At 64.5% G+C, this 54,856-nt stretch carries 55 protein-coding genes and 1 tRNA gene; 35 read left to right on the forward strand and 21 right to left on the reverse strand.

Translation table 11 applies throughout. The features are described 5' to 3' along the window. Positions 1-91: 91 nt before the first annotated feature. Both QSV46_RS35980 and QSV46_RS35985 read right to left on the reverse strand, forming a co-directional pair. Positions 92-634 (reverse strand): hypothetical protein, encoded by a 543-nt coding sequence (locus tag QSV46_RS35980; RefSeq protein ID WP_314962957.1) that lies wholly within the window; start codon positions 632-634, stop codon positions 92-94. A 192-nt stretch (positions 635-826) separates the two neighbouring features. Beyond that, complete coding sequence (locus tag QSV46_RS35985) at positions 827-1,507, reverse strand: hypothetical protein (RefSeq protein ID WP_314962960.1); 681 nt, start codon at positions 1,505-1,507, stop codon at positions 827-829. A gap of 945 nt (positions 1,508-2,452) precedes the next feature. Here QSV46_RS35985 and QSV46_RS35990 point away from each other — a divergent pair. Further along, positions 2,453-3,283, forward strand: a complete 831-nt coding sequence (locus tag QSV46_RS35990; RefSeq protein WP_314962963.1) for an invasion associated locus B family protein — start codon at positions 2,453-2,455, stop codon at positions 3,281-3,283. Between the two features lie 97 nt (positions 3,284-3,380). On the opposite strand, the gene hspQ is transcribed toward QSV46_RS35990, so the two are convergent. Continuing rightward, positions 3,381-3,713: a heat shock protein HspQ gene (gene hspQ, locus QSV46_RS35995; RefSeq protein ID WP_314962966.1), complete on the reverse strand. Its 333-nt coding sequence runs from the start codon at positions 3,711-3,713 to the stop codon at positions 3,381-3,383. Between the two features lie 106 nt (positions 3,714-3,819). Between hspQ and QSV46_RS36000 the strand changes: the two genes are divergently transcribed. After that, on the forward strand, positions 3,820-4,773 hold the full coding sequence (locus QSV46_RS36000; protein ID WP_314962970.1) for an AEC family transporter: 954 nt from the start codon (positions 3,820-3,822) through the stop codon (positions 4,771-4,773). A gap of 7 nt (positions 4,774-4,780) precedes the next feature. On the opposite strand, the gene QSV46_RS36005 is transcribed toward QSV46_RS36000, so the two are convergent. Next, the gene (locus QSV46_RS36005) at positions 4,781-5,965 is read right to left on the reverse strand and encodes a UbiH/UbiF family hydroxylase (RefSeq protein WP_314962972.1); all 1,185 of its coding nucleotides are present in this window, start codon (positions 5,963-5,965) and stop codon (positions 4,781-4,783) included. 87 nt (positions 5,966-6,052) lie between these two features. Here QSV46_RS36005 and pcsA point away from each other — a divergent pair, with 87 nt between their 5' ends. The 3 genes from pcsA to QSV46_RS36020 all read left to right on the forward strand — a co-directional run bounded on the left by pcsA (position 6,053) and on the right by QSV46_RS36020 (position 8,613). After that, positions 6,053-6,832 (forward strand): phosphatidylcholine synthase, encoded by a 780-nt coding sequence (gene pcsA / locus QSV46_RS36010; RefSeq protein WP_314962974.1) that lies wholly within the window; start codon positions 6,053-6,055, stop codon positions 6,830-6,832. Further along, positions 6,829-7,563, forward strand: a complete 735-nt coding sequence (locus QSV46_RS36015; RefSeq protein WP_314962976.1) for a TerC family protein — start codon at positions 6,829-6,831, stop codon at positions 7,561-7,563. Before pcsA ends, QSV46_RS36015 begins: the two co-directional genes overlap by 4 nt. Before the next feature lie 75 nt (positions 7,564-7,638). Continuing rightward, positions 7,639-8,613, forward strand: a complete 975-nt coding sequence (locus tag QSV46_RS36020) for a quinone oxidoreductase (protein ID WP_314962977.1) — start codon at positions 7,639-7,641, stop codon at positions 8,611-8,613. Between the two features lie 148 nt (positions 8,614-8,761). Here the strand turns inward: QSV46_RS36020 and QSV46_RS36025 are convergent, their stop codons facing one another. Beyond that, entirely contained in the window at positions 8,762-9,952 is a 1,191-nt protein-coding gene (locus QSV46_RS36025; RefSeq protein ID WP_314962979.1) for an acetylornithine transaminase, read from the reverse strand. Between the two features lie 513 nt (positions 9,953-10,465). Here QSV46_RS36025 and QSV46_RS36030 point away from each other — a divergent pair. From QSV46_RS36030 to QSV46_RS36045, 4 genes are all read left to right on the forward strand, one after another. Then, positions 10,466-11,413 (forward strand): hypothetical protein, encoded by a 948-nt coding sequence (locus QSV46_RS36030; RefSeq protein WP_314962981.1) that lies wholly within the window; start codon positions 10,466-10,468, stop codon positions 11,411-11,413. Positions 11,414-11,570: 157 nt separating this feature from the next. After that, positions 11,571-12,002 (forward strand): MerR family transcriptional regulator, encoded by a 432-nt coding sequence (locus QSV46_RS36035; RefSeq protein ID WP_314962983.1) that lies wholly within the window; start codon positions 11,571-11,573, stop codon positions 12,000-12,002. Further along, positions 11,935-12,354 (forward strand): carboxymuconolactone decarboxylase family protein, encoded by a 420-nt coding sequence (locus QSV46_RS36040; RefSeq protein ID WP_314963086.1) that lies wholly within the window; start codon positions 11,935-11,937, stop codon positions 12,352-12,354. Before QSV46_RS36035 ends, QSV46_RS36040 begins: the two co-directional genes overlap by 68 nt. Before the next feature lie 167 nt (positions 12,355-12,521). Next, positions 12,522-13,469, forward strand: coding sequence for a hypothetical protein (locus QSV46_RS36045; protein WP_314962986.1), 948 nt, complete (start codon positions 12,522-12,524; stop codon positions 13,467-13,469). Between the two features lie 19 nt (positions 13,470-13,488). On the opposite strand, the gene rimO is transcribed toward QSV46_RS36045, so the two are convergent. Beyond that, positions 13,489-14,814, reverse strand: a complete 1,326-nt coding sequence (gene rimO / locus QSV46_RS36050) for a 30S ribosomal protein S12 methylthiotransferase RimO (RefSeq protein ID WP_314962988.1) — start codon at positions 14,812-14,814, stop codon at positions 13,489-13,491. Between the two features lie 113 nt (positions 14,815-14,927). Between rimO and QSV46_RS36055 the strand changes: the two genes are divergently transcribed. The 5 genes from QSV46_RS36055 to QSV46_RS36075 all read left to right on the forward strand — a co-directional run bounded on the left by QSV46_RS36055 (position 14,928) and on the right by QSV46_RS36075 (position 20,855). Then, positions 14,928-15,518 carry an ANTAR domain-containing response regulator gene (locus tag QSV46_RS36055; protein ID WP_314962990.1) on the forward strand — a complete coding sequence of 197 codons (591 nt, stop codon included), beginning with the start codon at positions 14,928-14,930 and terminating at the stop codon, positions 15,516-15,518. Further along, entirely contained in the window at positions 15,515-16,678 is a 1,164-nt protein-coding gene (locus QSV46_RS36060; protein ID WP_314962993.1) for a CmpA/NrtA family ABC transporter substrate-binding protein, read from the forward strand. The genes QSV46_RS36055 and QSV46_RS36060 overlap by 4 nt, the downstream gene beginning before the upstream one ends. A 334-nt stretch (positions 16,679-17,012) precedes the next feature. Continuing rightward, complete coding sequence (locus QSV46_RS36065; RefSeq protein WP_314962996.1) at positions 17,013-18,794, forward strand: NirA family protein; 1,782 nt, start codon at positions 17,013-17,015, stop codon at positions 18,792-18,794. Then, a complete protein-coding gene (locus tag QSV46_RS36070; protein ID WP_314962997.1) occupies positions 18,791-20,410 on the forward strand; it encodes a sulfite reductase subunit alpha in 1,620 nt (539 codons plus the stop codon). The genes QSV46_RS36065 and QSV46_RS36070 overlap by 4 nt, the downstream gene beginning before the upstream one ends. A 292-nt stretch (positions 20,411-20,702) precedes the next feature. Beyond that, positions 20,703-20,855: a hypothetical protein gene (locus QSV46_RS36075; RefSeq protein ID WP_314962999.1), complete on the forward strand. Its 153-nt coding sequence runs from the start codon at positions 20,703-20,705 to the stop codon at positions 20,853-20,855. Here QSV46_RS36075 and QSV46_RS36080 read toward each other — a convergent pair whose 3' ends face one another. The 3 genes from QSV46_RS36080 to pxpB are packed head-to-tail and all read right to left on the reverse strand — an operon-like array spanning position 20,856 to position 23,424. Continuing rightward, positions 20,856-21,626, reverse strand: a complete 771-nt coding sequence (locus QSV46_RS36080; RefSeq protein WP_314963001.1) for a 5-oxoprolinase subunit PxpA — start codon at positions 21,624-21,626, stop codon at positions 20,856-20,858. A 32-nt stretch (positions 21,627-21,658) separates the two neighbouring features. Further along, complete coding sequence (locus QSV46_RS36085; protein ID WP_314963004.1) at positions 21,659-22,696, reverse strand: biotin-dependent carboxyltransferase family protein; 1,038 nt, start codon at positions 22,694-22,696, stop codon at positions 21,659-21,661. Next, positions 22,693-23,424 (reverse strand): 5-oxoprolinase subunit PxpB, encoded by a 732-nt coding sequence (pxpB, locus tag QSV46_RS36090; RefSeq protein ID WP_314963007.1) that lies wholly within the window; start codon positions 23,422-23,424, stop codon positions 22,693-22,695. Before pxpB ends, QSV46_RS36085 begins: the two co-directional genes overlap by 4 nt. A 248-nt stretch (positions 23,425-23,672) precedes the next feature. Here pxpB and QSV46_RS36095 point away from each other — a divergent pair, with 248 nt between their 5' ends. Both QSV46_RS36095 and QSV46_RS36100 read left to right on the forward strand, forming a co-directional pair. Continuing rightward, a complete protein-coding gene (locus QSV46_RS36095) occupies positions 23,673-24,371 on the forward strand; it encodes a ribonuclease activity regulator RraA (protein WP_129275559.1) in 699 nt (232 codons plus the stop codon). A 16-nt stretch (positions 24,372-24,387) separates the two neighbouring features. Beyond that, positions 24,388-24,792 carry a cupin domain-containing protein gene (locus tag QSV46_RS36100; RefSeq protein WP_314963011.1) on the forward strand — a complete coding sequence of 135 codons (405 nt, stop codon included), beginning with the start codon at positions 24,388-24,390 and terminating at the stop codon, positions 24,790-24,792. 144 nt (positions 24,793-24,936) lie between these two features. On the opposite strand, the gene QSV46_RS36105 is transcribed toward QSV46_RS36100, so the two are convergent. The 4 genes from QSV46_RS36105 to QSV46_RS36120 all read right to left on the reverse strand — a co-directional run bounded on the left by QSV46_RS36105 (position 24,937) and on the right by QSV46_RS36120 (position 27,834). Next, entirely contained in the window at positions 24,937-25,287 is a 351-nt protein-coding gene (locus QSV46_RS36105; RefSeq protein ID WP_314963014.1) for a hypothetical protein, read from the reverse strand. A gap of 185 nt (positions 25,288-25,472) precedes the next feature. Beyond that, positions 25,473-26,354, reverse strand: coding sequence for a DUF2147 domain-containing protein (locus QSV46_RS36110; protein ID WP_314963018.1), 882 nt, complete (start codon positions 26,352-26,354; stop codon positions 25,473-25,475). A 186-nt stretch (positions 26,355-26,540) separates the two neighbouring features. Then, positions 26,541-27,041 (reverse strand): hypothetical protein, encoded by a 501-nt coding sequence (locus QSV46_RS36115; RefSeq protein ID WP_314963020.1) that lies wholly within the window; start codon positions 27,039-27,041, stop codon positions 26,541-26,543. 10 nt (positions 27,042-27,051) lie between these two features. Then, the gene (locus tag QSV46_RS36120) at positions 27,052-27,834 is read right to left on the reverse strand and encodes a transporter substrate-binding domain-containing protein (RefSeq protein WP_314963022.1); all 783 of its coding nucleotides are present in this window, start codon (positions 27,832-27,834) and stop codon (positions 27,052-27,054) included. A 113-nt stretch (positions 27,835-27,947) separates the two neighbouring features. Between QSV46_RS36120 and QSV46_RS36125 the strand changes: the two genes are divergently transcribed. Then, complete coding sequence (locus QSV46_RS36125) at positions 27,948-28,445, forward strand: DUF1993 domain-containing protein (RefSeq protein WP_314963088.1); 498 nt, start codon at positions 27,948-27,950, stop codon at positions 28,443-28,445. Between the two features lie 155 nt (positions 28,446-28,600). On the opposite strand, the gene QSV46_RS36130 is transcribed toward QSV46_RS36125, so the two are convergent. The 6 genes from QSV46_RS36130 to QSV46_RS36155 all read right to left on the reverse strand — a co-directional run bounded on the left by QSV46_RS36130 (position 28,601) and on the right by QSV46_RS36155 (position 34,721). Then, on the reverse strand, positions 28,601-29,098 hold the full coding sequence (locus QSV46_RS36130; RefSeq protein ID WP_314963025.1) for a hypothetical protein: 498 nt from the start codon (positions 29,096-29,098) through the stop codon (positions 28,601-28,603). A 169-nt stretch (positions 29,099-29,267) separates the two neighbouring features. Then, the gene (locus QSV46_RS36135) at positions 29,268-30,257 is read right to left on the reverse strand and encodes a hydroxyacid dehydrogenase (protein WP_314963028.1); all 990 of its coding nucleotides are present in this window, start codon (positions 30,255-30,257) and stop codon (positions 29,268-29,270) included. A gap of 34 nt (positions 30,258-30,291) precedes the next feature. Then, positions 30,292-31,392 carry a sn-glycerol-3-phosphate ABC transporter ATP-binding protein UgpC gene (locus QSV46_RS36140; protein ID WP_314963030.1) on the reverse strand — a complete coding sequence of 367 codons (1,101 nt, stop codon included), beginning with the start codon at positions 31,390-31,392 and terminating at the stop codon, positions 30,292-30,294. Between the two features lie 6 nt (positions 31,393-31,398). Then, positions 31,399-32,310, reverse strand: a complete 912-nt coding sequence (locus QSV46_RS36145) for a carbohydrate ABC transporter permease (protein WP_314963033.1) — start codon at positions 32,308-32,310, stop codon at positions 31,399-31,401. Then, complete coding sequence (locus tag QSV46_RS36150) at positions 32,310-33,248, reverse strand: sugar ABC transporter permease (protein WP_314963036.1); 939 nt, start codon at positions 33,246-33,248, stop codon at positions 32,310-32,312. Before QSV46_RS36150 ends, QSV46_RS36145 begins: the two co-directional genes overlap by 1 nt. Before the next feature lie 132 nt (positions 33,249-33,380). Then, the gene (locus tag QSV46_RS36155; RefSeq protein ID WP_314963037.1) at positions 33,381-34,721 is read right to left on the reverse strand and encodes an ABC transporter substrate-binding protein; all 1,341 of its coding nucleotides are present in this window, start codon (positions 34,719-34,721) and stop codon (positions 33,381-33,383) included. 487 nt (positions 34,722-35,208) lie between these two features. Between QSV46_RS36155 and QSV46_RS36160 the strand changes: the two genes are divergently transcribed. After that, positions 35,209-36,015, forward strand: coding sequence for a Spy/CpxP family protein refolding chaperone (locus tag QSV46_RS36160; protein WP_314963040.1), 807 nt, complete (start codon positions 35,209-35,211; stop codon positions 36,013-36,015). Between the two features lie 111 nt (positions 36,016-36,126). Next, a complete protein-coding gene (locus QSV46_RS36165; protein ID WP_314963042.1) occupies positions 36,127-36,504 on the forward strand; it encodes a response regulator in 378 nt (125 codons plus the stop codon). 163 nt (positions 36,505-36,667) lie between these two features. On the opposite strand, the gene QSV46_RS36170 is transcribed toward QSV46_RS36165, so the two are convergent. After that, complete coding sequence (locus tag QSV46_RS36170) at positions 36,668-36,871, reverse strand: hypothetical protein (RefSeq protein ID WP_314963046.1); 204 nt, start codon at positions 36,869-36,871, stop codon at positions 36,668-36,670. 138 nt (positions 36,872-37,009) lie between these two features. Then, positions 37,010-37,996 carry a glucokinase gene (glk, locus tag QSV46_RS36175; protein WP_314963090.1) on the reverse strand — a complete coding sequence of 329 codons (987 nt, stop codon included), beginning with the start codon at positions 37,994-37,996 and terminating at the stop codon, positions 37,010-37,012. Between the two features lie 230 nt (positions 37,997-38,226). On the opposite strand from glk, the gene pncA reads away from it, so the two are divergent. The 16 genes from pncA to QSV46_RS36255 all read left to right on the forward strand — a co-directional run bounded on the left by pncA (position 38,227) and on the right by QSV46_RS36255 (position 54,711). Further along, a complete protein-coding gene (pncA, locus tag QSV46_RS36180) occupies positions 38,227-38,853 on the forward strand; it encodes a bifunctional nicotinamidase/pyrazinamidase (protein WP_314963049.1) in 627 nt (208 codons plus the stop codon). Between the two features lie 16 nt (positions 38,854-38,869). After that, the gene (locus tag QSV46_RS36185; protein ID WP_314963052.1) at positions 38,870-39,985 is read left to right on the forward strand and encodes an alpha/beta fold hydrolase; all 1,116 of its coding nucleotides are present in this window, start codon (positions 38,870-38,872) and stop codon (positions 39,983-39,985) included. Positions 39,986-40,120: 135 nt separating this feature from the next. Beyond that, the gene (locus QSV46_RS36190; protein WP_314963054.1) at positions 40,121-42,154 is read left to right on the forward strand and encodes an NAD(+) synthase; all 2,034 of its coding nucleotides are present in this window, start codon (positions 40,121-40,123) and stop codon (positions 42,152-42,154) included. Positions 42,155-42,188: 34 nt separating this feature from the next. Next, the gene (locus QSV46_RS36195; RefSeq protein ID WP_314963056.1) at positions 42,189-42,572 is read left to right on the forward strand and encodes a GrlR family regulatory protein; all 384 of its coding nucleotides are present in this window, start codon (positions 42,189-42,191) and stop codon (positions 42,570-42,572) included. 141 nt (positions 42,573-42,713) lie between these two features. Further along, positions 42,714-43,916, forward strand: coding sequence for a DUF1236 domain-containing protein (locus QSV46_RS36200; RefSeq protein WP_314963058.1), 1,203 nt, complete (start codon positions 42,714-42,716; stop codon positions 43,914-43,916). A 456-nt stretch (positions 43,917-44,372) separates the two neighbouring features. Beyond that, positions 44,373-45,188 (forward strand): sugar phosphate isomerase/epimerase family protein, encoded by an 816-nt coding sequence (locus QSV46_RS36205; RefSeq protein WP_314963061.1) that lies wholly within the window; start codon positions 44,373-44,375, stop codon positions 45,186-45,188. Positions 45,189-45,218: 30 nt separating this feature from the next. Further along, a complete protein-coding gene (locus QSV46_RS36210; RefSeq protein ID WP_314963064.1) occupies positions 45,219-46,856 on the forward strand; it encodes an ABC transporter substrate-binding protein in 1,638 nt (545 codons plus the stop codon). Between the two features lie 3 nt (positions 46,857-46,859). Beyond that, a complete protein-coding gene (locus QSV46_RS36215; RefSeq protein WP_314963067.1) occupies positions 46,860-47,843 on the forward strand; it encodes an ABC transporter ATP-binding protein in 984 nt (327 codons plus the stop codon). Further along, positions 47,840-48,832, forward strand: coding sequence for an oligopeptide/dipeptide ABC transporter ATP-binding protein (locus QSV46_RS36220; RefSeq protein ID WP_314963070.1), 993 nt, complete (start codon positions 47,840-47,842; stop codon positions 48,830-48,832). The genes QSV46_RS36215 and QSV46_RS36220 overlap by 4 nt, the downstream gene beginning before the upstream one ends. Beyond that, on the forward strand, positions 48,832-49,761 hold the full coding sequence (locus tag QSV46_RS36225) for an ABC transporter permease (RefSeq protein ID WP_314963072.1): 930 nt from the start codon (positions 48,832-48,834) through the stop codon (positions 49,759-49,761). Before QSV46_RS36220 ends, QSV46_RS36225 begins: the two co-directional genes overlap by 1 nt. Further along, positions 49,758-50,618: an ABC transporter permease gene (locus QSV46_RS36230; RefSeq protein WP_314963074.1), complete on the forward strand. Its 861-nt coding sequence runs from the start codon at positions 49,758-49,760 to the stop codon at positions 50,616-50,618. The genes QSV46_RS36225 and QSV46_RS36230 overlap by 4 nt, the downstream gene beginning before the upstream one ends. A gap of 297 nt (positions 50,619-50,915) precedes the next feature. Next, positions 50,916-52,766: a dihydroxy-acid dehydratase gene (gene ilvD, locus QSV46_RS36235; RefSeq protein ID WP_314963077.1), complete on the forward strand. Its 1,851-nt coding sequence runs from the start codon at positions 50,916-50,918 to the stop codon at positions 52,764-52,766. A gap of 221 nt (positions 52,767-52,987) precedes the next feature. Further along, the gene (locus tag QSV46_RS36240) at positions 52,988-53,311 is read left to right on the forward strand and encodes a hypothetical protein (protein ID WP_314963079.1); all 324 of its coding nucleotides are present in this window, start codon (positions 52,988-52,990) and stop codon (positions 53,309-53,311) included. A 274-nt stretch (positions 53,312-53,585) separates the two neighbouring features. Continuing rightward, positions 53,586-53,675 (forward strand) — tRNA-Ser (locus QSV46_RS36245). 48 nt (positions 53,676-53,723) lie between these two features. Then, positions 53,724-54,461 (forward strand): DUF2786 domain-containing protein, encoded by a 738-nt coding sequence (locus tag QSV46_RS36250; protein WP_314963083.1) that lies wholly within the window; start codon positions 53,724-53,726, stop codon positions 54,459-54,461. Between the two features lie 115 nt (positions 54,462-54,576). Beyond that, complete coding sequence (locus tag QSV46_RS36255) at positions 54,577-54,711, forward strand: hypothetical protein (protein WP_314963092.1); 135 nt, start codon at positions 54,577-54,579, stop codon at positions 54,709-54,711. Positions 54,712-54,856: the final 145 nt, after the last annotated feature.

Here is a 54,856-nt window from a genome sequence, read left to right on the forward strand (position 1 = left end):
TCGTGGGAGCCTTAAACGGCGCCCAGTCTTTGGCACTCTCGTGCCCGTGGAGGAGCCGTCCACAGCATCATAAGCGGACGCGCGTCGAGCATCAGGGCTGAGTTGATTCCGGGCCAATACCCGGAAGGCGGCACTCACGGACCCCGAACGTGTTTTTCTCGCACTTTGCGGCATCGCGAATTGCCACGTGTTGTGCGAAAAATTCCTTAGACCAATCGCGCATGTCGGCCTTCTGGATTGCTTCCAGCATGATCCCGCGCTGAGGATCGTCTCGAAGCGTTCCGACAACGATTCCCCGCCCGACGCCAACGTGGCCGCAGCTACTGGTGTACACGAATATCTTGAGATATTTGGCATCGATTGATCCCTTGATCACTCGATCCACGCGCGCGTTCATGAGTGTGATGGTCGGGAAATTACCGTCGTGCGCGTAGCTCACATCCGTTGCGTCATAGATGGTCGCTTCGATGACAACCGGTGCATTGATGTTGATCGGAACATGCTCGAAGAGGATGCCTCGTAATGATGCTGGTGAACCCGGCATCACACAGGCCACGACGTGAGTGCAAGCAGCGCAATAAGCCATCAAACAGACAGCCCATGTGCGCATATTCGTCAGCCAATTTTTGATCATCGCGCGAAGATGCCAATTCTCTGCAATGTCCGCAACGGGTCACGAGCGGCGGTCGAGCCACGTGCAGCTCGGCGTCCGGTTTAACCGCGACAGCGGACACCAAGGCGAATGACGTGGTCTTCGGCTTTAGGCCAGAAGCAGAGGGTAGGGTTGGCACCGGCTGCGGTTCAACGCTGTCAGATTTCGCCGGCTCTAAGTGTTGCCAAGAGCGTCTAACACGAACTTGATTGGTTCGGGACGACGTGAGTGCTCACCCTCGAAGGACTTCCTCCACCAGTCCATGTCTCGATACATGAATATTGGTGGGAACGCAGGAGCATCGAAATAAGGGGCTTCCCAGAAAGAAACGAGATTGTTGTGATCCCTTGAAATCAATCTAAGTTCTAGAGTGCTGCTGCTATAGACTGTTCCGCCGTTTTGGTGCCGTGACGGGGCGGCCTCATCGGTCAGTAAGCGCAGGTGTGGCTCCGCGATTTGCGGGAAGATATCGAACCGGCGTCCAACTTTTGTAACAGAGACGCATGCGGTTGATTTGCGAGTCTCGTCGTGGCGATAGAGCGACAGCGCGTTGTAGTGAGGCGCAGCGCATGCAGAACCTGCTATTCGTTCAAAAGAGTACCAATCATCGCCAATCAAGCCGTAGGATCTCTCAAAACGATCAAGTTCAACCAGCGTTTTTGCTATTGAGCCGCCGACATTCATCCAAGTTGTGAGAAATACGCGAGGCCTGCTATCTGGAGTGATCCTCTCCCGTGGCCAAGATGTCACCTCGGCCTTACGCGCGTTAGGAGCCACGAGACGCGCATCGGCGACCGCATAGACGTAGCTCGCGAGCGGAAAAATGGCTGCCCCCGCAAGAAATAGGGCGAGCAAATGCTGTCGCCGGTTGATTGCGAGCCAGGAAGCGTAGTGCATCCAGCAGGAGCACTAAGCTCGTGACTATTGAAACTGCATCCGCAACAGCCGAGAGGTCTTCACGGGTCATGCCCGCCTCCTGACTGTTTACCCCTTAGAATCAGAGGCTCGATATTTCGAGCCGAACGCAATGGTGCGATCAACTGATTCGCTGTCCGTTGTGCGAATTAGCTGTGCACGATCAAACAAAAGAGTTCGACGAGCACGTCTTGAAATACTGCGTGTCGGACCCACTTTCCTCGCGACAACGAGCTAGTCGGAGGAGTGACGGCGGGGCACCTTGACCGGACCAAAACAGGCTAACCCACCCGCAACACTGCTGGCCTAATGCGTGAACCGACTACGGCAAGGGACCTCACGCAAGGGAAATAAGGAGCACCGATGGGTGTTTTCCTTCTTCTCGAAGCCAGTCAGCCGCACGGTAGGACATACCGGATCGGATTTGGATGGACTTTTCATCCCACGCTGGTTTCGGTCATGGCCGCATTCGGGCGGTTGATCTAAGGGAGAGGGCACCCCGTTGGGTGCCCTTTTTCCTGCCTCATGCAGCCTCGAAACGGTCTTGAAGTTCGGGTGAAGGAGAGCGGCGGAGCGCCCGGCCAAATATTCGAGTTTGCGCCCGGCCTGTCACCACACACCAACACTACGTGGGCAACTACCATTCTACGAACAACTGACACCATCGACGGTAGACGAGGTCTGTCTTGTGGGTTATGTGCATCCCGCCGTCGATAAGGGGTAGCTCACCGCCCTCTCGATTTGGCAGCAGTGTCGCTCTAGATGATCCCCCAAAGAGGCCCGATCTCGCGAACGACTACGGATGAATATGGAAAGTTTCTAGGGAATGCTCACTGGGAAACCATTGATTTCTCTAGGATTTTTCCAAGGAAAGGGTTTTCCGCAATGAATTTCCGTTACTTGGCCGCGTCCGTACGGCCGCGCGGGCGACTTCTCGCCTTGTTGACGGCGACGGCGTTGACCGCTCCGTTTGCCGCCGAGGCCCAGACCCCGGCGCCGGCTCCCGGCGCGCCCGCCGCACCCAAGGCTGCTCCGGCCGCCCCGAAAGCCGCTCCCAAGGCAGCCCCCAAGGCTCCGGCGCCAGCCGCTCAGGCACCCGCCCAGCAGGCTCCCGCTCAGGGCGCTCCGGCGCAACAGGGCGCGGCCCAGCCGGCTGATCAGCAGATCCAGCTGATCTACGCCCCCTGGACCAAGTTCTGCCTCAAGGGCCAGGACGCCAACGCCAAGCAGGTTTGCTTCACCGGCAAGGACGGTCGCATCGAGTCGGGCCAGCCGGTCATCGCCGCCGTGATCATCGAGCCGGAAGGCGAGCCGAAGAAGATTCTGCGCGTGACGCTGCCGCTCGGCATGCAGCTCGTGCACGGCACCCGCATCATCGTGGACAACAACGCGCCGCTCCAGCAACCGTATGTGATCTGCTTCCAGAACGGCTGCATGTCGGACTACGAGGCGAGCCCCGAGCTGATCGGCAACATGAAGAAGGGCCAGAATCTCGTCGTTCAGGCCATCAATGCCAACGGCGCGCCGTTGACGCTGCCGCTGCCGCTCGCCGGCGAATTCCAGAAGGCCTATGACGGTCCGCCGACCGATCCGAAGCAGTTCGAGGAAACCCAGAAGAAGCTCCAGGAAGAGCTTCAGAAGAAGGCCGAAGAGCAGCGCAAGAAGCTCGAGCAAAACGGTGGTGCGCCCGGCGCCGCTCCGGCCGGTCAGAAGTAATCGGGGCTCAAATCCCGGACATGAAAAAGGCGCTCGGTTCGAGCGCCTTTTTTGCTGGCCGCTTGATGGCGGCAAAACTCAGTTCACGCCCGCTGGCTCAGTTCAGCGACGGATTGCGCGGGCGGTAGCCGCCGCCCTTGTCCTTGATGAAGATCTCGGCAACCTGCGAATGCCGGATCGGCTCGCCGGTCTCGTCGGCCAGGAGGTTCTGCTCGGAGACATAGGCGACGTATTCCGAATCCGCGTTCTCCGCGAGCAGGTGATAGAACGGCTGGTCCTTGTGGGGCCGTATCTCCTCGGGGATCGACAGCCACCACTCCTCGGTGTTGTTGAATTCCGGATCGATGTCGAAGATCACGCCCCGGAACGAGAATATCCGGTGGCGCACGACCTGTCCGATCTGGAACTTGGCGGTCCGCGCTTTAATCATTCCCCGTCGATAGACCAGGATTGTGGCCGATGCTAGTGCCCTGATCTGGAATTAACCTTCGCGTAAGGGGCAGATAGCCCCCAAGTCCTCAGAAAACACTTCATCAATGGTCGATATCCTCAATCTGGCGCTACCCTATTTCGGCTTGATCTTCGTCGGATTCGCTTGCGGCAAGACCAAATCATTGCCGGAATCGGGCCTCGCCTGGATGAACTTCTTTCTGCTCTACGTGTCGCTGCCGGCGCTGCTGTTCGCGATCATGTCGAAGACGCCGTTCTCCGAATTGAACAACCCGCCGTTCCTGGTCGCGACCACGCTCTCGACGGTTGCCGCATTCACCCTGGCGCTGGTCGTCGGGAAGGTTTTGGGACGGCTGACGCTGCGCGAGGCAACGCTTGCGGGCCTCTCCGGCGGCTACGGCAATATCGGCTATATGGGGCCGGGGCTGGCGCTTGCCGTGCTCGGACCGAAGGCGTCGGCGCCGACCGCGCTGATCTTCTGCTGCGACAGCATCTTCCTGTTCACGGTCGTGCCGCTGCTGATCGAGCTCTCCGACCGCGATCATCCCTCGATCGTGCACGCCTTCGGCGTCGTGCTGAAGCAGATCGTGCTCAACCCGCTGATCATGTCGGCCTGCTTTGGCGCAGCCGTCGCCGCCCTCCATATCGAGCTGCCGGTCGCGCTCGACCGCACCATCACCTTTCTCCAGAACGCAGCCGCCCCGACCGCGCTGTTCGTGCTCGGCGTGACCGTGGCGCTCCGCCCGTTCAATCGCGTGCCGTGGGAGGTGCCGGGCGTGATCGCGGTGAAGCTATTGATCCATCCGCTCGCAGCGTTCGGCTTGATGCTGGCGTTTGGGCCGTTCGCGCAGCCCTGGGCCGCGACCGCCGTGCTGATGGCGTCGCTGCCGCCGGCGCTGAACGTGTTCGTGATCGCCCGGCAGAACGACGCCTGGATCGAATCCGCCTCCGTCGCGGTGCTGCTCGGGACCTTTGCCTCGGTGGTCACGCTGACCAGCGTGATGTGGGCGATCCAGACCGGCCGGCTGGTGTTTCCCTGAGGAGCGGCTACCGCCGCCAGGTCGGTGTCAGCCCCTCGCGCATCGCAAAACGCCGGAGCGGGCCGATGGCGCCGAGCAGATGCATGCCGACCGCCCGCACGGGCTGCAGCGGCAGGAAATCGTTGAGCAAGGAGCGGTTGGCGATATCGATCGCGAACGTGCGGCTCAGGACGTCCGGACGCCGCGCGCGGTCGTAGCGCTTGAGCACCTCGTCCGCGCCGGGATCCTGGCCCGCCGCGACGGCTTCGCCTGCGAGCCTGGCGATGTCGGCGGCATCGCGCAGACCGAGATTGAGACCCTGGGCGCCGATCGGCGGGACCACATGGGCGGCTTCGCCGACGAGCGCGATGCGGTCGCGGCCGAAGCATCTGGGGCGTTCGATCGCGAGCGGGAACAGGTTGCGCCCAGGCTCAACCGTCATGCGTCCCAAGATGGAATGCGACTGCTTCTCGATCGCGGCGGACAGCTCCTCGTCGCTCAAGCCGCGAAGCCGCTCGGCCTCCGCGGGAGCTGCGACCCAGACGACGCTGGAGCGGTCGCCGGGCAGCGGTACGAACACGCAGGGTCCGTGGGGCGTGTGGAACTCGGTCGAGACGTTGCGGTGCGGACGCGCGTGGCCGACATTGAAGGTCAGGGCGGTCTGCGTCAGCTCGCGCCGCGTCACCGCAATGCCGGCGGCCTCGCGGCACAGCGAGTGGCGGCCGTCGGCGCCGACCACGAGCCGGGCCGAGAGGAATTGCGCGGACGCCGTGCGGATGGCGACGCCGTCCGTTTCGATGACCACGCTTTCGGCCTCGTCGTCGAAGCGAACCAGGTTGGGTAATTCGGCCGCGCGCTCCTCCAGCGCCAGCATCAACGAGCGGTTGTCGATGTTGTAGCCGAAGGCGTCGAGCGCGATCTCGTGACAGGAGAACCGGACCTCGGGGCTGCGGAACAGCCGGCCCGTGTCGTCGACGAGCCGCATGACTTCGAGGGCCGCCGCCTTGTCCTTGCAGCGCGGCCAGACATCGAGCCTCTCCAAGAGATCGACCGAGGCGCCAAGCAGGGCGGTGGTGCGGTTGTCGGCATAGGGTGCGCGCCGTGCCACCAGCGCGGTCCGTGCGCCCGCCTGCGCCAGCGCGATGGCCGCGGCCAGTCCCGCCGGTCCGCCGCCGATCACGGCCGCGTCATGGAGTGTCGATGCGTCTGTCATGGAAGGACATTTGACACGCCCCGCGGCAAATTCAAGCCCAGCTATTTTTCCTTTGTTTTAACGCGAATTGTGCGACCGGGCGCCGCAATGGCTTATGTGCAAATCGGTGCCATTCTGATAGCAGGAGCCATGGATACTGAGTTGGATACCCAGCAGGATTCCCTGAAGCCGAGACCGGTGATCCGCGCCGCGGCCTTCTCGGTGCACATCTTCACCGCCTTCGGCGCGGCCATCGCGCTCCTGGCGATGCTGGAAGCCGTGCGCGAGCATTGGGCGGCGATGTTCGGATGGCTGGGTGTAGCGCTCGTCATCGACGCGATCGACGGCCCGATCGCGCGCCGGCTCAACGTCAAGCATGTGCAGCCGAACTGGTCGGGCGACGTGCTCGACCTCGTGGTCGATTTCGTCACCTATGTGTTCGTGCCGGCCTATGCGATCGTGGCCAGCGGCCTGCTGCTGCCGGTGGCTGCTCCCTTGCTCGGCATCGCCATCATCGTCACCAGCGCATTGTATTTCGCCGATCTGCGCATGAAGGCGGACGACAACCATTTCCGCGGCTTCCCCGCGCTGTGGAATGCGGCGGCGTTCTACCTGTTCCTGCTGCACTGGCCGCCGCTGTGGTCGACGCTGCTGGTCGCGGCACTGGTGGTGCTGACCTTCGTGCCTTTCCACGTGCTGCATCCGGTCCGTGTCGTGCGGCTGCGCTGGCTGACGATGTCGCTGATCGCGATCTGGGCCATGCTGGGCCTCTACGTGCTGGAGATGGACTTTCACGTCGGCACCGGCGTGACGGTGGCGCTCTGTGCGATCGCGCTCTGGATCAGCTTCAGCGACGCAATGATCCGTTTGGCAAGATCCTTCGCATGATGCACCTGCTCACCAGCCCCGAAGCCTGGGCTGCGCTGCTGACCCTGACCTCGCTCGAGATCGTGCTCGGCATCGACAACGTCATCTTCCTGTCGGTGATCGTCTCGCGCATCCCCGAGAAGCAGGCGCATCGCGCCCGCCAGATCGGGCTCGCGCTGGCGCTGGTCTTCCGCATCATGCTGCTCAGCGTGCTGGTCTGGCTGATCGGCCTGACCGCGCCGGTATTTTCATTTGGCGGTTACGACTTCTCCTGGCGCGACCTGATCCTGATCGGCGGCGGCCTGTTCCTGATCGCCAAGGCGACGCACGAGATCCACGCCGAGGTCGAAGCCGACGACGGCGAGGACGACCGGAAATCCGGCGCTAACGCGTTTTTCTGGGTGATCGTCCAGATCATCGTCATCGACATCGTGTTCTCGCTGGACTCGATCATCACCGCGATCGGCATGGCGCAGGACATCGAGATCATGATCGCCGCCGTCGTGATCGCCTGCCTGATCATGTACATTTCGTCCGGGCCGGTGTCGCGATTCGTCGCGGAGCATCCGACCACGAAAATGCTCGCGCTTGCGTTCCTGGTGCTGATCGGCGTCGCGCTGGTCGCGGACGGATTCCAATTCCACATTCCGCGCGGCTATATCTACTTCGCAATTGTGTTCTCGGCGGCGGTCGAGTTCTTCAACGTGCTGGCGAAGCGCAATCGCAGGAAGATCGGCAAGGGGTCTGCTTAATCGTTCCAGCCGGCGCCTTGTTGACAAGGCGCGCGCGATGTCTTTCGCTTGCCGGCGAGAAGAGGAGGTCAGACGATGACCAAAGCCGTCCGTGTACACAAGGTCGGAGGCCCCGAAGCCCTGGTCTATGAGAGCGTCGACGTTCCGGCGCCCGCTACCGGCGAGGTGCGCATCCGCCAGCATGCGGTCGGCCTGAACTTCATCGACGTCTATTACCGCACCGGCCTCTACAAGGCGCCGGGGCTGCCCTTCATCGCCGGCAACGAGGCCTCGGGCGAGGTCGTCGCGGTCGGGCCGGGCGTGACCAATTTCCATCCCGGCGACCGCGTCGCCTACTATCACAACCTCGGCGCCTATACCGGCGAGCGCAACATTCCCTGGGAAAGGCTCGTCAAGCTGCCCGACCACATCACCCACGAGCAGGGCGCCGTGCTGATGCTGAAAGGGCTGACGGTCTGGTATCTGCTGCACAAGACCTTCAAGGTCGAGCCGCATCATCGCGTTCTGATTCACGCCGCGGCCGGCGGCATCGGCCTTCTGGCCTGCCAATGGGCGAGGGCGATGGGCGCCCACGTCATCGGTACGGTTGGCTCGCGCGAGAAGGCCGAGCTGGCGGAGGCCAACGGCTGCGAACACGTCATCCTCTACAACGAGGAGGACTTCGTCGCGCGCGTCAAGCAGATCAGCCGCAACGAGGGCTGCGACGTCGTCTATGACGGCGTCGGCAAGGCGACCTTCCCGGGCTCGTTGTCCTGCCTGAAGCCGCGCGGCATGTTCGTTTCGTTCGGCAATGCCTCAGGACCCGTGCCGCCGTTCTCGATCGCCGAACTCAACAATCACGGCTCGCTGTTTGCGACCCGGCCGAAGCTCAACGATTACGTCGGCACCCGCAAGGAGCTGCTGGAAGGCGCCGACACGCTGTTCGCCGCCGTCATCAACGGCAAGCTGCACGTGCCGATCAACCACGCCTACGCGCTCAAGGACGCCGCGAAAGCGCATATCGACCTCGAAAGCCGCAAGACCACGGGCGCGTCGATCTTGAAGCCGTAGCGCGCGTGTCCCGGACAAGCTGCAACGCGCGAGCGTTGCGGCGCAGAGCCGGGACCCAGATGCGACATTCAATGCGGAGAGATGGGCCCCGGCTCTGCAGCGCACCGCCGAAGGGGCGCTGCGCTGCGTCCGGGGCACGAGACGTTCTCTAAGCGACGCGTCTTGCCGCTCCGGCCCTGGTCAAGATCCCGTCGAGACAATCGATCATCTCGGCGATCTCTGTCTTCGAGACGTTCAGCGCCGGCATGAAGCGCAAGCTGTCGACCTGCGGTGCGTTCAGCAGCACGCCGGCCTCGAACGCCTGCGCGACGATCCCGGGCGCGATCGGGAGCTTGAGATCGAGCGCAAGCAGCAGCCCGCGTCCCCGCACGCCGCCGAGGCCGTGCCGGGCCGAGACCCTTTGCAGCTCGCTTTCGAGCAAGAGACCGGTCTCGGTGACGTTCTTGAGGAAGTCCGGCTTGCTGACTTCCTCGAGCACCGCAAGGCCCACGGCGCACATGATCGGGTTGCCGTTGAACGTGCCGCCCTGGTCGCCGTGCTCGAAGCAGGCGGCGCGCTCGGTCGCCAGCAGGGCCGCGAGCGGCACGCCGCCGCCGATGCCCTTGCCGAGCGTCATGATGTCAGGCGCAATCCCGGCGTGCTCGTAGTGAAAGAGCTTGCCGGTTCGGCCCATGCCGGTCTGGATCTCATCGAAAATGAGCAGCAGGCCATGCGCCTCGGTGAGCGCGCGCAGCTCCCGCAGGAACTGGTCGGTCGCGGGCCAAACACCGGACTCACCCTGGATCGGCTCCAGCATCACGGCGACGGTGTTGTCGTTGATCAACTTTTCGACCGAGGCGATGTCGTTGAGCTTCGCCTTCTTGAAGCCGGCGACCTTGGGCTCGAACAGCGGCTCGAACGCCTTCTTGCCGGACGCCGACATCGTCGCCAGCGTCCGGCCGTGAAAGCCGCCCTCGAAGCTGATGATCTCGAACGCGCCGCCTTTGTGCAGACTGCCATATTTGCGCGCGAGCTTGATCGCGCCCTCATTGGCCTCGGCACCGGAATTGGCGAAGAACACCTGGTCGAAGGCGCTGTTCGCGACCAGCGCCTGTGCAAGCTGGAGACTCGGCTCGTTGTAGAAGGCCGGGCTCGGCGTCAGCAGCCGCTTGGCCTGTGCGCCGAGCGCATCGGCGATCACGGCCGGGGAGTGGCCGAGGCAGTTCACGGCCCAGCCCTGCACGAAATCGAGATAGCGCTTGCGGCTGTCGTCCCAGAGGTACGAGCCCGCGCCGCGGACGAACACGGCCTTGGGCCGTGCGGTGATGTCCATCAGCGCGTCATACGGATGCGTCGTCATGTCGAACTCCTCTGGAGGCGGGTGAAAAAGCAAGGCGAATGAAAAAGACCTGCAAAAAGCAGAAAGGCCGCACCTTGCGGGTGCGGCCTTTCTCGAAAACTGGCTGAACTCAGTGGTTCAGCGGCGTCGTCGGACATGGCGCACCCTCTCATCGTCGCGGGAGCGACGACGGAGCATTTCGGTGCGCTGATGGGTCCGGGCGTTGATCATGGGTCGCGTCCCTACAGCCGAACGGCAGGGCTTGTCAAGCGGCCGTTTTGCAGGATGCTCGCCGAGCGTGCATCGAATAGGCAGATGCGTGCCTGCTCCGCATCGTTGCTGCAGTGCAGATCGCTTGACGATTTTGCAGACAAGCTGCGCCGGCTTTCGGCCTTGTGATTGCGATTCTACAATTACCGGGTAGCAACCATTGAACCTCTGGCGCGTTTGTGATCGCAGGACGCGACTTGGTTCGAACCGATTGCATGACGGCTCAGACCAAGAAGGTGGGACCAACCAGATAGTTTAAAAGCCTTGTCCGATACGCCTTATCCGATCGACCTCGACAGCATTCGCGGCGCGTTCCCGCCGGGCGTCGAGGCGCCGCCGCTGCTGGTCGACTTCGCCGGCTGGCTGCAGGGGCGCCCTTGGGGCAGCGTCGGCTGTTTCTCCCTGCTGGGTCAGTTCTCCGATCAGGCACCGATCGTCGACGGCAGTCCGTTGCGCGACCGGTTTTCGCTGTTCATGCGGCTGCCGGACGGCTCCGCCGTCGGCGGCTGGTATGGGGCCGGTCTCGACCGCGACAACCCGCCGATCGTCGGACTGGGCTCCGAGGGCGATTACGAATTGCTCGCGCCGAGCCTCGACGGGCTGCTGGCGAAATTGACATCGCAGCAATTCGACACGGCCTGGAGCGATCTGAAGCCGCACGATGAAGTCGAAAGCCAGACGGCCGAGCTTGCACACTGGCTTGCGGGGCGGCCGGTCGGCGAGACGATAGCGAGTGATGACGGCACGCCTGACATGCCCGACTTCCGCGGCTTCATGGAAAAATGGAGCCGGGACCGCGAGGACTATTGGGCCAATCACCGCTTGATGGCCGAACTCGGCTGGCGGCTCGCCGCCCATCTGCCCAAGGGCAAAAAGCCCTGGGACAGGACGCATTTCGAGGTCGCGATCGTCGGCAAGCAATACGAGGCCCGTGTGCTTTCGCGCGGGCCGCAGCCGTTCGAGGAAGCCGCCTCGATTGAATCCCTGCTGCGCGATCTGCGCGAGGAGATGCGCCGCGCGTATCCCGAGCTCGGGCTGTGGCAGGCGATGAATTTCGGGCTCTACGCCGACGGCCGGGTCATGCCGCGCTTCGACTACGACGTGCGCCCGACCATCGACGGCGAGCCCGCGCTGCTGTCTGAGGCACACGCCGATCTCGCCCGCGCTCCGCGCCCGGAGCGCTGGGTGCCGAAATGGCTGGCGGCATCCTGAAGCTCGGAATCCCGCGATGCTGCCGCCCGGCCGGCGCGCCGAAATCTGCTGCTGTCGTGTCATCCTGACCTCGCGGGAACGGCACCTTCGATCCCCCTTGACTTAGAGTGCGCTCGAAGGGGTATCTATCCGTGCGTCAGTACGAGAACGGGCACACATGAAGATCGGCGACCTCGCAAAACGAACCGGCTTGTCGACCCACACGTTGCGATATTATGAGCGCGTCGGGCTGCTGCCATATGCAGATCGGGATCGTTCCGGCCAGCGTGACTTTGACGCATCGATCCTCACATGGATCGCATTCCTCGGTCGGCTCAAGACCACGGGAATGCCGATCCGGGACATGTTGCGTTATGCGGCGCTTCGTGATGAAGGCGCAGCCACCGGGCCAGCCCGGCGGCAAATGCTGGAAATCCATCGACAACAGGTTCGCACGCAGATCGCCGAACTCCAGGAATGCCTGCTCGTCCTTGATACCAAGATCGCCGGCTATGCCGGCGACGAACAGAGGACGAAGGAAAATGACGCACGCCCAAACACAAGTCGAAAGCCGCTTCGACCGCGGCCAGCGGGCCCTGTCACGCATTGACGGCAGAGCCGGCGAAAAGGTCGTCGCCTCACTCGCCGACATCGCTCCGGATTTCGCACGATACGTGATCGAGTTTCCCTTCGGCGACATTTACAGTCGTCCGGACCTTGGCCTGCGCGATCGAGAGATCGCGACGATCGCCGCGTTGACGGCGCTCGGAAATGCCGCGCCTCAGCTCAAAGTGCATATCGAGGCGGGACTGAACGTCGGGCTGTCCCGCGACGAGATCGTGGAGATCATCATGCAGATGGCCGTCTATGCGGGCTTCCCGGCCGCGGTGAACGGGCTGTTCGCAGCCAAGGAGGTGTTCGCCGCGCGTGACGGACAGCAGGTGTCGGGAGATGCGACATGACGAACTTGCTCCAAACTCTGAGGCGCGCCGGTCTTGCCGGCGTGCCGCGGCCGGAACGTTGGGTGCGAAATGGCTGGCGAGAACCCTGATCGCAGCGACTTCGCCCTTGCGCCTGACGTCCGCTTGGTGATGCTGCCTTTGGCAAGTTATCGGCATCCGAGGCGCGGTTGATCAGGTCAGTTCAATTCGAGAAGATTGGCGACACGCCGACGCTTCCCGGTTTCTCGCTCGCTGCGAGCGGGGTGACGGGTGATCAGTCGCGGCTGTTCCTGTTTGTCGAGGAGTCCGGACGTCAGGCTGTGTTCGAGAGCGATCATGGCGGCATCGGCTCGTTTCCCCGCGCAAGAAGGGACGGTTCAAAGCGATTTCGCCTTCTGATGGAGAGCACTGGATCGGTCCAGTCGATTGATTTGCCGCCACTTGATCTTGCATTCCCAAAAGTGGACATGTTTCTCGACGGCCGGCTCTTGCTGGCCGCCACCAGGTGCAACTGGCGGGCCGCGGCGGATTACGACCTGAACGGAATCATCTTCGATCCTCGCACCGGGCAAGCGAACCGCGTCCTCTTCGGCGACGGCATCAGCGATCTCCAGATCGATGAACGCGGCCGGATCTGGATTGCGTATTTCGACGAGGGTGTTTTTGGAAATTATGGATGGGGACATCCGGGCGCCGCGCCGGTTGGGCAAGCCGGGCTAGTCTGCTTCTCGGCTCTCGGGGAGAAGATTTGGGAGTTTCCGAACGATGCCGGCCCTGCGATTTATGATTGCTGTGCGCTCAACGTGACCGGAGCGGAGGCCGCCATTGTCTCCTACCCGGATTTCCCGATCTGCAGAATTGACGCGGAATTTCAATTGACCTCGAAGCGCACAAAGCTCCGAGGCTGCCACGCGTTCGCAATGTCTGAGGCGGAGATTCTGTTTGCAGGGCAATACGGCGATCCACCCGATGTGGCCTGCATCGGACGATGGGATCGAGAAGGGATGATCCCTGTCCGGCGAGCACGCCTGTTGATGCCCGACGGCTCGGCGCGGCCCCCCGGCCGATTGCAGGGCCGCGGCAAGCATCTGTATCATTTCGGCGAGGACGGCATTTACCGGGCGACAGTGAGTTGAGGCTGTCGGCGGAGCGACGTCAGAACCCCGCCACGCTGCCGTGCAAATCGTACTGGTCGGCGCGCTCGATCTTCGCGGTAACGATCTCGCCGACGCGCAACGGACGGCGGCTGGTGAGATAGACCGCGCCGTCGATCTCCGGCGCGTCGGCTTTGGAGCGACCCTTGGCCACGGTCGGCCCGACCTCATCGATGATGATTTGCTGGCGCGTGCCGACCTTGCGCTTCAGCCGGCGCGCAGAAATCTTCTGCTGGCGGGCCATCAACGCGTTGTAGCGCTCCTGCTTGATCTCTTCCGGCACCGGATTCTCGATCGCGTTCGACGTGGCGCCGGCGACCGGCTCGTACTTGAAGCAGCCGAGACGATCGATCTCGGCCTCATCGAGCCAGTCGAGCAAATAGGCGAAGTCAGCATCGGTCTCGCCGGGGAAGCCGACGATGAAGGTCGAGCGCAGCGCGAGATCGGGACATTCCTCGCGCCAGCGCTTGATCCGCGCCAGCGTCTTGTCCTGCGCCGCTGGACGCTTCATCGCCTTCAGCACCTCGGGGCTTGCATGCTGGAACGGGATGTCGAGATAGGGCAGCACCTTGCCCTCATTCATCAGCGCGATGACCTCGTCGACATGCGGATAGGGGTAGACATATTGCAACCGCACCCAGGCACCGAGTTCGCCGAGCTCGCGCGCGAGGTCGATGAATTTGGCGCGGACCTGGCGGTCCTTCCACGGGCTCTCGGCGTATTTGAGATCGACGCCATAGGCCGAGGTGTCCTGCGAGATCACCAAGAGCTCCTTGACGCCGGCGCCGACCAGGCGCTCGGCCTCGCGCAGCACGTCATCGGCGGGGCGCGAGACGAGATCGCCGCGCAGTTTCGGGATGATGCAGAAGGTGCAGCGGTTGTTGCAGCCCTCGGAGATCTTCAAATAGGCGTAGTGGCGCGGCGTTAGCTTGATGCCCTGCGGCGGCACCAGGTCGAGATGCGGATTGTGGGCGGGCGGCAGCGCGCGGTGCACGGCATCCAGTACGCTCTCATATTGCTGCGGGCCCGTGATCGAGAGCACGCCGGGATAGGCCTGCTCGATCTGCTCGGGTTCCGCGCCCATGCAGCCGGTTACGATCACCTTGCCGTTCTCGGCCATGGCCTCGCCGATCGCCGAGAGCGATTCCTGCTTGGCGCTGTCGAGGAAGCCGCACGTATTGACGATGACGATGTCGGCCCCGTCGTGCTTGCGAGCGAGTTCGTAGCCCTCGGCGCGCAGGCGCGTGATGATACGTTCGGAATCCACCAATGCCTTGGGACACCCGAGCGACACGAAGCTGACCTTGGGCGCAGCCGTCTGATCCATATATCCAAATCTGCCTGATTGACCGGCCTGAGCTAGTCCCAATTGCCCATAATTACAACCCTTTGCATGGCCCGCGGCCGTGCTATGGATGAATCACCTGCCGTGAGTGAGCTATGAGCGCCGAACAGTCGCCCAAAATCGTGATCGTCGACGAAAGCCCGATCCGGGCTGCGATCCTCGAGGAAGGGTTGCGGGAGGCCGGATTCACGCAGATCGTCCACATCAGCGAGATGCAGAGCCTGCTCGCCCGTATTTATGCGGTGGACCCCGACATCATCCTGATCGATCTGGAAAACCCCAGCCGCGACGTGCTGGAGGCGATGTTCCAGGTCAGTCGCGCCGTGAAGCGGCCGATCGCGATGTTCGTCGACCAGAGCGATTCATCCTCGATCCAGGCCTCGGTCGAGGCGGGGGTCTCCGCTTATATCGTCGACGGCCTGAAGAAGGAGCGCATCAAGCCGATCCTCGACCTCTGCGTGTCCCGCTTCAATGCCTTCGCAAAACTCCAGGAGGAGCTGGAGCGCACCAAATCGCAGCTGGAAGACCGCAAGATCATCGAGCGCGCCAAGGGCATCCTGATGAAGGTGAAGGGCCTGACCGAGGACGAGGCCTATGTGCTGCTGCGCTCCACTGCGATGCGCGAGAAGAAGAAAATCGGCGAGATCGCCCAGTCGATCATCACCGCGTCGGAGATGCTGAAATGACCGCCCCCCTCCGCATCGGGTTCATCCCGCTGGTCGATGCTGCCGCCCTGATCGTCGCCGTCGACAAGGGCTTTGCCGCCGCCGAGGGCCTCGATATCGAGCTGGTGCGCGAGGTCTCCTGGTCCAACGTCCGCGACAAGCTCAATATCGGCCTGTTCGATGCCGCGCATCTGCTGGCGCCGGTGGCGATCGCGTCCTCGCTCGGGCTCGGCCACGTCAAGGTGCCGATCGCCGCGCCTTTCAATCTCGGCATCAACGGTAATGCGATCACGGTCTCGCCGGCACTCCATGCCGCGCTGATGGAAGAGATCGACGGTGACCGCTTCGATCCGCTCGTCACGGCGAAAGCGTTGGCGAAGGTGGTCGCCAAGCGGCGCAAGGCTGGCGTCGATCCGCTGACCTTCGGCATGACTTTTCCGTTCTCGACCCACAATTACCAGCTTCGGTTCTGGATGGCGGCGGCCGGCGTCGATCCCGACGAGGATGTGCGTCTCGTCGTGCTGCCGCCGCCCTACATGGTGGACAGCCTCAAGAGCGGCCACGTCGATGCGTTCTGCGTCGGCGCGCCCTGGAATTCGGTCGCGGTCGATCTCGGTATCGGCCACATCCTGCATTTCGTCGCCGACATCCTCGTGCGCGCCGCGGAAAAGGTGCTGGCTGTCCGTCAGGTCTGGGCCGAGAAGAATCCGGATGTGGTCGCGGCACTGGTGCGCGCGGCGGTGAAGGGCGCCGCGTTCATCGAGCAGCCTGCGAACCTCACCGAGGCGGCGCAACTCCTGGCAAAGCCCGAGCGGATCGGTGTCGATGCCGAAGTCATCCAGCGTACGCTCACGGGACGCCTGAAGATTTCGCCCGATGGTACCTTGCGCGAAAGCGGCCGTTACCTCCTGGTCGGACGCGAAGGGGCAGGGCGGCCCGATCCGGTTCAGGCTGCATGGCTCTATGCCCAGATGGTACGCTGGGGGCAGACCGCGCTGACCCCTGATGGCGTCAGGACGGCCATGGCCGTGTTCAGGCCGGATCTCTACGACGCGGCCCTGGGCCACCGGCCGCCTGAAGAGGCTCCTGCACCGTTCGGGGCATTTGCCGGCCCGACCTTCGATCCCGCCAACATCCGGGGGCATCTGGAGGCCTTCGAGGTAGGGCGCTGGAAGGCCTGATTCGATCCTGCATCGTTTTTGTGCGCATTGGTTCCGCGGCTAAATTTTGAGCTGGCTGCTCGAATTTCATGAGAGTTCCGACACCGGGATCTTCCGGGAAGGCTCTTAATCATTTGAAATTGCTTCACTTTAAAATTCCTCGAAGCTGGCACGCAACTTGAATGTTGCACTGCGGCCAGCATGTCACAGATGCCTGCTGAGCCGAGTCACGCAGCAACGAAGCTGACCGGACCGTTGGGTGCAAAGCGGGCTCTCGAGCCAGCCGAGTGCCTCGCGGGTCGTGCACTTTTCCGTCGATACCACCGAGGTGGCCGCAGGAGCTTCGTTACCGACCATGAAAATCGACACACTCTCAGTCGACTTTACCGACGACCAGAAACGCTACCTCGAGGGCTTCACGACCGGCTTGCAGATCAGCCGCGTCGGTCGAGGTCTTGGCGGTGGCGCCGGCAAGGCCAATGCCGAGCCGACCGGCCCCGATGCCGTGCACCTCAAGGCGCAGGACAAGGTCATTGCGTCGGGCAAGAAGCTCGCCGACCAGGAGAAGTTCAAGCGCGACGAGCATCCATTCGATGCCTATCCGCGGCTGCGCCAGCAGGCCATCGACAACGCGCCGCCAAGTCCGGCGGACAATTTCCGCTGGCGTTATTACGGCATTTTCTACGTCGCGCCGACGCAGGACTCCTACATGTGCCGGCTGCGCATTCCGAACGGCATCATGAAGCACTGGCAGCTGTCCGGCCTTGCCGATCTCGCCGACGAGCTCTGTGGTCCCTACAGCCACGCCACGACGCGCGCCAATCTCCAGCTCCGCGAGATCCCGCCGAAGAACGCGATCAAGCTGATCGAGGGCATCCAGGACCTCGGCCTGTGCTCGCGCGGCTCCGGCGCCGACAACATCCGCAACGTCACGGGCACGCCGACCGCCGGCATCGATCCGCAGGAGCTGATAGACACGCGGCCCTATGCGCGCGAGTGGCACTACCACATCCTCAACGATCGCTCGCTGTATGGACTGCCGCGCAAGTTCAACGTCGCCTTCGACGGCGCCGGCAGGGTCGCGGTGCTCGAGGAGACCAACGACATCGCATTCACGGCCTATGAGGTGAAGGACGGCTTCGGCGTCGAGCCCGGGGTCTGGTTCCGCCTCGGCCTCGGTGGCATCACTGGCCACAAGGATTTTGCAAAGTACTCGGGCATCGTGGTCAAGCCGGAGCAGGCGACCGCCGTTGCGGATGCCATCGTGCGCACGTTCATCGAGCATGGCGACCGCACCAACCGCAACAAGGCGCGGCTGAAATACGTGCTCGACGCCATGGGCCATGACGGCTTCCTCAAGCTGGTCGAGGAGCGGTTGAAGACGCCGTTCACCCGCGTGCCGGAAGAGGCGTTTGCGCCGCGGCCCGCTGCGGACCGGATGGCGCATGTCGGCGTGCACAAGCAGAAGCAGGACGGGCTCAACTGGATCGGCGTCTCGCTGACGCTCGGCAAGCTCACCTGCGATCAGATGCGGGGCCTCGCCAAGGTCGCGCGGGATCTCGGCGACGGGGATATCCGCCTGACCGTCTGGCAGAACCTGCTGATATCAGGCGTGCGCGACGAGAATGTCGAGCTTGCCATTGCGGCGATCAATCAGATCGGGCTTGCGGTCGAAGCCTCGCATATCCGCGCCGGCCTGATCGCCTGCACCGGCAATGCCGGTTGCCGCTTCGCCGCGTCGAACACCAAGCGCCACGCCGCCGAGATCGGCGACTGGTGCGAGCCGCGCGTCGCGATGGACAAGCCGGTCAACATCCACGTCACCGGCTGTCACCACTCCTGCGCGCAGCACTACATCAGCGACATCGGCCTGATCGGCGCAAGGGTGCCGGTAAACGAGGAGGACACGGTGGAGGGTTATCACCTCTTCACCGGCGGCGGGTTCGGCCCCGACGCCGATGTCGGGCAGGAGGTCTATCATGACCTCAAGGCCGAAGACGCGCCGAAGACGGTCGAAGGACTGCTCAAGGCCTACATCGCCCATCGCTCGTCTGCCGACGAAACTTTCCTGTCCTTTGCGCGCCGCCATGACGGCGAGACGCTGCGCAAGCTTGCCGATGCACAGGTGTCCGCATGAACCAGATCACGCCTCCGCCCAAGCTCGATATCATTCCCGCCAGCGCGCCGTTCTCCGACGCGCAGCGGTCCTGGCTCAACGGCTTCTTTGCCGGGCTGCTGTCACCTGATGCGGCAACGCCGCTGTCGGCGGAGCAGGGCACCGCCGTGATGCAAGCCGGTGACGGCGATGACGGCGAAGCGCCATGGCACGACCAGACCATGCCGATTGCCGACCGGATGAAGCTCGCCGAGGGACGACCCGTGCGCCGCAAGTTGATGGCGGCGATGGCGCAGCAGGATTGCGGCCAGTGCGGCTACAATTGCCACGACTATTCGGAGGCGATCGCGAGCCGCAGCGAGGCGCGGCTCAACCTTTGCGTCCCCGGCGGCAAGGAAACCGCGCGGATGCTGAAGTCGCTGTACGAGGAGCTGGACAAGGCGCCGGCGGCCAAGGTGACCAACAAAGCGTCCGACAAGCAGGACGCGGTGGCAGCTCCCGCCGTGACGGTGACGATCGCCGAGCCGGGCCGCTCGCGCGACAACCCCGTTGCTGCGACCTTCCTGTCGCGCCGCCTTCTCAACAAGGGCAAGTCGGAGAAGGAGACCTATCACGTCGAGTTCGATCTCGCCGAGAGCAAGCTCGACTACGTCGTCGGCGACAGCTTCGGCGTGTTCGCGCGCAACGAGGTCGGCCTTGTCGACCAGATCATCGCGCTGCTCGGCGCCTCCCACACCACCAAAGTCAACGGCAAGACGCTGCGGGAGGTGCTGATCGACGACGTGTCGCTGTCGCCCGCGCCCGACACGCTGTTCGAGCTGGTCTCCTTCATCACCGGCGGCGCGCTGCGCGAGAAGGCGCGGGCGCTGGCGCAGGGCGAGGATCCCGATGGCGATGCCGCCACCCTCGACGTCATGGCGGCGCTCCAGAAGTTTTCCGGCATGCGGCCGCATCCCGAAGCCTTCGTCGAGGCGCTGGAGCCGCTTCAGCCCCGGCTCTACTCGATCTCGTCCTCGCACAACGCCACGCCCGGAAAACTGTCGCTGACGGTGGACTCCGTCCGCTACGTCATCGGCAAGCGCAAGCGCATCGGCGTCGCCTCGACCTTTCTCGGCGAGCGCATCGCTGAGGGCGAGAAGCTGAAGGTCTATGTGCAGAAGGCGCACAATTTCGGCCTGCCGCAGGACCCGAAGACGCCGATCATCATGATCGGTCCCGGCACCGGCATTGCGCCGTTCCGCGCCTTCCTGCTCGACCGCAAGGCGACCGGCGCGCCCGGCAAGAACTGGCTGTTCTTCGGCCACCAGCGCAGCGATTGCGACTTCTTCTACCAGGACGAGCTCAACGCGATGAAGACCTCGGGCCTGCTGACGCGCATGTCGCTGGCCTGGTCGCGCGACGGCGAGAAGAAGTTCTACGTGCAGGACCGCATGCGCGAGGTCGGCCGTGAATTGTGGACGTGGCTCGCCGAGGGCGCGCATCTCTACATCTGCGGCGATGCCAAGCGCATGGCCAAGGACGTGGAGCGCGCGCTGGTCGACATCGTCGCCCAGTTCGGGGCGCGGTCGACCGACGAGGCCGTCAGTTTCGTCGCCGAGCTCAAGAAGACCGGCCGCTTCCAGGCTGACGTCTATTAATGCGTGCCGGGATCAGCGTAAATCGTCCCGGCGGCACAACCGCCGGGCGTCACGCCGAGAGCCGGCTTCTACTGTGCATGGGGTTGTTTTCGACATTTTTGGTTAGACGCCCCGATCCAGTTCCAATCCTCTCGAATCTTAGCGAATAAGATTCTCGGAACCTGCGGGTCAGGAGAATTTGCGCCTGCGACGGGGCGCCCGTAGAGAAGCCTCATCGCTATTTCCGCGGCCGTCTTGCCTCCCGCCGGGGTTGACCCTTCATAATCCGCAAATGGGGCGTTGGAGATCGACCATGCGCGAACTATCGGCGGAAGCCAGGCTGCACTTCTACGCGCGCTCGCTCTCGCAGCGGACCCGGGCGAGTGCCCATCATGTTGCGCTCTACAGCGCGTTCGCGCTCATTGCCGCCATTGTGTTCGGCACGCTCTCGGTGCACCCGTTCTGATCACGTCCCGCGCTTGAACGGCGCGACCTCGATCCCCGCAGCCTTCAATGCCTGACGCAGGCCGCGCGCGATCTCGACCGCGCCGGGCGTGTCGCCGTGAATGCAGACCGTGTCGGTCCGCATCTTGATGATCTTGCCCGTGACGGAGACCACCGCGCCGTCCTGCACCATGCGCACCACGCGGTCGGCGATCGCTTTGGCATCGTGCAGCACGGCGCCGGGCTTCTTGCGCGAGACGAGGTTGCCGTCGTCCTCATAGGCGCGGTCGGCGAACACCTCGTGCACCATCGGCAGGTTGGCCGCTTCACCGGCCTTCACCAGCTTGGAATTGGCGAGCACGACGAAGATCAGGCTGGGGTCGACCGCCTTGATGCCGGCGGCGATGGCTTTCGCGGTCATGTCGTCCTCGCAGGCGACGTTGGAGAGCGCGCCATGCGCCTTCACATGGGTCACCTTGTGGCCGGCCACGGTCGCGATCGCCTGCAGCGCGCCGATCTGGTAGGCGACGAGGTTCTCGATCTCGGAGGCCTTCAGGCCCGCGATCGGATGCCGGCCGAAGCCGTGCAGGTCGCGGTAGCCGGGATGGGCGCCGACCGAGACGCCGCGCGCCTTCGCCAGCTCGACGGTCCGGCGCATGATATCGGGATCGCCGGCGTGGAAGCCGCAGGCGACGTTGACCGAGCTTGCCAGCTCGATCATCGCGGCGTCGTTGCCCATCTCCCAGGCGCCAAAACCTTCGCCGAGGTCGCAATTGAGATCGACTGTCTTCATGGGATACTCTCCGCCTCTGGTCGTCTTGTCGTTCAGGGCTCCGCCGTGACTTGCCATGTTCCAGCGTCGACGGCGCTCACAGCATAACCCGCAACGTTGGCGTCGCTGAGGGCTTCGATGTTGAGCTCGACGGTGTCGGAGGAGCGCAGCCGATCGGGCAGGTTCCGGATCAGTTGCGCGAACTTCTTCGCCTCGTCCTGCGCCTCGGCCATGGTGACCTGGCGAAAACGGAACGCCGTTCCCGCCGAGGTCTGCGCGAGGCGTCCGACATCGGCCGTGATCACGGTTGCGATCTTGGGATAACCGCCCGAAGTGCCGCGGTCCATCATCAGCGCGATCGGCGCGCCGTTGCCGGGCACCTGGATGCTGCCGTTGACGGTGCCGTCCGAGACGATGTTGTGGCCGTGCAGATGCTTGATCGCGGGTCCCTCGAGCCGGTAGCCCATGCGGTCGGAAGTTGCCGAGATCTTCCACTCGCTATCGAGGAACAGCGCTTTATTGGCCTCGTCGAACTCGTCGTCCTGCGGCCCCAGCAGCACGCGGATCGGACCTGTCGCAGGCTTCGGCAATTCGATGCGCAGCTCCGGCACGCCGCTTGCGGCATCGACCGTGAATTCGTCGCCAGCCTGAAGCGGGCGGGGGTAGGGGCTGCCGAGACCGGCGCGCGCATTGACCGCAAGGCTGCCGAACACCGGCTCGCCCTTGATACCGCCTTCGATCGCCAGATAAGTGAACGCACCGCCGCGAGCGAAGCCGAGTGTCAGCGTCTCGCCGTCCTTCAGCGTCACCGAGGTGTCCAGGGCCACCGGCCGTCCGGCGACGTCTGCATTGCGCGGCGCGCCGGCAATGGCGAGGCGGACGGCCCCGTCCCTGGCCGTGAATGTCGCGCCGAACGGGCCGATCTCGACGGCAGCCGCGAACGGCGCGTTGCCGACAAGCGTGTTCGCTGCCGCCAGCGACAAACGGTCCATGGCGCCGCTCACCGTCAGGCCGTAGCGCTGCGCGCCGTGGCGGCCGCCGTCCTGCACGGAGCTTGCAGGGCCGATGCTGGTGATGACCAGCCGGCTCATGCGACCACCTGCTCGGCGATGATCTCGCCGGCCTCGGCGGCGCGGTCGAGATCCTCGAACGTCTTGTGGTCGATGGCGAAAAACGTCACGCGGTCACCGGGTTCGGTGAGAAAGGTCGGATTGCGGTGGAGCTGATAGGTTCTGACAGGCGTGCGGCCGAGCAGGTGCCAGCCGCTCGGCGCAGCCAGGCACTGGATTCCAGCCTGGACGCCGCCGATCGAGATCGTGCCGGCGGGCGTCAGCAGCCGCGGATTCTGGCGCCGCGACATGTGCAGGGATTTGTCGAGGCCGCTGAGATACGACCAGCCCGGCGTGAAGCCGATCATGGCGACGCGATAGTCGCCGCCGACATGACGGGCGACGATGTCGTCCGGCGTGGTGTTCAGTGCCTTGGCGACGTCCTCGAGGTCGATGCCGTGCTCGCCGCCATAGGCGACGGGAACGCGCCAGCGTCGCGCCGTCGTGGCCGGCGGCAGCGGCTGGCTGGCGAGCGCGAGCAGCTTGTCGCCGAGCGCGTCGAAGCCGATCCTGCCGGGATCGTAATGCACCAGCAGCGAGCGATAGGTCGGCACCGACTCGGTGACGCCATCGATGGGCGCCGCAACGAGTGCCTTGTCGAGCGCCAGCACGCGCTCGTTGGCGGCGTCGTCGATGGTGCGGCTGAACTCGACCGTGACGGCGCTGTCGCCACTGGGCAGAAGGCGGGGCGGGGGAAGCGTCGCGGCCATGGGCTGTCGAAATCGGGCTTCTGAAGACATGCGGGCTCAGCTTTGAGTTCCGCTTTTCTCCTGCTTCGCGTAAATGGACCCGCAAGTCCAATAAATTAATGCAAGGGGTGACGATAAAGCCTTGTTATCGCGGCGCATAACAGCCTTGCGGCCCTGCGTGCTTGTTGGCCTATTGGGCCTTGACGCAAGGCGCCCGGCTCGCAAGATGCGCGCATTCTTTCCCGCCCCTCCGGAGCTCGTCTGTTTCCATGTCGCTGTCCCCCGAAGCCCGCAAGACCCTCGCCGGCATCACCACTGCCACCATCACCACGGTCCTGCTGAAGAAGGGTCTGCGCAACGTGTGGATGCGCGGCGCGCGGCCGCTGCGCCCGGGCCTGCCGCGCCTGGTCGGGCCGGCTTTCACGCTGCGTTTCGTGCCGGCGCGCGAGGATCTGGCGACGCCGGAATCCTGGTCGTCGCCGATCTCGACGCGCACCGCGATCGAGGCGATGCCGGAAGGCTGCATTGCCGTTGTGGACGCCATGGGCATCACCGATGCCGGCATTTTTGGCGACATCCTCTGCGCGCGCATGATGAAGCGCGGCGTCACCGCGCTTGTCACCGACGGCGTGGTGCGTGATGTCGAGGGGACGCTCGGCACCAACCTGCCGGTGTGGTGCGATGGCTATGCCGCGCCGCCATCGGTTGCTGGCCTCACCTTCGTCGGCTGGGGCGAGCCGATCGGTTGCGGCGGCGTTGCCGTGTTCCCGAACGACATCGTGGTCGCCGACCAGGACGGCTGCGTGTTGATCCCACAGGCGATGCTCGACCACGTCCTCAATGAGGGCGTCGAGCAGGAGCGGATGGAAGCCTGGATCGTCAACGAGGTGAACAACGGCGCGGCGCTGCCGGGCCTGTATCCCATGAACGCCGAGACCAAGGCGCGCTACGCGGCCAGCAAGAAGTAACAGAAGCGAGGACCCCATGGAGATCACTGTCGCAGGCACGCGGCCGACCCGCCGCGCGCCCAAGGAAAACTTTACAGGCACTGTGTGGCAGGACCCCGTGATCATGGCGCCCGCGCCGGCACGGCTGAACTGCTCCCGCGTCTCGTTCGAGCCGGGCGCGCGCACCAACTGGCATCACCATCCGCTCGGGCAGACGCTCTACGTGATCTCGGGCGTCGGGCGCGTTCAGACCAAAGGCGGGCCTGTCATCGAAATCCGTCCTGGCGACACCGTCTGGATTCCACCGAACGAGCTGCATTGGCACGGCGGGTCGCCGAACAACGGTATGACCCATATCGCCATGCAGGAAGCGCTCGACGGCGTCTACTCGACCTGGCTGGAGCCGGTGAGCGACGCGGAGTACGGGGCGGCGGTCGGCTAATGTCGCGTGCCCCGGACAAGACGCATCGCCCCGTGGCGATGCGTCGCCGATCCGGGGCCCAGAACTTTTGACGGCATCAAGACTGCTGGGTCCCGGCTCTGTGCAGCAACGCTTCGCGTCGCTGCCTGTCCGGGACACGACAGCTTACATCCGCTCGGCGGTCCACGTTCCCGTGCACATGGCGCCGCGCCAGGTGCCGGAGCCCGAGGTGCCGCTGAGCCGACCGAAGCCGACGGCGCGCTTGATGCCGGTGCTCAAGGTGACGTTGATGCTGCCGGCATCCGCCACGCGGCCCGACGCCGTCACCATTGCACTGCTCGAGGCGATCTGGCCGTTGTTGATGCCGATTGCGACGGTTGATCCGTTGCCGCAGGTCTGGCTCGACGATGAGATCCGGACATTCCATGCGCCGTCGAACGTGCTTGCGCTGGCCTGGGTTGCCGGCAACGCAACGGCGACAATGGTGGCGAAAAGACACTTGCGAAAGCCGTTCATGACACGCCCCTGTGGGTTGACCATGCGGGATCGTGTCATGGACGCGGAAACGGCGATGTGAGGGCTGTCACGCGCACCAGGTTCTGCGTGAGGTGGCGCACCTTGCGGCAACACGGCTCCCAACGCGAAAAGCAAAGGGCCCGGATCACGGGCCCCTTGTCGTCGTCAGGCTGTCGAACCCCGCCTCAGTTCACACGCGTCCATGTCTGGCCGCCGCAGAACATGCCGCCAAAGGCGCAGCCCTGCACGCGCAGGCGGTCGGTGCCCTTCATCGCGATCGTGGAATCGTAGGTCGAGCCGCTGTTGGGATCGAGGATGCGGCCGGACCATTTTTGGTCCTTGCCGGGTTTCATGTTGATCAAAACCTGTTCGCCGTTCTGGTTCGATTTGCTGTCGACCGAATAGCCGCAGAGATTGCTGCCGCATTGCTCGATGCGGACCTTGCCTTCCTTCTCCTCGGTCAGCCAGATGCCGAGCGGCGAGTTGAGATCGCGCGTCGGAGCGGCTGCGGGAGCCGGTGGCGCGACGGCGGGGGACTGAACGGGTGCGGCGGCAGGCGCCGGTGCGGGAGGCGGCGCCGGGGGCGCGGGCGGAGCAGCGGCTATTGTCGGGGCAGGCGGCGGAGGCGGCGCGGGCGGCACCGCGGCAACCGGGGCTGCGCTCGGAGCGGGTTGCGGCGGCGGCACCAGCGCGTCTTGGGCTGGAGCATTGTTTGCGGTGGTGGCCGAAGGTGCCGGCGGGGCCGAAGGCGCTGCGGCCACGGGCGCTTGAACAGGGGCCTGCTCGGCCGCCGGAGGCATGGCGACGGGGGCGGGCGCCGGCGCGGGATTAGCCGGCGTCTGCGGATCGGCCTTGGCCTGTTCCGGGTCCGCTTTCGGAGTTCCCTTGGTATCGTTCTTGGCTTTCTTGGCCTTGCCCTGGCCGGTATTGTCGTAGACGCCGGGAATCTGCACCGTCCCGCGGTCCGGATCGATGCGGATGGTGCGCCCGCCATATTCGAAAGTGTACTGCGCCTGGGCAGCTGTGCTCGCCAAAAGGAATGCGGCCGTAGCCAACAGCTTCCTCATTTCGCATCTCCTGAACAGGTGGTCCCCGAACCGACGCTTACGCCCCGGTTCGATCGCAAAAAGTGATCTAGATCACTGTCGTCCGTATGAGTCGCGCTCCGGCGGTTTCGGGTTCAATAACGCCGAACTCGGTCCAGAGTTGGACGGACGATCAGGATGCGACCAGCTGCCGCGACGGACGTCCAGCTACTTCCCCGGACAGCGCGAATTTGCGGCCTGCTCGGCGCGAGCGAGGGCGGCTTTGTTGGCCTTGTCGGTGTGAATCTCGACTGCGTCAAAGAGGCAGGCTTTCTCGCCATTGATCGCGAACACCGAGAGTTCCTGGACGTCGCGCTCGTCGTCACCGACCCGGCTCCAGGTGCGGATCACGGCGGCCTTCGGGACGCCGGAGCGCATGATCCACTGGACCTTGTCGCCGAACACCTGGCCGGCACCGCGCCATTGCGCCGTCGGCTTCACTAGCTTTTCGATCGAGCGCCTAGGCGCGATCGTGAGCGAGACGATGTTGCCTTCGTCGGCGAAACGTATCACGTACCCGGCCGGGCCGGGACAGGTCCATACACTGAGCCCGTCCCCGGATTCGTCCTTGCAAGCAGGGCCGGTCGCGGGTGTGAACGGCGTCTGTCCGGATGCGGCGCCAGCCCCGGCCATGGCAAGCGCCGAAGCGAACGCGATCATGAGGCGCATGATGTGCCTGCTAGTCGAACCAGGCGGCGTAGATTTTCCTGTAGCTGCCGTCTTCCCTGGAAATGTGCAGCCATTGGTCGACGAAAGCCTTCAGTGCCATGTCGCGCTGGAGCCAGTAGGCCTTCTCGGAGAAGTCGAACGGCTTTTCGGGGTGTACCGCGCAGAGCACGCCGGCGTGTTGCTTCTGCTGATAGCGGGTCTCGGAGGCGTCCGTCATCATCAGGTCGGCATTGCCCTTGGCGATCTCGTCGAAGATCACGGTGTTGTCGGGGAACACGGTGATGTCGGCGTCCTTGATGTTGGCGCGCGCAAAGCGCTCGTTGGTGCCACCGGGGTTGACGATCACGCGGGTGCCCTTCTTGTCGATATCAGGAAGCGTCTGGTACTTGCCGACATCGGCGCAGCGGGTGATCGGCGTCTTGCCCTCGCGCATGATCGGCGTCGAGAACAGGCCCTTCTTCTGCCGGTCGAGCGTGACCGAGACGCCGCCCATGGCGATGTCGAACTGGTCGGCTTCGAAATCCTTCATCAGCTTCGGCCAGGCCGTCGGGACGAATTCGACCTTGACGCCGAGCGCCTTGCCGAGCGATTCCGCCATGTCGACGTCGAAGCCGCTGAATTGCTGGGTCGCCTTGTCGAGATGGGTGAAGGGCTTGTAGTCGCCGGTCATGCCGACGCGCAATGTGCCGCGCTTGACGATCTCGTCGAGGCGCGAGGGCACCGGCTGCTGCGCATATGCCGAAAAGTTCGCCAGCAGTGCCACGGCCAAAGCCGTCAGGATTCGAACGGTCATCTCTTTTCTACCCATGCCCGAGCTGTCATTGTGCAGCTCTTGAGATGTGATTTAGACCAGATGCCAGTTCCTGGCGAGACGGAATTGAAGGGAATCTTGAGGTGACGATTTCGATGTACGAGGCCTCGGTCGGCCTCTTCGTGCCTTACCTGCGCAACCTGTCCGTCCTGCTCGATAAGGGCGTCGCCTATGCGGAGGCCCGCAAGTTCAACCCGACGGTCCTGCTCGGGATGCGGCTGTCGCCGGACATGTACGATCTGGCGCAGCAGATCGGCGAGGCCTGCCGTCATGCCACCGTCGCGCCGGCCTTGCTGGCGCAGTGCGAGCCGGTGACGCTGCCGGCGCTGGAGCACGACATGGCCGGGCTTCAGGCGCGCATCGCGACATCCATCGAGTTCATCGAGAGCCTGCCGCGCGCCGCGATCGATGCCGCGGCGGAGCAGAATGTCTTCTTCAGGCTGAAGAACGGCACCGAGCTGCCCTTCACCGGGCGGACGCTGCTGCTGACGTTCAGCGTCCCACAGTTCTTCTTTCACGTCACGACGGCCTACGACCTGTTGCGGCACGCCGGCGTCGAGCTGGTGAAGAAGGATTATCTCGGGAGGAGGTAGCGGCTTGGTGTTTACCTCTCCCCAGCGGGGAGAGGTCGGGTGAGGGGCCGCAACGCGCAGTGAGACCTTAAGCCCTCACCCGGATCGCATCTTCGATGCGCTCCGACCTCTCCCTTCGTGAGAGGTGTACGGAGGCCTGGGGCGAGAGATAATTCTTACGCTTCGCCCTTCCGCTCGTAATCGGCGAGCGAGCTGCGGCCGGCGATCTCGCTGCGCAGCAGCTCGAAGCGGCGGTGTGCCTCGTGTTCCTGCGCATCGACGAAGTGCACGGCGGCTTCGCTCGTCATCGGGCCGCTGACCACGGGCGCGGATTGTTCGCCGATGGTCTCGTGAACGTAGAACTGGCCGTCGTCGCCGCGATGAACGGTCCATTTCAGGCGGATCGCCACCATCGGTCCGGGACCGACCTTGCTGTAGCCGTCGGCATCGGTGTGCTCCGGCACCAGCGGCTGCTCCTCGACCACCGGATGCTCGTCGACAATCGGATGCTCGTCGGCAACCGCATGCTCGTCGGCCGCCACGTGCTCACCGGAAAGCACCATTTCTGTCACGGTCACCGTCTCGGTCTCGCGGACGACGAGGACGGGCTCGGGGTGCTCCAAAATGCTGGCGATGGTCGCCAGCGCGTGGTCGGTCGGGTCGATCTCTGACAAGGGTCCATCCTCCAGCTCGACGCGGTCGGCAAGTCTGTCCCACTGCCGCCGCGGCCGGGCTTATTACGCGGGTTTGATTAAGGCTGAGTTGGGGCTCGATCTGCACCAAAATGGGACGCATTCTGGCGTTCCGAAGGCGTGCGGCTTGTCTGCCCGCCTTCGGATTTCCTCAGCCGAGCACGTCCTGATTGATGATGTTCTGCTTGATCGGATCGCCGTCCAGCACACTCAGGATGTTGCGCGCCGTCTGCTCGCTCATGCGGCTCACCGCCTCGACGGTGACGCCAGCAACGTGAGGAGCCATGATGACGTTGGGCAGCGCGAACAGCGCGTTGCTGACCGGCGGCGGCTCCACCTCGAACACATCGATGCCGGCACCGGCAATCTTGCCTGAGACCAGGGCGTCGTACAGCGCGGCCTCCTTCACGATGCCGCCGCGCGCGGTGTTGATGAGATAGGACTTTGGCTTCATCCGGCCGATCCGCCCCGCATCGAACAAGCCGACGGTTTCCGGCGTCTTCGGGCAGTGGATGCTGACACAGTCGGCCTGGGGCAGGGCTGCATCGAGATCGGCGACGGGCTCGCAGCCCGCGGCCTTGATCTCGGCGGCGGGTTTGTAGGGATCGTAGACCTGCACGTTCATGTCCATCGCGAGGCATCGCTTGGCGGTGCGGGAGCCGATGCGGCCGAAGCCGATGATCAGCACGGTCTTGCCGTAGAGATCGAACGGCAGCATGCCGAGCCGGTCGGCCCATTTGCCGTCCCTGACGCAGGCGTGCATCTCATTTGCGCGCTTGGCCAGCGTCAGCATCATGAACAGCGCCGCTTCCGCCACCGAAGGCGAATTCGCGCTGCCCGCGATCATCAATGGCACCTTGCGGCGGGAGAGGGCGGGCACGTCGACGGCGTCGTAACCGACACCGATGCGGGTCACCACCTTCATGTCCTTGGCCGCTTCGAGCTCGGTCTCGCCGAAGGCGGTGGCGCCGAGCGCCACGCCGTGGACCGGCGCATGGCTCTTCAGCAACGCCTCGAAATCCTTCGCCGAGATCAGGTTGGGAAACTCGACGAGCTCGATATCGTCCCGCTGGGTGAGGAGGGCGCGTGCCCCTTGCGACAAAGTTTGCGTAACGAAAATCTTCTTCTTGTTGGTCGCCATCGTCTCCTGCCTGCGCGAGTTTCTTGGACCGGCGTCATAACACGGCGCCGGTCGCCTCGTTTAGCAGGTGCATATTGTTGAGGTCCATCGCCAAACGCATGGGAGCTCCGTCCTTGGCGCCGGCATTGGGATCGACGCGGCCGCAGACCGGCGTGCCGTCGAGCCCGAAATAGACCAGCGTCTCCATCCCCATCGGCTCGGTTACATCGAGCACGGTGTCGAAGGTCTCGACGCCCGGCCCCAGATGCGCATGCGACTCGGTGAGATGCTCGGGCCGGATGCCGAGCAGCAGCTTGTCCTCGCGCGGCATCGCGTTGTAGCGGGCGGCGCGGGCCGGCGGCAGCGGGAAGGCGATGCGGTCGGAGAGCCGGATCCGGAGCGTGCCGCCGACGTCCTCGAGCCGGCATGGAATGAAGTTCATCGCGGGCGAGCCGATGAAGCCGGCGACGAAGCGCGTTGCCGGCTTGTGGTAGAGCTCGTTCGGTGTGCCGATCTGCTCGATCCGCCCCTTGTTCATCACCACCACGCGATCGGCCAGCGTCATCGCCTCGACCTGGTCGTGGGTGACATAGACCGTCGTGGTGCGCACCTTCTGGTGCACCTTCTTGATCTCGATCCGCATCTGCACGCGCAGCTTGGCGTCGAGATTGGACAGCGGCTCGTCGAACAGGAAGACCTTCGGATTGCGCACGATGGCCCGGCCCATGGCGACGCGCTGGCGCTGGCCGCCGGAGAGCTGCTTCGGCTTGCGGTCGATCAGCTCGGTGATGTCGAGTAGGCGGGCGGCTTCCGTGACCCGCGCCTTGATCTCGGCCTTCGGGTAGTGCTTCAGCCGCAGCCCGAACGACATGTTCTCGGCGACCGTCATGTGCGGGTAGAGTGCGTAGTTCTGGAACACCATCGCGATATCGCGGTCCTTCGGCGGCACATCGTTGACGACGTCGCCGCCGATCATGATGTCGCCGTCGCTGATGTCCTCGAGGCCTGCGATCATGCGCAGCGTCGTCGACTTGCCGCAGCCGGAAGGCCCGACCAACACGATGAACTCATGGTCGGCGATGTCGAGGTCGATGCCGCGCACGGCTTCGACATCGTCGTAACGCTTGACCACCTTCCGCAATGCAACGTCAGCCATGAGACATCAACCCTTTGTCGCGCCGGCGGTCAGGCCGGCAATGTAGTAGTCCATCAGGAATGCGTAGATGATCAGCGGCGGCGCGGCGCCGAGCAGCGCGCCGGTCATGATCTGTCCCCAATTGAACACGTCGCCCTTGATCAGCGTGGTGGTGATGCCGACCGGCAGCACGAGCTGGTCGATCGACGTGGTGAAGACCAGGGGATAGAGGAACTGCGCCCAGGACACCGTGAAGGCGAAGATCGTCGCCGCGATCAGCCCGGGCAGCGCCACGGGAATGAAAATCCGGGTCAGGGTTTGCAGCCACGAGGCGCCATCGATGATGGCGGCTTCATCGAGTTCCTTCGGGATCGAGGCGAAATAGCCGATCATGATCCAGGTGCAGAACGGCACCGTCAGCGTCGGATAGACGAACAGCAGCACGTACCAGCGGTTGAGCAGCGTGATGCCGGTAATGTCCTGGACCGCGGCGAGCATCTTGAACAGCGGGATGAACAACAGGCTGTCCGGAATGAGATAGGTGAGGAACACCCCTGTCGCGAGCGTCGTCGAGCCCCAGAACTTCATTCGCGCCAGCGCGAAGGCCGACGGGATGCTGATCAGCATCGTGATGATCACGACCACGATCGACACCATCGACGAATTCCAGAAGAAGCGCAGGAACTGGTTCGAGGTCAGAAGCTCGACGTAGTTTGACAGCGTGGGGTGGAACACCCACCAGGGATTGGTCGCAGCCGAAATCTCCGCGCTGCTCTTGAGCGAGGTGATCAGCATGTAGAGCGGCGGCGTCAGCGAGAAGATCGCGAACAACGCGAGAAAGAAGTAGGACCAGCGCAGCGCCCAGGTGCGGTCGCGGCTCATGCTGCCAAGCTTGACCTTGCGCGTTGGTCCGGCCTTGTCGATTGCAAGCGTGCTCATCAGGCTTCGTTCCCGCGTTTGGAGACATCGCGAAGGATGAAGATCGCCGCGATCGCGAGGATCGGCACCATGAACAACGAGACGCTGGCGCCGAGCGGAATGTCGCTGCCCTCGATGCCGACCTTGAAGGCCCAGGTCGCAAAGATGTGGGTCCGATCCAGCGGACCTCCCGACGTCAGGATCCGGACGATATCGAAATTGGCGAAGGTGACGATCAGCGAGAACAGGGTCGTGATCGCGATGATGTTGCGCATCATCGGCAGGGTGATGTGCCAGATTTTCTGCCACCAATTGGCGCCGTCGATCGCCGCGGCCTCGTAGAGCTGGTCGGGTACGGATTTCAGCGCCGCCAGATACATGATCATGAAGAACGGTGCGCCGTACCAGACGTTGACGAGAATGACCGAGAAGCGCGCCCACGCGGTATCGCCAAGCCAGTTGATGGGGCCGATACCGAAGAAGGAGAGCGTGTAGTTGAACGCGCTGTAGGAGGGATCGAACAGCCACAGCCAGGCCAGCGTGCTCATCGCCGGCGGGATCACCCAGGGTACCAGCAGCATGCCGCGCCATTTGCGCTGGCCCTTGGCCGGAATGTTATGCACGAAATGCGCGACGATGAAGCCCATCAGCGCCTTGAAGAACACGGCGGTGACCGCGAAAATGCAGGATTGCTGCACCACCATCCAGAACGTGTCGCGCTTGAACAGGAAGGTGAAATTACCGAGGCCGACGAACTTCTGCATCGACTTGTTCAGGGAGGCGAGGTGGACGGAGTAGATCGCAGGATAGAGCACGAGCAGCGCAATCAGGAGGATCAGCGGCAGCGTCAGCAGGAACGCCGCCGTCGATTTTCGTCCCATCGCTTTGCGGAGACTCGTCCGTTTGCGGGCGCCTGGCGCACGAACCACGCGACCTTGCTCAACGACGACGTCGGCCATGACAGATCTTCCTTGAAGGATATCGAACGCGAAGCCGGCCCCGTCGGTCGGCTTCCTGTGGCGGAGGGCCGGAACCTGGAGCTGCGCCAGCGGCTCACGCCGAAGCGTGAACCGCCATGGCACATCCCCCGGCTAGCTCCTCATGAAGCCCTCGCACTCGCCCTCTGCCCAGGCGAGCGTGGTCTCCATCTTCTCGCCTTGCGCAAAACGCAGCGCCATCTTGGTCAGCGTCGCCTGGAAGTAGATCTGCTGCGCGATCTTGGGCGGCGCCGGAGACGCCGCGATCGACAGCGTCTGATGATTGTAGGGATTCGGATAGTGGAAGAGCGTGCCCTTCGGCGGTCCTTCCTCCGCCCAGGTCTTCAGCGTCGTCATGTTGGCATAGGCGGGCAGATCGTAGCCGCCGCTCGCCGCAACGAATTTCTCGATCGATGACGGCTGTGACAGATGCGCGAGCAGGCTCTTGCCGGCTTCCTTGTTCTTGCTGAAGCTCCAGAGGCCCCAGAAATAAGGAAGGTAGGGCGCGAAGCGCCCCTTTGGCCCTGCGGGGAAACCGTGGGTCCAGCACTGCTCGGCGACCTGAGGTGCGTCGCGTCTGGCGACGGCCCAGGCACTCGGTGGATTCAGGATCATGGCGCCGCGACCGGAGATCAGCCATTTGTTGTTCGAGGCGTCATCCCAGGACGGCGCGTCGGGCGGCAGGAAGGCAATCAGCTTCTTGTAGTATTCGAGCGCCTGGCGAACCGCGTCGGTCTTCACGGTGACGTCGCCCTTGGCGTTGACGAGCTCCGCCCCGAACGACTGGAAGATCGCACCGGCCGTGTCGACGCTGTCGGTGGTTTCGCCAAGTCCGATGCCGAAGGGGACGCCGCCCTTCTGGCAGGCTTCGGCCGCCTTCAGGAATGTGTCCAGAGTCCAGTTGTCGGCTTTTGGTGGCCCCCCAACCGGATACATCTCCTGCACGTCAATGCCTGCGTGCTTCTTCATGAGGTCAATGCGGGAGCAGGGCCCCTTGATCTGGCTCCCCGGGGTAGCGGGGATGGCGAGCCATTTGCCGCCGGCCTGGCCGAGATATTTGACGGTGCCGTTGACGTCGCCGTTCTGCTTGATGAGCGGCTCCATGACGTCGTTGAGCGGCTCGAGATTTTCGGCGTAGGCGTGCGGCCACCAGGTCGGCATCTGCAGGATGTCGTGGCCGGATTTGGCCTGGGCTTCGGCTGCGACTGTGAGCTGGATCTTGTTGTTGTTGCTGGTGATGTAGTCGATCGAGACTTCGACCTTCTCCTTCTCGCCCCATTCCTTGACGAGGGCGGTGGAGGCATTGTTGGCGCCGGGCACCCAATGGTCCCAGAAGCCGATCGAGATCTTGCCGGCGGCGTAAGCGCCCCGGACATAGGGCGCGGTGATCAGCGCCGCGGAGGACATTGCAGTGGCAGCCACAAATTGACGTCGCGTCAGTGTCTTGCGTGACATCTCGTTTCCTCGCTTGGGTGTTTTATTGTTGTGGTGTTTCCATTCCCGAGTTTTGATTTTGTCGTTGGCGTTTCTTGTTGGCGTTGCTTGTTGATGCCGTCGCGCCGCCAAATCGTGCGACGCGCAGCAAATTGGTAGCGCGATCAGATCATGATTGATGGCGTCTGTCGAGGAAGCCGAACGGCTCGCCGTCTAGAACTAACGTTGCGTCCGGGACCGCGGTAGCGTCGCCTCGCGACGCGTGCCGGACGTGAACCTTCGCCGCTCATTTTGCGACGCACACTTCGGGCCGCGAGCACGGGACATCCTCGTGCGCAATTACGCCGCAGTTTCGAATAAGCCTCTATAACCGCTTCGCGCGAAACAGTTTTCGGGCGTGGACAGCAATTGGCTGCGTCTGGACCTCGATGTGGCGAAAACGATACAGTTTCAACCGGCGGGTGGCTCCCACCCGGACAGGATGATCGGATCGACGATGGAGACCAGAATGATCAACCCGGCGCCGCCTGCGCGGCTTCACCTGCGGTGGTGGTTCGCGCTGGGCTCCGTGCTCGCGCTGCTGCTCGGCGCAGCCGCGGTCGCGCATGCACAAGGCCTGGTCAAGGGCGTTCAGGAGGGGGCCGCGGCCGGCAACAAAGCGGCCGGTCCCGTCGGCGGGGTGCTGGGCGGTGCGATCGGCGGCGTAGTCGGCGTCTTCACCGGTGTGCTCGGCGTCAACAACAATAGCAACCAGGCGCCGCCGCCAGCGGCCAAGGATGCGAGCAAGGACGCCAGCAAGGATTCCAAGTCCGGTGCCGGCAAGGACAAGGATGCCAAGAGCGCCAAGGAGACCGCAAAGGCGGGCAAAGGCGCCAAGGCGACCAAGGAAGCCAAGAACGCGCCTCAGGACAACAAGGGCAAGGACGTCACCGTCCTGACCCAGCCCGGCGCGCCGCAACAGACCGCCGAGCAGATCGTCGCCAACAGCGATTCCTATATCGAGCGCATCAAGACCGAACTGAACCTGACGCCCGAGCAGGAGAAGCACTGGTTCGGCTTCTCGAGCGCCATGCACTATCTGGGGCATAATGGCGCGGAGCGGCTCAACCTGCGGGTTGCCCGGGCCAAGCGAGACCCGCCGGACGATATCATCGAGCAGATGCGCAACGAGTCGCAATTCCTGATCGACCGCGCCGCCGACCAGCGCAACGTCGCCGATGCCGCCGAACCGCTTTATTCGAGCCTCGACGACAAGCAGAAGCAGGTCTTCATCCAGGAGATGGTGCGCCTCAGCCACGAGCGCGGGCTGGATTGATCAAGTTGAATCCGACAGCGGGCGTCCGAATTAACGGCACCCGCCACGAATTCGTGAATCCTCTCCGCATTTCGGTTATGCTTAGCTTCGCAAGCTGAGTGCGGGGTTGATATGGCGGACGGACTCTCCGTTTTCCTGGTCGAAGACGAGGCGTTGATCCGGATGATGATCGCCGACATGGTGGAGGAACTCGGCCACCATGTCGTTGCGGAAGCGGACAATGTCCGGGACGCGAGCGCCTTTGCGATGACCGCGCAATACGATTTCGCCATCCTCGACATCAATCTGAAGGGTCTTTACGTCGATCCCGTCGCCGACCTGATCGAGCGCCGCGGAAAGCCGTTTCTGTTCGCCACCGGCTACGGGCCGGAGCTGCTGCCGTCTCTGCTTCGGCGCCGCCCGATCCTGCGCAAGCCGATTTCGGTCGATCAGCTCAAGATGATGATCGACTCGTTGTTTCCGGACGCGATTGCCAAAGCTCCTCACTGATATCGCCAACGAAAACGGCCGCCCGTGAGGCGCGGCCATTTCGCGAAGGAATCTGCGGCAGATCAGGCCGAACGAGGCGACCAGGCCGCGAGCTTTCGATGGATCGTTAACGGAATCGCAATCGGCCGCGCGTTGGCGCGAGTGGCAGTTAGCCCTGCAAGTGTCAGTTGCGGCCGTTCCTGAGCACCGTGGCGATGGTGTGGGCCGTCATGGCCGCGCGATCCGAGGCGCGCTGCGCGGCCAGCCGATCGCGCGCCCTCTCCTCGATCAAGAGCTCGATCAGGGCCAGCCGCTTGTCGTCATCGTCCGCCTCGGCCAACAGGCGGTGATAACGGTGATAGTCGAAACCCAGATCCTGCTTACGCATGTCACGCCCCCGCAACTACGCCACACACTCGGCGAATTGTTTCTCATCGGACGCAAACGGGCAAGCACGATCCTGCGTGGAACCGCGCGTGCGATGCATCAGCTGTGCATGACTGGAACTGGATCGAGGCCCCGCGCCTCAATCCGGATTGTGGTCGGCGAACATCTTGAGGCCGAGGAAGCTCGCATCGGGCTTGGTGACCAGCCGGGTCGGGATGTTGCGCAAGTAGTCCTGGAAGCGTCCCTTGGCCTCGAAGCGCGCGCGGAAGGCCGAGGCCGCAAGGAACTCCGGAAAGCGCGGCGCAATGCCGCCGGCAATGTAAACGCCGCCGCGCGCGCCAAATGTCACGGCGAGATTACCCGCAACCGAGCCGAGGACGGCGCAGAACATGTCCAGCGTCGCGCGGCTGACCTGGCAGCTTCCTTCCAGCGCCGCCTTGGTGATGGCGGCCGCATCACGGTGCGGCACCTGGGCGCCGTCGACCTCCGCCAGCGCTTCATAGAGACTTTGTAGCCCGAAGCCGGAGAGCGCGCCGCGCTCGATGGAGACATGGCCGAGGCGCTTGCGCAGACACGCGATCACGCGCTCTTCGCGCTCGTTCTCCGCCGGCAAGGTCGCGTGCCCGGCCTCGGTGACGACCGCGAGTCGTGCGCCATGGCGCTCGACCAGACAGGAGACGCCAAAGCCGGTTCCGGGGCCGACCACCAGCAGCGGCTCTCCGGGAAGGCCATCCTGCCCGCCGAGCGGGATCAGGTCGGCGGGCTGCAAGGCCGGCAGGGACCACGCCACCACCTCGAAATCGTTGAGCACATGCACGCTGTCGAAGCCGAGGGCCGGCTGGAGCTCGTTGCCGTCGATGACCCACGGGCTGTTGGTCATGACGCAGCGGTTGTTGGTCACGGGTCCCGCGACAGCCAGCACGGCTCGTGCGGGCGGCCCGCCCGCGGGTTGTCGGGCGAGAACGTCGGTGATGGCCTCCCGAACGGTCGGGAAGTCGGCGACCTTCACATAGTCGATCGGGCCGGTCGGATCGCCGTTGCGCGAGTCGCTCGGGCTCAGAGCGAAGCGCGCATTGGTGCCGCCGATGTCGGCGAGAAGAATTCGTCCTGTCTTGCCGATGGTCATGACCATGTGGCTGCCGCGCCATGCAGGCTTGCGGGAACCGTTTCCTCCGCTCCATTCCGATCCGCAGGATTGCGGACGGTATCCAGATTCCGTCCTTGGGCGAGCCTAGTCAACTCGGACGAGGCCAAACCGTTGCATTGTCGGTGGTTGCGAAGCGGCGCGGGAAGATCGACATTGGACGGGAGCGCTCCGGTGCCTGTCGCGCCGCAGGGCGGAATTGGGACCTTGCAATGAAGATTTCCGACCGCGACGTGCTGCTGGTGATCGACGTGCAGAACGATTTCTGCACCGGTGGAGCGCTTGCCGTCCCAGGCGGTGAGAAGGTCGTCCCCGCCATCAACCGGATCGCCCAAAAATTCACCAATGTCGTGCTGACCCAGGACTGGCATCCGGGGGACCACGTCTCCTTCGCGCCGAATCATGCGGGCAAGCAACCGTTCCAGACCATCGAGCTCGACTACGGCACCCAGGTGCTGTGGCCGACACACTGCGTGCAGGGCACGGCGGGCGCCGAATTCCACGCGGGGCTCGACGTCGCCAGGGCGAACCTTGTGGTGCGCAAGGGCTTTCGCCGGGGCATCGACTCCTATTCCGCGCTATTCGAGAACGACCGCAAGACGCCGACGGGCTTGCTCGGATACCTGCACGAACGCGAGTTGAAGACCGTGTTCATTGCCGGCCTGGCGTTGGATTTCTGCGTCCGCTTCTCGGCGGAGGATGCCCGAAAGGCCGGCTTCGAGGTCGCGGTCATCGAGGACGCATGCCGTGGCATCGATCTCGACGGCTCCGTGGCCGCGACCCACCGGAGTTTTCGCGAGCGCAGCATCTCGGTCGTCAGCCTCGAAGCGTTCCTGTGAGGATTGCGGGATAGCGATGGTGGGAAACAGCGGCAAACGGCAGGGCGGACCGGAGCATTCCCCGGATGATCCGCTGCTGTGGCCGTTCGCGGCGGCACGGCTCGCGATGGACGCCTGTTTCTGGTGGATCGATCGCGGCTCGCCGGAGTCGGCCGACAGCGCGCTGTCGTGGACGACGCCGAATGCCGTCGCGCTGGAGCTCACGACCATGCGTCTGCGCGATTGTACGCGGGCGCGGTCCGGCCACCCGGCCCTGGTCTGTGCGCCCTATGCGCTGCATCGTGCCCTGATTGCAGATTTCGCGCCCGGCCACAGCGTGGTGCAATCCCTGCGAGAGGGTGGCATCGAACGGGTTTATCTCACCGATTGGCGTTCGGCCGCACCTGGCATGCGCTATCTCTCGATCGATAGCTATCTTGGCGATCTCAACGTCGCTATCGACGAGATCGGCGCGCCGGTCGATCTCGTCGGCCTGTGCCAAGGCGGCTGGCTGTCGCTGCTCTATGCCGCGCGCTTTCCCGCCAAGGTACGGCGGCTGGTGCTAGCAGGTGCGCCCGTTGACCTCTCGATTGACTCTGCGCTGTCGCGGCTGGCGCGTAGCACGCCCGCGGCGGTTTACGACCAGCTCGTCGCGCGCGGCGGCGGCAATGTCAGCGGCGAGGAGATGCTGCGCCTCTGGTCGAAGGCGCCGAGCCGCGAGGATATCGCGGCGGCGTTGCAGAAGGATATCTCGGACGAGGAGGGCGCAGCACTGCTCGCACGGTTCGACCGCTGGAATACCGAGACGCTCAATCTGCCCGGCACCTATTATCTGGAGATCGTCAACTGGATTTTTCGGGAGAACCGGATCGCCAGCGGAAACTTCACGGCCCTCGGTCGGAAGATCCATCTGAAGGACGTCAAGGCGCCCGTCTTCTTGTTGGCGGGGCTCGGCGACAACGTCGTGCCGGCTGCGCAGGCACTGGCCACCGCCGGTCTGCTCGGCACGCCGCCGGCCTTCATCGCGGCGGCCTCCGAGCCCAGTAATCATCTCGGCCTGTTCATGGGGGCGCACACCCACGCCCATGCCTGGCCCCGGATCGCCGAATGGCTGCGCGACGATCTCTCCGGCGTGCTGGCCCGCAGCGCCTGACTTGGCCAGGGGCGGCCGAACGCGCAAATCGGTTATACATGATGGCGGATGGCCTGCACGTGACCCGGCCAATGCGTTAGATATGATCTGGAGCTGTCGGCTGCCGCCGCGACAAGATTAAGGGTACTGCGCTCGATGTCTTTCCACTCGATCTATGCCCACGGATTTGCACGCGTGGCGGCCTGCGTCACCACCTCCCATGTGGCCGATCCCACGGCCAATGCGAAGGCGATCCTGGCGGCGGCGAATGCCTGCCACGAGCAGACCGCGGCGGTTGCTGTGTTTCCCGAGCTGTGCCTGTCCGGCTACGCGATCGAAGATCTGGTGAAGCAGGACCCGCTGCTCGATGCGGTCGAGCGCGGGCTGACCTCGATCGTCGAGGTCTCCTCGACGCTGATGACCGTGCTGATCGTCGGTGCGCCGCTGCGGTTCGGCAATCGCATCTACAATTGCGCCGTCATCATCCATCGCGGCAACATCCTCGGCGTCGTGCCCAAGAGCTATTTGCCGACCTACCGCGAATTCTACGAGGGGCGGCATTTCGCTTCGGGCGCCGGCATCGTCGGAGAGACGATCGCCCTCGGCGGGCTGCATGCCCCGTTCGGCACCGACCTCCTGTTCGCGGCCGAGGACGTCCCGGGCCTGACCATCGGCGTCGAGATCTGCGAGGACATGTGGATTCCGGTGACGCCGGCCTCCGAGCTGGCGCTTGCCGGCGCCAGCGTGCTGATCAACCTGTCCGGCAGCCCGATCACGATCGGCCGGGCGCGCTCGCGCGCGCTGCTGTGCCAATCGACCTCGGCGCGCTGCCTGGCGGCCTACGTCTACTCGGCCGCCGGGGCAGGGGAATCGACCACGGATCTGGCCTGGGACGGCCAGACCTCGATCTACGAGAACGGCGTGCTGCTGGCCGAGGGCGAGCGGTTCCGCCAGGATGGGCAGATCACGCTGGCTGATGTCGATCTCGACCTGCTCAGGCAGGAACGCGCTTTGATGGGGACGTTCGACGACAACCGCCGCCAGCGCGAAGGCTTCTACCGGAGGATCACCTTTGCCCTGAAGCCGCCGGCCGCGGATATCGGTTTCCTGCGCAAGATCGAGCGCTTTCCGTTCGTCCCGAGCGACGAGAGCCTGCTCGAGCAGGATTGCTATGAGGCCTACAACATCCAGGTCGCCGGCCTCGTGCAGCGTATGCGCGCGACCGGTACGAAGCGCGTCGTGATCGGCGTCTCCGGCGGGCTCGATTCCACCCATGCGTTGATCGTCGCCGCCAAGGCGGTCGACCTGCTTGGCCTGCCGCGCGAGAACGTCCTCGCCTACACCATGCCGGGCTTTGCCACCGGCAGCGAGAGCAAGACCAATGCGTTGGCGCTGATGAAGGCGTTGCAGACGAGGTGGCAGGAACTCGACATCCGCACCACGGCGACGCAGATGCTGAACGATATCGGCCATCCCTTCGGCAAGGGCGAGAAAGTCTACGACATCACCTTTGAGAATGTGCAGGCAGGCCTGCGCACGGATTATCTGTTCCGGCTTGCCAACCATCACGGCGGCATCGTCATCGGAACCGGCGACCTCTCGGAGCTCGCGCTCGGCTGGTGCACCTACGGCGTCGGCGACCAGATGGCGCATTACAACGTCAATGCCGGCGTGCCGAAGACGCTGATCCAGCACCTGATCCGCTGGGTGATCGCCTCGAAACAGTTCAGCGACGACGTCAACCGGACGCTCGGCTCGATCCTGGCGGCCGAGATCTCGCCGGAACTGGTGCCGGTGCAGCCCGGCGAGAAGCCGCAGAGCACGGAAGCCTCCGTCGGTCCCTACGAGCTTCAGGACTTCAACCTGTTCTACACGCTGCGGTTCGGCATGCGGCCGTCCAAGATCGCCTTCATGGCGCTCCAGGCGTGGAAGGACGCCGCCCGAGGCGAATGGCCGCCGGCATTCCCGAACGATCGGCGCAAGGCCTACGATCTGCCGGAGATCCGCCGCTGGCTCGAAGTATTCCTGCGCCGCTTCTTCGCCTTCAGCCAGTTCAAGCGCTCGGCGATGCCGAACGGGCCGAAAGTGTCCGCCGGCGGGTCGTTGTCACCGCGGGGCGACTGGCGCGCGCCGTCGGATTCGAGCGCGGCGGCATGGCTTGAGGACCTCGAGCGCAACGTGCCAAGCTAATCGGTGCAGTGATCGACATTCGGGGGACAATCTGATGTCGGCTGATGATGGGAAAGTGGCGGGCGAGGAGGCGAAGGTCGTCAATGGCCTTTACATCTTCGACATCGAAATGCGCGACGGCAAGCGCGGGCAGGCGAGGGGCGTCGTCGTGCTCAGCGATGGGCGCATCATGGGCGGCGACAGCTATTTCTATTACACCGGCAGCTACACGTTCCGGAACGGCAAGTGGCGCGGCGATATGACGGTCAACCAGCACACCGAGGCCGTCGGCAGGACGCTCGCATTCGGCGGCAGCGAGGTCACCTGCGGTTTTTCGGGCGACTACTCCGCCGGCGGCGCCGAAGTCGAAGGCATGGCGCTGGTTGGCAAGACCAGCGTGACATTCACGGCCCGCCTTACGCTGAAGGATGCGATCTGAGCCTCCACTGATCTGGTTCGCCTTCTCGTTCCCGTTCGGGAACCTTCGCTCACACAGAACGTTCGCCTCTGTTGTTGCGAATTGTTGAGGAGAGGGATCATGCGCAAGCACTTGATGTTGTCGACCGCAGCTGTCGGACTGATGCTCGCATCCGGCATTGCCTATGCCCAGGCGCCCGGCGGGCGCGGAGACGAGCCGAAACGGACCGAGGAGCCAGCGAAAGGCGGCGCGCCGCAGCGCGGCGGCGCCCAGGAGCTTCAAGAGCGATCGCAGGGCGCCCAGGAGCGACTGCAGGGCGCCGGCCGCGAGGAGAAGGGCGGCGCTGCCAAGCACGAAGCCAATGATGACAAGCGCCCGCCGGCCGGTTCTGCCGAGCGCAACCAACCCAAGGCCAAGGATCAGGCACAAGAATCTCGTGAGCCTTCGCGCGATCGCAATCGGGAGGCGGAGAGCGCGAAACCGGGACGCGACAGCAAGAGCAGCGCTGAGACGAAGCAGGACAAGTCCGCGCCGCAGAAATCAACGGCCGAGTCCGAGAAGTCCAAGACCGGCCCGGCTGGCCAGCAGAACGAACGCACGGGTGCTGCGGCCAACCAGAACGAACGCAACCAAAGCCAGCCGCCGCGCAATGCGGTCGAGCAGCAGCCGCAACCGAGCAACCGGCCGGCCACCGCGACCGACACCAACCGGACGGCCCCGACCAACAATGCGCAGACCGCGCCTGCCACCTCGGGCACGCAGACCAATCAAGCCAATCAGGCGACCCAGACCAACACCCAGGTCAATCAGCAGACCCAGGTGACGTCCGAGAAGCAGGTGCGGATCTCCGAAACGGTGAGCCGTGCACGCTTGGCGCAGCCGGAGCGTAATCTGAACATCACGATCCGGGTGGGCGAGACCATCCCTTCGCGCGTTCGCCTCCATCGGCTGCCGCCCGAGATCATCTCGATCGAGCCGCAATACCGGGACTACGAATATTTCGCGACGGATGATGACGTCGTCATCGTGGAGCCGCAGACGCATCGCATCGTCAGCCAAGTGCCCCGTGATCCCTCGCGAGCGCGTGCACAGATGGGTGGCGGCACCTCGTCGAGCATGTCGGCGGCCGGGGGAAGCAATGTGAACTGCCAGATCATGCGGCGCGATGCCTCGGGCAATGTGGCCCAGGCAGAACCCTCAACCGTGGGCTCGACCGCGCGCAGCGATTCCCTCAGCGTGACTGTCCAGATGCCCGGCGGCGGCTCGTCCGCGCCGATCACCCTCGGCGCTGCCGCGGGCAACATCGTCGTGGCGACGCAAGGGCAGGGCGACTGCACGGTCACGATCGAGCCGCAGACGCGCTAACCCAAAGAGGCGCTGAAACGACAACGCGCCGCCCGGCTGAATCAGCCGGGCGGCGCGTTGCTGCGTTCAATCTGAAAGTTTCGAGGTCCGGAGTGCCTAGGAGTCCGGACCTCGTCACCTTGCCCCAGCCTTTGATCCCCCCGCCCCATGTGGTCCCCCAACCCCGTGGTGCGCGATCAGAGGGTGATGCCCTTGGAAGGCCGCCGATCGATGTCCCGCGATGTACGCGATGTATGGTTAGGATTCCATTCCGGATCACTACGGAGACACCCGTGCTCGCTTCGGCACGCTGATGCATTCGTCTGCTTGCGCTGCGATCGCGCCTGCCTGAATTCCGTGCACGCGGCCGGCACGATGTCCACACCTCGTCCGCGTTGAGGAACCTGCATTTCACGGGCCTGTCATTGAACTGGTCTAGCGCTGCCCTTGTCATTGTTGACGGCGAAGGAGCAAGCCATGTCGAAGCCGGTGTTGGGCGCTGCATTGTCGATCAAATCGATCCCCGCTCACCGCGACTGGCTTCTCGAACGGCAGCGCGATCTCGAGATTCAGGATTTTTTTCGCGCCGACTTGCTCGACGGCGACTGGCGAAGTGCCGCCAGCGAAATCAAGCAGATGCTCTCAGGCCATACCGGCCGGCTCGGTATCCATGGCCCGTTCTGGGGCTTCGCGATCGGTAGCCACGACCCGATGATCCGCGAGGTGGTGACGAAGCGGCTGCTCCAGGGGCTGGACGCCGCCGAATTCCTCGGCGCGACGCAGATGGTGATCCATTCGCCGTTCACGACCTGGGACCACAACAACCTCGATCTCTACCCGGACAACCGCGGCAATCTGGTCGAACGCGTCAGCGCGACGCTTGCCGAAGTGATCGCGCGCGCCGAAACGATCGGCTGCGAAATCGTCATCGAGAACATCGAGGACAAGGATCCGCGCGACCGCGTCCGCCTCGCCAAGGCGCTCGAAAGCAGCAAGGTCCGCGTCTCCCTCGATACCGGTCACGCCAATTACGCCCACATCTCCACGGGCGCGCCGCCGGTCGACTACTACGTCGAGACCGCCGGCGACATGCTGACGCATGTGCATCTTCAGGACACCGACGGCTTTGCCGACCGGCACTGGGCGCCGGGCGAAGGCAACATCCCGTGGGTCGCCGTGTTCCGCGCGCTGGGCCGGCTCACATCGAACCCGCGGCTGATCCTCGAACTCCGCAATCACGACGACGTCCGCACCGGCGCAGCGCATCTCACCGCGCTCGGTCTCGCTGAATAACCGCATCACCAGAGGGCAGGGCTTATCATCATGAGCAAACTCACCCGTCGCACCATCCTGAAGTCCGGCGGCGCTGCCGCAAGCACGCTTATTCTGCCGCGCTTTGCGATCGGGCAGGCCGACAACCGTCCCTCGGTGACGATCGCCGTGCAGAAGGTCACCAACTCGAACGTGCTCGACGTGCTGCGCGAGCAGTCCAATGTCGGCGAGCGCGTGTTCTTCTCCTCGATCTGGGAAGGTCTCATCTCGAAAAACTGGCGCGGCAGCCTCGAGGCCGTGCCGGGCCTTGCCACCGAATGGCGCCGCATCGACGATCAGACCGTCGAGGTGAAGCTGCGCCAGGGCGTCAAGTTCCACAACGGCGACGAGCTGACGGCCGACGACGTCGTCTTCACCTTCAGCCGCGAGCGCATGTTCGGCGAGACCGAGGCCAAGAGCCGCTCCACCATCCAGGCTTTCGAGAAGATCCCGACGCCGCGCCCGGGCAAGGAGCTGCCGCCGGATGTCCCCGCGGTCGCGCGCCGGATCTGGCCGGACCTCGTGCGCGTCGACGCCGTCGACAAGTACACGGTACGCTTCTACAACGCGACGCCCGACGTCACGATCGAGGGCCGCCTGTCGCGCTACGGCTCCGACATCGCAAACCGCCGCGCCTGGGCCGAATCCGCAAGCTATCTCGACTGGGCGCGCAAGCCGGTTACGACCGGCCCCTACAAGGTCGTCGAGCTCAAGCCGGACGTGTCGCTGACGCTCGAAGCACATGACGAATATTGGGGCGGCCGCCCGCCGCTCAAGCGCATCCGCTTCCTCGAGGTGCCCGAAGTCGCGAGCCGCATCAACGGGCTGCTGTCGGGCGAGTACCAGTTCGCCTGCGACATCCCGCCGGACCAGATCGCCGGCATCGAGAAGAATTCCGCCTTCGAAGTGCAGGGCGGCACCATCCTCAATCACCGCCTGACCGTGTTCGACAAGAACCACGCCCAGCTCGCCAATCCGCTTGTCAGGCGCGCCTTCACCCACGCGATCGACCGCCAGGCGATCGTCGACAGCCTGTGGGCTGGCCGCACCCGCGTGCCGAAGGGTCTGCAGTGGGAGTTCTACGGCGACATGTTCAACGCCGACTGGAGCGTGCCCGCCTATGATCCCAAGCTCGCGCAGGACCTTTTGAAGCAGGCGGGCTACAAGGGCGATCCGATCCCGTACCGCCTGCTCAACAACTACTACACCAACCAGGTCGCGACCGCGCAGGTGCTGGTCGAGATGTGGAAGTCGGTCGGCCTCAACGTGCAGATCGAGACCAAGGAGAACTGGTCGCAGATCATGGAACGTGCGCCGACCCGCGCGGTGCGTGACTGGTCGAATTCGGCCGCCTTCAACGATCCCGTCTCCTCGCTGGTCGCCCAGCACGGACCGAACGGCCAGCAGCAGCAGATCGGCGAGTGGACCAACGTCGAGCTGAACAAGCTCTCGGAATTCCTGGAGACTTCGACCGACCGTGCGGCCCGCAAGAAGGCGTTCCTCCGCATGCTGGAGATCGCTGAGCGCGAAGACCCCGCCTTTACGGTGCTGCACCAGAACGCGACCTTCACGGCCAAACCGAAGTCGATCAAGTGGAAGGCGGCGCCGGCGTTCGCGATGGATTTCCGCGCCGGCAATTTCGAGGCGTAGGCCGTGACGCCCCTGATCAGCCTCGAGGACCTCAGCGTCGCCTTTCAAGGCGTGCCGGTCCTGCGTGGTGTCGCTCTCACCTTGCAGAAGGGCGAGGCTCTTGGCCTCGTCGGCGAGTCCGGCTCTGGCAAGTCGGTGACGTGGCTCGCTGCCCTCGGTCTCCTGCCGCGGCATGCGAAGATCTCGGGCTCGGTGCGGCTCGACGGGCGAGAGATTCTTGGCGCACCGCCCTCCGAGCTCGACCATATCAGGGGCGGGCGTGTCGCCATGATCTTCCAGGATCCGGCGAGCTCGCTCAATCCGGTGCTGACCATCCGCAAGCAGCTCTGCGAAACGCTTGCGCTGCACCGCGATCTCTCCGGCGACGCCGTGAAGGCCGAAGCGCGGCGGCTGCTCGATCTCGTCGGCATTCCCGATGCGGCGCGGCGGCTTTCGGCCTATCCGCATGAATTCTCCGGCGGTCAGGTACAGCGCATCATGATCGCGATGGCGCTGGCCGGAAATCCGGATCTGCTGATCGCGGACGAGCCGACCACCGCGCTCGACGCCACGATCCAGGCGCAGATCCTGGAGCTGCTCTCCACCATCCGTCGCGAGATGGGCATGGCGATGGTTCTGATCAGCCACGATCTCGGCGTCGTCGCCGAAAACTGCGACCGCGTCGCGGTGATGTATGCCGGCCGCATCGTCGAAGAGGCACCCAGCAATCAGATCTTTGCCGATCCGTTGCACCCCTACGCGCAGGGCCTGATCGGCGCGCTGCCGCCGCTGGACGGACCGCGCCGGCGCCTCACCGCCATTCCCGGCACGGTGCCAGATCCCGCGAGCATGCCTGATGGCTGCGCCTTCGCGCCGCGTTGCACGCTGGCGGCCGAGCCGTGCGGGCTTGCCGCGCCGCGCCTGGTGCCGATCGCGAACGATCGCGCGGTTGCCTGCATCCGCGCCGAGGCCTCGCGCCGCGCGCTGCTCGGGATCGCCGCCGAATGAGTGCGCCGCTCGTCGAGGTGTCCTCGATCGCGCGCAGCTACAGCATGCGCTCCGGGATGTTCGGCCGCAGCACGGTCGTTCACGCCGTCGACGGCGTATCGCTGACGATTCCCAAAGGCGAGACGCTCGGCCTCGTCGGCGAATCCGGCTCAGGCAAATCGACGACCGGCCGCATCGTGCTCGGCCTCGAGCCGCCCGACAACGGCGAGGTGCGGTTTGACGGCAAGCCGATGGCGGCACCCGGGACCACTGCTTGGCGCGCGCAGCGGGCACGCATGCAGATGATCTTCCAGGACCCGCTGGGCGCGCTGGACCGGCGCTTGCCGGTGGCGACTCAGATCGGCGAGCCGCTGGACATTCACGGTCTCGGCACCCCGGCCGAGCGCGAGGAGCGGGTGCGCGAATTGCTGCGCTCCGTCGAGCTCACGCCAGCGCACGGCACCCGCTATCCGGGCGCGCTGTCCGGCGGCCAGCGCCAGCGCATCGTACTGGCGCGGGCGCTGGCGACGAAACCGGATTTCCTGGTCTGCGACGAGCCCGTCAGCGCGCTCGACGTCTCGATACAGGCGCAGGTGGTGAATCTGCTCTGCGATCTTCAGGCGCAGCTGGGGCTCACGCTGCTGTTCATCAGTCACGATTTGCGCGTCGTCAGACAGATCAGCAAACTGGTCGCCGTGATGTATCTCGGGCGCATCGTCGAGATCGGCAGCGCCGACGATCTGTTCGCACGGCCTGAGCACCCGTATACGCAGGCGCTGGTCTCGGCCTCACCGGCGCCGGGCCGCCGCAGCGCGGGCCGCATCGTGCTAGCGGGCGATCCGCCGAATCCGGCGGCCCGGCCCCAAGGCTGTGCCTTCCATCCGCGCTGCCCGCGCGCGATCGCGCGTTGCGCGACCGAGACACCGGTTCTCTCAGCCGTTGGCGGTGACAGGCAGGTGGCGTGCCATCTCGTGACGGGGCCGCGGGCCGAGACGCGGGACGCGGCGTGATGGGGCGCTATTTTGCCATCCGCATCGGACGCGCGGCGCTGACGATCGTGCTCGTCGTCACCTTCGCCTTCGTGGTGTTGCGCCTCTCCGGCGATCCCTCGCTGATGATTTTGGGACCGGAAGCACCGCCGGAGGTCCTCGCGGCGTTCCGCAAGGCCTGGGGTCTCGATGACCCAATCTGGATGCAGTATCTTGATTACTTCGGCGCCATCGCCAAGGGCGAGCTCGGCCGTTCCATGCGTGATGGACGGCCGGCAATCCAGCTCGTGCTGGAGCGGATCCCGGCGACCTTGGCGCTGACACTGCCGGCCTTCTTCTTCAAGGTCGCACTCGGCATCCCCGCCGGCATCTACGCGGCGCTGCACCGGGGATCGGCAATCGACCGCGCCGTGATGATGGCGGCGGTCGCCGGCTTCACGGTGCCGAGTTTCGTCCTTGCGCTGCTGCTCGTGCTCGTCTTCGCCGTGCAGCTCGGCTGGCTGCCTTCCGGCGGGCAGGACAGCTGGCGCCACGCCATTCTGCCGATCGCGACGCTCAGCTTCGGCGGTGCCGCCGTGCTGGCGCGCTTCACGCGCAGCGCCATGTTGGAGGTGCTGGGCCAGCCCTACATCCGCACCGCTTCTGCCAAGGGCGTGCCGTGGCGCAAGGTGGTGACCTCGCATGCGCTGCCGAACGCGGCGATACCGACCGTCACGATTCTGGGCTTCATGGTGGGCACGCTGATCGCGGGCGCTGTCGTGGTCGAGAGCGTGTTTTCATGGCCGGGAGTAGGGCGACTTCTGGTCGTTGCGGTCGCCAACCGCGACCTCGCCGTCGTGCAGTGTATCCTGCTGCTGGTCGCCATGACCATGGTCACGTCGAACCTGATCGTCGACTTCCTCTATGGCTTCCTCGATCCGCGCCTGCGCGCGAAAGGAGCCCATGCATGACGGACACGGCGATCAAGGACGCGGCTGTCCGCCGCCGGATCAGCCTGCCGGCGATCCCGGCCTCGGTCGCGCTCGCGGTCAGCTGGATCGTCGCGATGCTGGTGATTGCGGCGTTCGCCGAGCAGATCGCGCCCTATGGCTACACCCAGCTCGACCTGCGCAACCGGCTGGCGTCGCCCGGTCACGTCGCGCACTGGCTCGGCACCGACGAGCTCGGCCGCGACGTGCTGTCGCGGCTGCTCGTCTCGATCCGCATTTCGCTCCTGATCGCGTTCGGCGCGACGGCCATTTCGGCCGTCGTCGGCACCACGCTCGGCTTCCTCGCGGCGCATTTCCGCGGGATTGTCGAGCAGTTCGTGCTGATGCTGACCGACTTCCAGGCCAGCATGCCGTTCCTGATCATGGCGCTCGCGGTGCTCGCCTTCTTCGGCAATTCGCTGCCGCTGCTGATCGGCCTGATGGGATTGTTCGGCTGGGAGCGCTACGCCCGCATCGCCCGCGGCCTTGCCATCTCCGCCAATGCGCAAGGCTATGCCGCCGCCGTCCGCCAGTTAGGGGCCACGCCGCCGCGGATTTACTTGCGCCACATCCTGCCCAACATCGCCTCGACCCTGATCGTCTCGACCACGCTGGTCTTTCCCGAGGTGATCCTGATGGAGTCGGGGCTATCCTTCCTCGGCCTCGGCGTGCAGCCACCGATGACCAGTCTCGGCAACATGGTCGGCTATGGCCGCGAGTACCTGACCCGGGCACCCTGGATCATGCTGGCGCCGGCCGCCACCATCGTGGTCACAACGTTGGCCGTCTCCGTAATCGGCGACTGGCTGCGCGACCGGCTCGACCCGACCCTGCAATAGCCTGCCGATCTCGTGTCCCGGACGCGCGAAGCGCGAGCCGGGACCCAGGAGGCGATAGCACTCGCTGCCGGATGGGCCCCGGCTCTGCAGCGCACCGTCGAAGAGACGCTGCGCTGCGTCCGGGGCAAGTAAGATAGCCCGCGCCGGGAGCAGGGGAGGCCTGCACGGGCCGATCCGGCCCCGTCCAGCCCAAGTTCCCGTTGCACCCGCCGACCCCGTGCGCTATCCGGCCGGAAAGGCCTGGGGCGGCTTCGATATTTTCCCGCCCGGCCGGCCAAACCGAGGACGGAAACCGCCATGCCAGCCTATCGCTCCCGCACCACCACCCACGGCCGCAACATGGCGGGCGCCCGCGGCCTCTGGCGCGCGACGGGCATGAAGGATGCGGATTTCGGCAAGCCGATCGTCGCGGTCGTCAATTCCTTCACCCAGTTCGTGCCCGGCCACGTCCATCTGAAGGACCTCGGCCAGCTCGTCGCCCGCGAGATCGAGCAGGCCGGCGGCGTGGCGAAAGAGTTCAACACCATCGCCGTGGACGACGGCATCGCCATGGGTCACGACGGCATGCTTTACAGCCTGCCGTCACGCGAGCTGATCGCTGACAGCGTCGAGTACATGGTCAACGCGCACTGCGCCGACGGCATGGTCTGCATCTCGAATTGCGACAAGATCACGCCGGGCATGCTGATGGCGGCGCTGCGGCTCAACATCCCCGCCGTGTTCGTCTCGGGCGGACCGATGGAGGCCGGCAAGGTCACGCTGCAGGGCAAGACCAAGGCGGTCGACCTCATCGACGCGATGGTCGCAGCCGCCGATTCCAAGGTCAGTGACGAGGACGTCAAGGTGATCGAGCGCTCGGCGTGCCCGACCTGCGGCTCCTGCTCGGGCATGTTCACCGCCAACTCGATGAACTGCCTGACCGAGGCGCTCGGCCTCGCGCTGCCCGGCAACGGCACGGTGGTGGCAACCCATGCCGACCGCAAGCGCCTGTTCGTGGAAGCGGGCCACACCGTCGTCGATATCGTGCGCCGCTATTACGAGCAGGACGATGCCAGCGTGCTGCCGCGCAACGTCGCCAACTTCAAGGCGTTCGAGAACGCCATGACGCTCGACATCGCCATGGGCGGCTCGACCAACACCGTGCTGCATCTGCTCGCCGCCGCCCATGAAGGGCAGGTCGAATTCACCATGCAGGACATCGACCGGCTGTCGCGCCGCGTGCCCGTGCTGTGCAAGGTCGCGCCGTCGGTTGCCGACGTCCATGTCGAGGACGTGCACCGCGCCGGCGGCATCATGGGCATTCTGGGCGAGCTCGATCGCGCTGGCCTGATCGACACCGCCGTCTCGACCGTGCACGCGCCGACCATGAACGACGCGCTGGAGCGCTGGGACATCAAGCGCTCCAGGAGCGAGTCCGTCCGCACATTCTTCCGCGCCTCGCCCGGCGGCATCCCGACCCAGGTCGCCTTCAGCCAGGAGCGCCGTTACGACGAGCTCGACACCGATCGCGAGAAGGGCGTGGTCCGCAACCTCGCGCACGCCTTCAGCAAGGACGGCGGGCTCGCGGTGCTGTACGGCAACCTCGCGCAGGACGGCTGCATCGTGAAGACCGCCGGCGTCGATGTCTCGATCCTGAAGTTCTCCGGCCCCGCGCGCGTGTTCGAGAGCCAGGACGCCGCCGTGGAAGGCATCCTGGGTGGCAAGGTCGTCGCCGGCGAGGTCGTGGTCATCATCTACGAAGGCCCGCGCGGCGGCCCCGGCATGCAGGAGATGCTGTATCCGACCAGCTATCTGAAATCGATGGGCCTCGGCAAAGCCTGTGCGCTCGTCACCGACGGTCGCTTCTCCGGCGGCTCGTCAGGCCTGTCGATCGGTCATCTGTCGCCTGAAGCGGCCGAAGGCGGCAACATCGGTCTGGTGCGCACCGGCGATCGCATCTCGATCGATATCCCGAATCGCAGCATCACGCTGGAGGTCTCCGACGAGGAGCTCGCCAGGCGCCGCGCGGCGGAGGAGGCCAAGGGCGATGCCGCCTGGCAGCCCGCCGCGCGCAAGCGCAACGTCTCGACCGCGCTGCAAGCTTACGCCGCGCTCACCACCAGCGCCGCACGTGGTGCGGTGCGTGAGGTGAAGCGTCGCTCGAAGTAAGCGCGGCATCGTTCTCGCCTCGCATGCATGGTCAACAAGTTCTGAACGGCCGGTGAAAACCGGCCGTTCGCATTAAGGATGCCTCGACGAACTTCAGCAGCCTAGGATTTTGCGGCATATACTGCGGCGACCTTCGCAAATCCATTTCGGGCAACTGGGGCACCACCACAATGTCTCGTACTCTTGCTGTTGTTTTCTCCACGGCCGTCGCTGCGATTTCGATGACGGGTACTGCTTCCGCCGGCTGCTACAATTGCTACGCGCCCCCGCCGTGCCAAACCTGCTACCAGCAGCAATACGTGCAGCCGCAATACCGCACCGTCGACGAGACCGTGATGGTGTCGCCCGGCGCCACCGTCGCGCATCGCACGCCGGCGCAGTATCGCACCGTGATGGTGCCGCAGACCGTGATGGTGGCCCCGCCGAGTGTCCAGTACGAGCGCATCCCGCCGCAATACGCCACGCGCCAGCGCGTCGAGATGGTCCAGCCGGGCTATTCCTATTACGCTCCGGTGCAGATGGGCTGCGCGTCCTGCGGCTACTGAGGCAACCTAGCTACGAAGAATTCAAGCGGCGCTCCTCACGGGGCGCCGTTTTGCTTTTGAGGGCAGCAAACGAGGCTCGGAAACGGAGACGACTCCAAACTGGGGCTCGCAACCAGCGACGCCCTGGGAGATGTCGCCAGTGTCCGGGATTGCCGAGGGGCCCAGGCTATGGGAACAGGCGGCTGACAGGATCGGGTGCCGGGGAAGGGGGCCGGCGCCAACTTCGCGTTGCCATGCGCCGTCGACTACGTTAAGCGACAGCCATTCCGGGTTTGGAAGGGTGGCCGAGTGGTTTAAGGCACCGGTCTTGAAAACCGGCGTGCCCGCAAGGGTACCGTGGGTTCGAATCCCACCCCTTCCGCCAGTACATCCGACCGGGATCTGTCGGTCAGGCTTTCCGGGCAGGTGATCGGTGAATCAGACGTCCAATCCGGCCGCGCTCGACAAGCTGAAGCTCCGCATTCAGGCGTTGCGTGCCAAGACGATCGCCAATGGCTGCACCGAGGACGAGGCGCTATCTGCCGCCGCCAAGGTCGCCGAACTGCTGGATCGCCACGATTTGTCGCTCTCCGACGTCGAACTGCGCGCCTCGCCGTGCGAACGGAGGGTCTACGAGACCCATCGCAAGAAGCGAATTCCCCTGGACGACTGCATCGGCGCGATCGCTCATTTCTGCGATTGCCGGGTCTGGAGCGAGAAGAACGCGGCCGGCGAGAGCAGCTATGTGTTCTTCGGTCTCGGCGCGGATGTCGAGGTCGCGCATTATCTGGCCGAGTTGATCGACGGCGCCGTGCGCGCCGAACTCGGCCGCTTCAAGACCTCGGTCGACTACAGCAGGTTCCGGCACCAGGAGCGGCATCTGGCCAATGCCTCCTTCGCGCTCGGGATGGTGGCGTCGATCGCGGACAGGCTGGTGGCGATCAAGGCCGGTCGTGATCAGGTCAACGAAAGCACCGGCCGCGGGCTGGTCGTCCTCAAGACTTCGGTGGTCGATGCGGAATTCGACAAGCTCGACCTCAAGATGCGGACCCAGCGCAGCAGCAGCCGGATGGTGTCGATGACGGCCTATGAAGCCGGCGGCGCCGCCGGTGCGTCGCTTTCCATCAATCCCGGCCTTGGCGGGTCGCAGACCACGGCCAAAGGGAGCTGATCACACCATGTGGGGCGTTCAACCCTCTGCGGCCCGTGAGACGTCGGTTGCTGGGCTACAGGAACTTGGCCATCGCCGGCTTGTCCGCACTCTCGTCCACCCACGGAGCACGCCCTTGGAAAGTACGATCATTGGAGGATTCGACACGCGCCGCGGTGCCGAGCTTGCGGTTGAGCATGTCGTGCAGGAATGCGGCGTGCCGCGCAGCGACGTCTTCGTCCAGCCCGCGATGGATGCCAAGGCGAACTGATCTTCAGTAAGTCCTGATGGAGGAGCGTTCCCCTGCGTCCGGACATGTCGCTGCACTGCGCCCACTGCGATGGGCCATGTGTGGACGGCTCCGGGTTGGCAAGGAGAATCTTCACTTGCGGCGTTGGTCGGAGCAGCCATGTGTT

It is taken from the genome of Bradyrhizobium cosmicum (genome assembly GCF_032290525.1).
GTDB classification, from domain to species: domain Bacteria; phylum Pseudomonadota; class Alphaproteobacteria; order Rhizobiales; family Xanthobacteraceae; genus Bradyrhizobium; species Bradyrhizobium cosmicum_A.

What these genes read in the sequence shown, in the direction of transcription:
- QSV46_RS36190 (WP_314963054.1), top strand. Translation starts at nt 40,121, where the DNA reads ATGTCTTTCCACTCGATCTATGCCCACGGATTTGCACGCGTGGCGGCC.
- glk (WP_314963090.1), bottom strand. Translation starts at nt 37,996, where the DNA reads ATGACCATCGGCAAGACAGGACGAATTCTTCTCGCCGACATCGGCGGC.
- QSV46_RS36105 (WP_314963014.1), bottom strand. Translation starts at nt 25,287, where the DNA reads ATGAACGGCTTTCGCAAGTGTCTTTTCGCCACCATTGTCGCCGTTGCG.
- pcsA (WP_314962974.1), top strand. Translation starts at nt 6,053, where the DNA reads ATGGCTTATGTGCAAATCGGTGCCATTCTGATAGCAGGAGCCATGGAT.
- QSV46_RS36025 (WP_314962979.1), bottom strand. Translation starts at nt 9,952, where the DNA reads ATGACGACGCATCCGTATGACGCGCTGATGGACATCACCGCACGGCCC.
- QSV46_RS35980 (WP_314962957.1), bottom strand. Translation starts at nt 634, where the DNA reads ATGATCAAAAATTGGCTGACGAATATGCGCACATGGGCTGTCTGTTTG.
- QSV46_RS36205 (WP_314963061.1), top strand. Translation starts at nt 44,373, where the DNA reads ATGTCGAAGCCGGTGTTGGGCGCTGCATTGTCGATCAAATCGATCCCC.
- pxpB (WP_314963007.1), bottom strand. Translation starts at nt 23,424, where the DNA reads ATGGCCGCGACGCTTCCCCCGCCCCGCCTTCTGCCCAGTGGCGACAGC.
- QSV46_RS36220 (WP_314963070.1), top strand. Translation starts at nt 47,840, where the DNA reads ATGAGTGCGCCGCTCGTCGAGGTGTCCTCGATCGCGCGCAGCTACAGC.
- QSV46_RS36095 (WP_129275559.1), top strand. Translation starts at nt 23,673, where the DNA reads ATGTCGCTGTCCCCCGAAGCCCGCAAGACCCTCGCCGGCATCACCACT.
- hspQ (WP_314962966.1), bottom strand. Translation starts at nt 3,713, where the DNA reads ATGATTAAAGCGCGGACCGCCAAGTTCCAGATCGGACAGGTCGTGCGC.
- QSV46_RS36140 (WP_314963030.1), bottom strand. Translation starts at nt 31,392, where the DNA reads ATGGCTGACGTTGCATTGCGGAAGGTGGTCAAGCGTTACGACGATGTC.
- QSV46_RS35990 (WP_314962963.1), top strand. Translation starts at nt 2,453, where the DNA reads ATGAATTTCCGTTACTTGGCCGCGTCCGTACGGCCGCGCGGGCGACTT.
- QSV46_RS36155 (WP_314963037.1), bottom strand. Translation starts at nt 34,721, where the DNA reads ATGTCACGCAAGACACTGACGCGACGTCAATTTGTGGCTGCCACTGCA.
- QSV46_RS36065 (WP_314962996.1), top strand. Translation starts at nt 17,013, where the DNA reads ATGAAAATCGACACACTCTCAGTCGACTTTACCGACGACCAGAAACGC.
- QSV46_RS36170 (WP_314963046.1), bottom strand. Translation starts at nt 36,871, where the DNA reads ATGCGTAAGCAGGATCTGGGTTTCGACTATCACCGTTATCACCGCCTG.
- rimO (WP_314962988.1), bottom strand. Translation starts at nt 14,814, where the DNA reads ATGGATCAGACGGCTGCGCCCAAGGTCAGCTTCGTGTCGCTCGGGTGT.
- QSV46_RS36150 (WP_314963036.1), bottom strand. Translation starts at nt 33,248, where the DNA reads ATGGCCGACGTCGTCGTTGAGCAAGGTCGCGTGGTTCGTGCGCCAGGC.
- QSV46_RS36075 (WP_314962999.1), top strand. Translation starts at nt 20,703, where the DNA reads ATGCGCGAACTATCGGCGGAAGCCAGGCTGCACTTCTACGCGCGCTCG.
- QSV46_RS36070 (WP_314962997.1), top strand. Translation starts at nt 18,791, where the DNA reads ATGAACCAGATCACGCCTCCGCCCAAGCTCGATATCATTCCCGCCAGC.
- QSV46_RS36035 (WP_314962983.1), top strand. Translation starts at nt 11,571, where the DNA reads ATGAAGATCGGCGACCTCGCAAAACGAACCGGCTTGTCGACCCACACG.
- QSV46_RS36000 (WP_314962970.1), top strand. Translation starts at nt 3,820, where the DNA reads ATGGTCGATATCCTCAATCTGGCGCTACCCTATTTCGGCTTGATCTTC.
- QSV46_RS36085 (WP_314963004.1), bottom strand. Translation starts at nt 22,696, where the DNA reads ATGAGCCGGCTGGTCATCACCAGCATCGGCCCTGCAAGCTCCGTGCAG.
- QSV46_RS36160 (WP_314963040.1), top strand. Translation starts at nt 35,209, where the DNA reads ATGATCAACCCGGCGCCGCCTGCGCGGCTTCACCTGCGGTGGTGGTTC.
- QSV46_RS36145 (WP_314963033.1), bottom strand. Translation starts at nt 32,310, where the DNA reads ATGAGCACGCTTGCAATCGACAAGGCCGGACCAACGCGCAAGGTCAAG.
- QSV46_RS36195 (WP_314963056.1), top strand. Translation starts at nt 42,189, where the DNA reads ATGTCGGCTGATGATGGGAAAGTGGCGGGCGAGGAGGCGAAGGTCGTC.
- pncA (WP_314963049.1), top strand. Translation starts at nt 38,227, where the DNA reads ATGAAGATTTCCGACCGCGACGTGCTGCTGGTGATCGACGTGCAGAAC.
- QSV46_RS36005 (WP_314962972.1), bottom strand. Translation starts at nt 5,965, where the DNA reads ATGACAGACGCATCGACACTCCATGACGCGGCCGTGATCGGCGGCGGA.
- QSV46_RS36115 (WP_314963020.1), bottom strand. Translation starts at nt 27,041, where the DNA reads ATGCGCCTCATGATCGCGTTCGCTTCGGCGCTTGCCATGGCCGGGGCT.
- QSV46_RS36055 (WP_314962990.1), top strand. Translation starts at nt 14,928, where the DNA reads ATGAGCGCCGAACAGTCGCCCAAAATCGTGATCGTCGACGAAAGCCCG.
- QSV46_RS36040 (WP_314963086.1), top strand. Translation starts at nt 11,935, where the DNA reads ATGACGCACGCCCAAACACAAGTCGAAAGCCGCTTCGACCGCGGCCAG.
- QSV46_RS36240 (WP_314963079.1), top strand. Translation starts at nt 52,988, where the DNA reads ATGACGGGTACTGCTTCCGCCGGCTGCTACAATTGCTACGCGCCCCCG.
- QSV46_RS36120 (WP_314963022.1), bottom strand. Translation starts at nt 27,834, where the DNA reads ATGACCGTTCGAATCCTGACGGCTTTGGCCGTGGCACTGCTGGCGAAC.
- QSV46_RS36165 (WP_314963042.1), top strand. Translation starts at nt 36,127, where the DNA reads ATGGCGGACGGACTCTCCGTTTTCCTGGTCGAAGACGAGGCGTTGATC.
- QSV46_RS36015 (WP_314962976.1), top strand. Translation starts at nt 6,829, where the DNA reads ATGATGCACCTGCTCACCAGCCCCGAAGCCTGGGCTGCGCTGCTGACC.
- QSV46_RS36210 (WP_314963064.1), top strand. Translation starts at nt 45,219, where the DNA reads ATGAGCAAACTCACCCGTCGCACCATCCTGAAGTCCGGCGGCGCTGCC.
- QSV46_RS36020 (WP_314962977.1), top strand. Translation starts at nt 7,639, where the DNA reads ATGACCAAAGCCGTCCGTGTACACAAGGTCGGAGGCCCCGAAGCCCTG.
- QSV46_RS36225 (WP_314963072.1), top strand. Translation starts at nt 48,832, where the DNA reads ATGGGGCGCTATTTTGCCATCCGCATCGGACGCGCGGCGCTGACGATC.
- QSV46_RS36080 (WP_314963001.1), bottom strand. Translation starts at nt 21,626, where the DNA reads ATGAAGACAGTCGATCTCAATTGCGACCTCGGCGAAGGTTTTGGCGCC.
- QSV46_RS36100 (WP_314963011.1), top strand. Translation starts at nt 24,388, where the DNA reads ATGGAGATCACTGTCGCAGGCACGCGGCCGACCCGCCGCGCGCCCAAG.
- QSV46_RS36230 (WP_314963074.1), top strand. Translation starts at nt 49,758, where the DNA reads ATGACGGACACGGCGATCAAGGACGCGGCTGTCCGCCGCCGGATCAGC.
- QSV46_RS36135 (WP_314963028.1), bottom strand. Translation starts at nt 30,257, where the DNA reads ATGGCGACCAACAAGAAGAAGATTTTCGTTACGCAAACTTTGTCGCAA.
- QSV46_RS36200 (WP_314963058.1), top strand. Translation starts at nt 42,714, where the DNA reads ATGCTCGCATCCGGCATTGCCTATGCCCAGGCGCCCGGCGGGCGCGGA.
- QSV46_RS36185 (WP_314963052.1), top strand. Translation starts at nt 38,870, where the DNA reads ATGGTGGGAAACAGCGGCAAACGGCAGGGCGGACCGGAGCATTCCCCG.
- QSV46_RS36060 (WP_314962993.1), top strand. Translation starts at nt 15,515, where the DNA reads ATGACCGCCCCCCTCCGCATCGGGTTCATCCCGCTGGTCGATGCTGCC.
- QSV46_RS36125 (WP_314963088.1), top strand. Translation starts at nt 27,948, where the DNA reads ATGTACGAGGCCTCGGTCGGCCTCTTCGTGCCTTACCTGCGCAACCTG.
- ilvD (WP_314963077.1), top strand. Translation starts at nt 50,916, where the DNA reads ATGCCAGCCTATCGCTCCCGCACCACCACCCACGGCCGCAACATGGCG.
- QSV46_RS36110 (WP_314963018.1), bottom strand. Translation starts at nt 26,354, where the DNA reads ATGAGGAAGCTGTTGGCTACGGCCGCATTCCTTTTGGCGAGCACAGCT.